This window comes from Actinosynnema sp. NPDC037264, from assembly GCF_055603705.1.
In genome coordinates this window covers 416,827-472,100 of the sequence record NZ_JBVJVK010000001.1, presented here as the reverse complement: position 1 = coordinate 472,100, position 55,274 = coordinate 416,827, and the positions used below count along the sequence as shown (strand labels likewise).

The 55,274-nt window shown below is 72.2% G+C and carries 61 protein-coding genes (1 of these 61 running past the window's edge); 23 read left to right on the top strand and 38 right to left on the bottom strand.

Annotated elements, in window-relative coordinates; all coding sequences use genetic code 11:
* The first annotated feature begins 80 nt into the window (after positions 1-80).
* The gene (locus ACZ7GX_RS02325; protein ID WP_498771900.1) at positions 81-1,643 is read left to right on the top strand and encodes a sensor histidine kinase; all 1,563 of its coding nucleotides are present in this window, start codon (positions 81-83) and stop codon (positions 1,641-1,643) included.
* The gene (locus ACZ7GX_RS02320; protein ID WP_498771898.1) at positions 1,640-2,302 is read left to right on the top strand and encodes a response regulator; all 663 of its coding nucleotides are present in this window, start codon (positions 1,640-1,642) and stop codon (positions 2,300-2,302) included. Before ACZ7GX_RS02325 ends, ACZ7GX_RS02320 begins: the two co-directional genes overlap by 4 nt.
* Here ACZ7GX_RS02320 and ACZ7GX_RS02315 read toward each other — a convergent pair.
* From ACZ7GX_RS02315 to ACZ7GX_RS02275, 9 genes are all read right to left on the bottom strand, one after another.
* Positions 2,284-2,940 carry a class I SAM-dependent DNA methyltransferase gene (locus ACZ7GX_RS02315; RefSeq protein ID WP_498771896.1) on the bottom strand — a complete coding sequence of 219 codons (657 nt, stop codon included), beginning with the start codon at positions 2,938-2,940 and terminating at the stop codon, positions 2,284-2,286. The genes ACZ7GX_RS02320 and ACZ7GX_RS02315 overlap by 19 nt on opposite strands.
* Before the next feature lie 11 nt (positions 2,941-2,951).
* Positions 2,952-3,380 (bottom strand): alternative ribosome rescue aminoacyl-tRNA hydrolase ArfB, encoded by a 429-nt coding sequence (arfB, locus tag ACZ7GX_RS02310; protein WP_498771894.1) that lies wholly within the window; start codon positions 3,378-3,380, stop codon positions 2,952-2,954.
* Between the two features lie 9 nt (positions 3,381-3,389).
* Positions 3,390-4,163 carry a hypothetical protein gene (locus ACZ7GX_RS02305; protein ID WP_498771892.1) on the bottom strand — a complete coding sequence of 258 codons (774 nt, stop codon included), beginning with the start codon at positions 4,161-4,163 and terminating at the stop codon, positions 3,390-3,392.
* On the bottom strand, positions 4,160-4,651 hold the full coding sequence (locus tag ACZ7GX_RS02300; protein ID WP_498771890.1) for a SigE family RNA polymerase sigma factor: 492 nt from the start codon (positions 4,649-4,651) through the stop codon (positions 4,160-4,162). Before ACZ7GX_RS02300 ends, ACZ7GX_RS02305 begins: the two co-directional genes overlap by 4 nt.
* Before the next feature lie 62 nt (positions 4,652-4,713).
* Complete coding sequence (gene purM / locus ACZ7GX_RS02295; RefSeq protein WP_498771888.1) at positions 4,714-5,775, bottom strand: phosphoribosylformylglycinamidine cyclo-ligase; 1,062 nt, start codon at positions 5,773-5,775, stop codon at positions 4,714-4,716.
* Positions 5,776-5,855: 80 nt separating this feature from the next.
* On the bottom strand, positions 5,856-7,388 hold the full coding sequence (gene purF, locus ACZ7GX_RS02290; protein ID WP_498771886.1) for an amidophosphoribosyltransferase: 1,533 nt from the start codon (positions 7,386-7,388) through the stop codon (positions 5,856-5,858).
* A gap of 115 nt (positions 7,389-7,503) precedes the next feature.
* Positions 7,504-8,235, bottom strand: coding sequence for a maleylpyruvate isomerase N-terminal domain-containing protein (locus tag ACZ7GX_RS02285; RefSeq protein WP_498771884.1), 732 nt, complete (start codon positions 8,233-8,235; stop codon positions 7,504-7,506).
* 231 nt (positions 8,236-8,466) lie between these two features.
* Positions 8,467-9,489, bottom strand: a complete 1,023-nt coding sequence (locus tag ACZ7GX_RS02280; RefSeq protein WP_498771882.1) for an alcohol dehydrogenase catalytic domain-containing protein — start codon at positions 9,487-9,489, stop codon at positions 8,467-8,469.
* Complete coding sequence (locus tag ACZ7GX_RS02275) at positions 9,486-11,333, bottom strand: glycoside hydrolase family 15 protein (protein WP_498771880.1); 1,848 nt, start codon at positions 11,331-11,333, stop codon at positions 9,486-9,488. The genes ACZ7GX_RS02280 and ACZ7GX_RS02275 overlap by 4 nt, the downstream gene beginning before the upstream one ends.
* Positions 11,334-11,431: 98 nt before the next feature.
* On the opposite strand from ACZ7GX_RS02275, the gene ACZ7GX_RS02270 reads away from it, so the two are divergent.
* From ACZ7GX_RS02270 to ACZ7GX_RS02245, 6 genes are all read left to right on the top strand, one after another.
* On the top strand, positions 11,432-12,016 hold the full coding sequence (locus tag ACZ7GX_RS02270) for a DUF3558 domain-containing protein (protein ID WP_498771878.1): 585 nt from the start codon (positions 11,432-11,434) through the stop codon (positions 12,014-12,016).
* Between the two features lie 107 nt (positions 12,017-12,123).
* Positions 12,124-12,516, top strand: coding sequence for a transcriptional regulator (locus ACZ7GX_RS02265; protein WP_498771876.1), 393 nt, complete (start codon positions 12,124-12,126; stop codon positions 12,514-12,516).
* A 37-nt stretch (positions 12,517-12,553) separates the two neighbouring features.
* Positions 12,554-13,897: a PPE domain-containing protein gene (locus tag ACZ7GX_RS02260; RefSeq protein ID WP_498771874.1), complete on the top strand. Its 1,344-nt coding sequence runs from the start codon at positions 12,554-12,556 to the stop codon at positions 13,895-13,897.
* A 77-nt stretch (positions 13,898-13,974) separates the two neighbouring features.
* On the top strand, positions 13,975-14,781 hold the full coding sequence (locus ACZ7GX_RS02255) for an ESX secretion-associated protein EspG (RefSeq protein ID WP_498771872.1): 807 nt from the start codon (positions 13,975-13,977) through the stop codon (positions 14,779-14,781).
* 75 nt (positions 14,782-14,856) lie between these two features.
* Positions 14,857-15,234 carry a sterol carrier family protein gene (locus tag ACZ7GX_RS02250; RefSeq protein WP_498771870.1) on the top strand — a complete coding sequence of 126 codons (378 nt, stop codon included), beginning with the start codon at positions 14,857-14,859 and terminating at the stop codon, positions 15,232-15,234.
* Between the two features lie 14 nt (positions 15,235-15,248).
* Positions 15,249-15,590 (top strand): hypothetical protein, encoded by a 342-nt coding sequence (locus tag ACZ7GX_RS02245; protein WP_498771868.1) that lies wholly within the window; start codon positions 15,249-15,251, stop codon positions 15,588-15,590.
* Here the strand turns inward: ACZ7GX_RS02245 and ACZ7GX_RS02240 are convergent.
* Positions 15,587-17,569, bottom strand: coding sequence for an alpha/beta hydrolase (locus ACZ7GX_RS02240; protein WP_498771866.1), 1,983 nt, complete (start codon positions 17,567-17,569; stop codon positions 15,587-15,589). The genes ACZ7GX_RS02245 and ACZ7GX_RS02240 overlap by 4 nt on opposite strands.
* Complete coding sequence (locus tag ACZ7GX_RS02235; RefSeq protein WP_498771864.1) at positions 17,566-17,925, bottom strand: DUF2563 family protein; 360 nt, start codon at positions 17,923-17,925, stop codon at positions 17,566-17,568. Before ACZ7GX_RS02235 ends, ACZ7GX_RS02240 begins: the two co-directional genes overlap by 4 nt.
* 115 nt (positions 17,926-18,040) lie before the next feature.
* Here ACZ7GX_RS02235 and ACZ7GX_RS02230 point away from each other — a divergent pair, with 115 nt between their 5' ends.
* A complete protein-coding gene (locus ACZ7GX_RS02230; RefSeq protein ID WP_498771862.1) occupies positions 18,041-18,823 on the top strand; it encodes a hypothetical protein in 783 nt (260 codons plus the stop codon).
* Here ACZ7GX_RS02230 and ACZ7GX_RS02225 read toward each other — a convergent pair.
* Both ACZ7GX_RS02225 and ACZ7GX_RS02220 read right to left on the bottom strand, forming a co-directional pair.
* Positions 18,820-20,979, bottom strand: coding sequence for a putative bifunctional diguanylate cyclase/phosphodiesterase (locus tag ACZ7GX_RS02225; RefSeq protein ID WP_498771860.1), 2,160 nt, complete (start codon positions 20,977-20,979; stop codon positions 18,820-18,822). The two genes, ACZ7GX_RS02230 and ACZ7GX_RS02225, sit on opposite strands and share 4 nt — an antisense overlap.
* 96 nt (positions 20,980-21,075) lie before the next feature.
* Positions 21,076-21,897: an SAM-dependent methyltransferase gene (locus ACZ7GX_RS02220; RefSeq protein ID WP_498771858.1), complete on the bottom strand. Its 822-nt coding sequence runs from the start codon at positions 21,895-21,897 to the stop codon at positions 21,076-21,078.
* Positions 21,898-22,043: 146 nt separating this feature from the next.
* Between ACZ7GX_RS02220 and ACZ7GX_RS02215 the strand changes: the two genes are divergently transcribed.
* Together ACZ7GX_RS02215 and ACZ7GX_RS02210 are read left to right on the top strand one after the other, a co-directional pair.
* Positions 22,044-23,162: a pentapeptide repeat-containing protein gene (locus tag ACZ7GX_RS02215; RefSeq protein ID WP_498771856.1), complete on the top strand. Its 1,119-nt coding sequence runs from the start codon at positions 22,044-22,046 to the stop codon at positions 23,160-23,162.
* Position 23,163: 1 nt separating this feature from the next.
* Entirely contained in the window at positions 23,164-24,126 is a 963-nt protein-coding gene (locus ACZ7GX_RS02210) for a pentapeptide repeat-containing protein (RefSeq protein WP_498771854.1), read from the top strand.
* Here ACZ7GX_RS02210 and ACZ7GX_RS02205 read toward each other — a convergent pair.
* Positions 24,070-24,954 (bottom strand): LysR family transcriptional regulator, encoded by an 885-nt coding sequence (locus ACZ7GX_RS02205; protein WP_498771852.1) that lies wholly within the window; start codon positions 24,952-24,954, stop codon positions 24,070-24,072. The genes ACZ7GX_RS02210 and ACZ7GX_RS02205 overlap by 57 nt on opposite strands.
* 137 nt (positions 24,955-25,091) lie before the next feature.
* On the opposite strand from ACZ7GX_RS02205, the gene ACZ7GX_RS02200 reads away from it, so the two are divergent.
* The 3 genes from ACZ7GX_RS02200 (at position 25,092) to ACZ7GX_RS02190 (ending at position 27,735) form a co-directional block, all read left to right on the top strand.
* Positions 25,092-25,937 carry an aldo/keto reductase gene (locus ACZ7GX_RS02200; RefSeq protein WP_498771850.1) on the top strand — a complete coding sequence of 282 codons (846 nt, stop codon included), beginning with the start codon at positions 25,092-25,094 and terminating at the stop codon, positions 25,935-25,937.
* 81 nt (positions 25,938-26,018) lie between these two features.
* Positions 26,019-26,831 carry a lysozyme gene (locus tag ACZ7GX_RS02195; protein ID WP_498771848.1) on the top strand — a complete coding sequence of 271 codons (813 nt, stop codon included), beginning with the start codon at positions 26,019-26,021 and terminating at the stop codon, positions 26,829-26,831.
* A 109-nt stretch (positions 26,832-26,940) separates the two neighbouring features.
* On the top strand, positions 26,941-27,735 hold the full coding sequence (locus ACZ7GX_RS02190) for a lysozyme (RefSeq protein ID WP_498771846.1): 795 nt from the start codon (positions 26,941-26,943) through the stop codon (positions 27,733-27,735).
* A gap of 45 nt (positions 27,736-27,780) precedes the next feature.
* Here ACZ7GX_RS02190 and purL read toward each other — a convergent pair whose 3' ends face one another.
* The 4 genes from purL to ACZ7GX_RS02170 form a co-directional block, all read right to left on the bottom strand.
* A complete protein-coding gene (gene purL, locus ACZ7GX_RS02185; protein ID WP_498771844.1) occupies positions 27,781-30,042 on the bottom strand; it encodes a phosphoribosylformylglycinamidine synthase subunit PurL in 2,262 nt (753 codons plus the stop codon).
* Positions 30,042-30,713, bottom strand: a complete 672-nt coding sequence (gene purQ / locus ACZ7GX_RS02180; protein ID WP_498771842.1) for a phosphoribosylformylglycinamidine synthase subunit PurQ — start codon at positions 30,711-30,713, stop codon at positions 30,042-30,044. Before purQ ends, purL begins: the two co-directional genes overlap by 1 nt.
* The gene (gene purS / locus ACZ7GX_RS02175) at positions 30,710-30,949 is read right to left on the bottom strand and encodes a phosphoribosylformylglycinamidine synthase subunit PurS (protein ID WP_033428368.1); all 240 of its coding nucleotides are present in this window, start codon (positions 30,947-30,949) and stop codon (positions 30,710-30,712) included. Before purS ends, purQ begins: the two co-directional genes overlap by 4 nt.
* A 228-nt stretch (positions 30,950-31,177) precedes the next feature.
* Positions 31,178-31,711: a DUF3800 domain-containing protein gene (locus tag ACZ7GX_RS02170; protein ID WP_498771840.1), complete on the bottom strand. Its 534-nt coding sequence runs from the start codon at positions 31,709-31,711 to the stop codon at positions 31,178-31,180.
* Positions 31,712-31,866: 155 nt separating this feature from the next.
* On the opposite strand from ACZ7GX_RS02170, the gene ACZ7GX_RS02165 reads away from it, so the two are divergent.
* Positions 31,867-32,838, top strand: coding sequence for an NAD-dependent epimerase/dehydratase family protein (locus ACZ7GX_RS02165; protein ID WP_498771838.1), 972 nt, complete (start codon positions 31,867-31,869; stop codon positions 32,836-32,838).
* A 61-nt stretch (positions 32,839-32,899) separates the two neighbouring features.
* Positions 32,900-33,511, top strand: coding sequence for an MBL fold metallo-hydrolase (locus tag ACZ7GX_RS02160; RefSeq protein ID WP_498771836.1), 612 nt, complete (start codon positions 32,900-32,902; stop codon positions 33,509-33,511).
* Here the strand turns inward: ACZ7GX_RS02160 and ACZ7GX_RS02155 are convergent.
* Both ACZ7GX_RS02155 and ACZ7GX_RS02150 read right to left on the bottom strand, forming a co-directional pair.
* Positions 33,433-34,152 carry a DUF2334 domain-containing protein gene (locus tag ACZ7GX_RS02155; RefSeq protein ID WP_498771834.1) on the bottom strand — a complete coding sequence of 240 codons (720 nt, stop codon included), beginning with the start codon at positions 34,150-34,152 and terminating at the stop codon, positions 33,433-33,435. The genes ACZ7GX_RS02160 and ACZ7GX_RS02155 overlap by 79 nt on opposite strands.
* 72 nt (positions 34,153-34,224) lie before the next feature.
* A complete protein-coding gene (locus tag ACZ7GX_RS02150) occupies positions 34,225-35,130 on the bottom strand; it encodes a phosphoribosylaminoimidazolesuccinocarboxamide synthase (protein ID WP_498771832.1) in 906 nt (301 codons plus the stop codon).
* Positions 35,131-35,192: 62 nt separating this feature from the next.
* On the opposite strand from ACZ7GX_RS02150, the gene ACZ7GX_RS02145 reads away from it, so the two are divergent.
* From ACZ7GX_RS02145 to ACZ7GX_RS02130, 4 genes are read left to right on the top strand one after another with little or no spacing between them, the layout of a single operon-like run.
* Positions 35,193-36,044, top strand: a complete 852-nt coding sequence (locus tag ACZ7GX_RS02145; RefSeq protein WP_498771830.1) for an ABC transporter substrate-binding protein — start codon at positions 35,193-35,195, stop codon at positions 36,042-36,044.
* Positions 36,041-36,871 carry an amino acid ABC transporter permease gene (locus tag ACZ7GX_RS02140; RefSeq protein ID WP_498771828.1) on the top strand — a complete coding sequence of 277 codons (831 nt, stop codon included), beginning with the start codon at positions 36,041-36,043 and terminating at the stop codon, positions 36,869-36,871. The genes ACZ7GX_RS02145 and ACZ7GX_RS02140 overlap by 4 nt, the downstream gene beginning before the upstream one ends.
* The gene (locus ACZ7GX_RS02135) at positions 36,868-37,617 is read left to right on the top strand and encodes an amino acid ABC transporter ATP-binding protein (protein ID WP_498771825.1); all 750 of its coding nucleotides are present in this window, start codon (positions 36,868-36,870) and stop codon (positions 37,615-37,617) included. Before ACZ7GX_RS02140 ends, ACZ7GX_RS02135 begins: the two co-directional genes overlap by 4 nt.
* Before the next feature lie 56 nt (positions 37,618-37,673).
* A complete protein-coding gene (locus ACZ7GX_RS02130) occupies positions 37,674-38,111 on the top strand; it encodes a hypothetical protein (protein ID WP_498771823.1) in 438 nt (145 codons plus the stop codon).
* 200 nt (positions 38,112-38,311) lie between these two features.
* On the opposite strand, the gene purB is transcribed toward ACZ7GX_RS02130, so the two are convergent.
* The 7 genes from purB to ACZ7GX_RS02095 form a co-directional block, all read right to left on the bottom strand.
* Entirely contained in the window at positions 38,312-39,745 is a 1,434-nt protein-coding gene (purB, locus tag ACZ7GX_RS02125) for an adenylosuccinate lyase (RefSeq protein ID WP_498771821.1), read from the bottom strand.
* A 47-nt stretch (positions 39,746-39,792) separates the two neighbouring features.
* On the bottom strand, positions 39,793-40,605 hold the full coding sequence (locus tag ACZ7GX_RS02120; RefSeq protein WP_498771819.1) for a hypothetical protein: 813 nt from the start codon (positions 40,603-40,605) through the stop codon (positions 39,793-39,795).
* Positions 40,602-41,132: an RNA polymerase sigma factor gene (locus ACZ7GX_RS02115; RefSeq protein ID WP_498771817.1), complete on the bottom strand. Its 531-nt coding sequence runs from the start codon at positions 41,130-41,132 to the stop codon at positions 40,602-40,604. Before ACZ7GX_RS02115 ends, ACZ7GX_RS02120 begins: the two co-directional genes overlap by 4 nt.
* 47 nt (positions 41,133-41,179) lie before the next feature.
* Positions 41,180-41,764: a TetR/AcrR family transcriptional regulator gene (locus tag ACZ7GX_RS02110; RefSeq protein WP_498771814.1), complete on the bottom strand. Its 585-nt coding sequence runs from the start codon at positions 41,762-41,764 to the stop codon at positions 41,180-41,182.
* A 13-nt stretch (positions 41,765-41,777) separates the two neighbouring features.
* Complete coding sequence (locus ACZ7GX_RS02105) at positions 41,778-42,101, bottom strand: DMT family transporter (protein ID WP_498771812.1); 324 nt, start codon at positions 42,099-42,101, stop codon at positions 41,778-41,780.
* 87 nt (positions 42,102-42,188) lie between these two features.
* Positions 42,189-42,944, bottom strand: a complete 756-nt coding sequence (locus tag ACZ7GX_RS02100) for a hypothetical protein (RefSeq protein ID WP_498771810.1) — start codon at positions 42,942-42,944, stop codon at positions 42,189-42,191.
* A 17-nt stretch (positions 42,945-42,961) separates the two neighbouring features.
* Positions 42,962-43,480 (bottom strand): SigE family RNA polymerase sigma factor, encoded by a 519-nt coding sequence (locus ACZ7GX_RS02095; RefSeq protein WP_498771808.1) that lies wholly within the window; start codon positions 43,478-43,480, stop codon positions 42,962-42,964.
* Between the two features lie 152 nt (positions 43,481-43,632).
* Between ACZ7GX_RS02095 and ACZ7GX_RS02090 the strand changes: the two genes are divergently transcribed.
* Together ACZ7GX_RS02090 and ACZ7GX_RS02085 are read left to right on the top strand one after the other, a co-directional pair.
* Positions 43,633-44,652, top strand: coding sequence for a threonine aldolase family protein (locus ACZ7GX_RS02090; RefSeq protein ID WP_498771806.1), 1,020 nt, complete (start codon positions 43,633-43,635; stop codon positions 44,650-44,652).
* 1 nt (position 44,653) lies between these two features.
* Positions 44,654-45,235: an HAD family hydrolase gene (locus ACZ7GX_RS02085; protein WP_498771804.1), complete on the top strand. Its 582-nt coding sequence runs from the start codon at positions 44,654-44,656 to the stop codon at positions 45,233-45,235.
* Between the two features lie 17 nt (positions 45,236-45,252).
* On the opposite strand, the gene ACZ7GX_RS02080 is transcribed toward ACZ7GX_RS02085, so the two are convergent.
* The 3 genes from ACZ7GX_RS02080 to ACZ7GX_RS02070 all read right to left on the bottom strand — a co-directional run bounded on the left by ACZ7GX_RS02080 (position 45,253) and on the right by ACZ7GX_RS02070 (position 47,460).
* A complete protein-coding gene (locus tag ACZ7GX_RS02080; protein ID WP_498771802.1) occupies positions 45,253-46,005 on the bottom strand; it encodes a potassium channel family protein in 753 nt (250 codons plus the stop codon).
* A gap of 59 nt (positions 46,006-46,064) precedes the next feature.
* The gene (locus ACZ7GX_RS02075; protein ID WP_181320179.1) at positions 46,065-46,238 is read right to left on the bottom strand and encodes a hypothetical protein; all 174 of its coding nucleotides are present in this window, start codon (positions 46,236-46,238) and stop codon (positions 46,065-46,067) included.
* A gap of 67 nt (positions 46,239-46,305) precedes the next feature.
* Positions 46,306-47,460, bottom strand: coding sequence for a pyridoxal phosphate-dependent aminotransferase (locus tag ACZ7GX_RS02070; protein ID WP_498771800.1), 1,155 nt, complete (start codon positions 47,458-47,460; stop codon positions 46,306-46,308).
* Positions 47,461-47,519: 59 nt separating this feature from the next.
* On the opposite strand from ACZ7GX_RS02070, the gene ACZ7GX_RS02065 reads away from it, so the two are divergent.
* Positions 47,520-47,900 (top strand): VOC family protein, encoded by a 381-nt coding sequence (locus ACZ7GX_RS02065; RefSeq protein WP_498771798.1) that lies wholly within the window; start codon positions 47,520-47,522, stop codon positions 47,898-47,900.
* A 62-nt stretch (positions 47,901-47,962) separates the two neighbouring features.
* On the opposite strand, the gene ACZ7GX_RS02060 is transcribed toward ACZ7GX_RS02065, so the two are convergent.
* The 8 genes from ACZ7GX_RS02060 to ACZ7GX_RS02025 form a co-directional block, all read right to left on the bottom strand.
* On the bottom strand, positions 47,963-48,490 hold the full coding sequence (locus tag ACZ7GX_RS02060) for an ESX secretion-associated protein EspG (protein ID WP_498771796.1): 528 nt from the start codon (positions 48,488-48,490) through the stop codon (positions 47,963-47,965).
* A gap of 104 nt (positions 48,491-48,594) precedes the next feature.
* Positions 48,595-49,362 carry an ESX secretion-associated protein EspG gene (locus ACZ7GX_RS02055; protein ID WP_498771794.1) on the bottom strand — a complete coding sequence of 256 codons (768 nt, stop codon included), beginning with the start codon at positions 49,360-49,362 and terminating at the stop codon, positions 48,595-48,597.
* 1 nt (position 49,363) lies between these two features.
* The gene (locus ACZ7GX_RS02050) at positions 49,364-50,641 is read right to left on the bottom strand and encodes a PPE domain-containing protein (RefSeq protein WP_498771792.1); all 1,278 of its coding nucleotides are present in this window, start codon (positions 50,639-50,641) and stop codon (positions 49,364-49,366) included.
* Positions 50,642-50,651: 10 nt separating this feature from the next.
* Complete coding sequence (locus tag ACZ7GX_RS02045) at positions 50,652-51,218, bottom strand: DUF3558 domain-containing protein (protein ID WP_498771790.1); 567 nt, start codon at positions 51,216-51,218, stop codon at positions 50,652-50,654.
* 19 nt (positions 51,219-51,237) lie between these two features.
* Positions 51,238-51,690, bottom strand: coding sequence for a hypothetical protein (locus ACZ7GX_RS02040; protein ID WP_498771788.1), 453 nt, complete (start codon positions 51,688-51,690; stop codon positions 51,238-51,240).
* 231 nt (positions 51,691-51,921) lie between these two features.
* On the bottom strand, positions 51,922-53,178 hold the full coding sequence (purD, locus tag ACZ7GX_RS02035) for a phosphoribosylamine--glycine ligase (protein ID WP_498771786.1): 1,257 nt from the start codon (positions 53,176-53,178) through the stop codon (positions 51,922-51,924).
* A gap of 28 nt (positions 53,179-53,206) precedes the next feature.
* Positions 53,207-54,199, bottom strand: a complete 993-nt coding sequence (locus ACZ7GX_RS02030; protein WP_498771784.1) for a TAXI family TRAP transporter solute-binding subunit — start codon at positions 54,197-54,199, stop codon at positions 53,207-53,209.
* Positions 54,180-55,274, bottom strand: partial view of a TRAP transporter permease gene (locus tag ACZ7GX_RS02025; RefSeq protein WP_498771782.1) — the 3' portion only. Its footprint extends 888 nt past the window's final position; only the last 1,095 of its 1,983 coding nucleotides appear in the window; its start codon lies off the right edge, out of view; the stop codon is at positions 54,180-54,182. Before ACZ7GX_RS02025 ends, ACZ7GX_RS02030 begins: the two co-directional genes overlap by 20 nt.

Sequence of the window (55,274 nt, the reverse complement as noted above, 5' to 3'; positions counted from 1 at the left end):
TTGCACTCGTGTAAACAGGGATGTCCCGCTTGCGCGCCTAAGGGTTCTTTTGTTCTTTGTGGTCATCCGGGAGGTGCTGATTGGCCGAGGAAGTCCGCCGCGGACGCGGATCGCTGGCACGTCAGCTGCTCGTGTGGCAACTGGTAGTGGTCGTGGCGCTGCTGTGCGCGGTGGGAGTGCTGTCCGTCGTCCAAGCGGGGAACAACTTCCGCACGACCGAGGGACGCCGGATGCTGTCCGTGGCCGAGGACGTGGCCGCGACGGCGGGGGTGCGGGCGTCGCTGGCCGACCCGCTGCGGCACTACGCGCTGGCGCCGTTCGCGGAGAGCGCCCGCAGCCTGTCCGGCGCCAGCTACGTGATCATCACCGGCCCCGACCGCGAGGTCCTGACCTCGCCGGACCCGAGCCAGGTCGGCGAGCCGCTCGACGTCGGTGACAGCACGGCGGCGCGCGGCCGGTCGTGGGTGGGCGAGCTGGGCGGCGCGACCGTGGCGCACGTGCCGGTGATCGGCGACGACGGCGCGGTGATCGGGCTGGTCGCGGCCGGGCGGCAGGCGCCGGGGTTCTGGGAGGGTGTGCTGGACTCGCCCGACAACGCGCTGCGGTTGCTCGGGGTGGCGCTGGTCATCGGCGTCACGGGGTCGCTGCTGCTCGCGCGGCGGGTGAAGAACCAGACGCTCGGCCTGGAGCCGCACGAGATCACCGCGCTGGTCGAGTACCGGGAGGCACTGCTGCACGGCATCAAGGAGGGCGTCGTCGCGCTCGACCCGCAGCACCGGATCACGCTGGTCAACGACCACGCGCGCGACCTGCTGGCGCTGCCGGCGGACGCGGTCGGCCGGTCGGTGTCCGAGCTCGACCTGGACGAACGGCTGCGCGACGTGCTCACCGGGCGGGCCAGGGGCGTGGACCAGCTCGCGCTCACCGGCGGCCGGGTGCTCACGCTGAACTACATGCCGCTGGACGTGCACGGCGCCGTGGTCACCCTGCGGGACCGGACCGAGCTGACCGCGTTGCGCGACGAGCTGGACGCGAACCGGCACGCCACCGACACCCTGCGCGCGCAGGCGCACGAGTTCCGCAACCGCCTGCACACCATCGCGGGCCTGGTCGAGCTCGGCGAGTACGACGAGGTGCGCGGGTTCATCAGCCGCCTCACCACCGCCCAGGGCGCGTGGCGGGCGGAGGTCGGCTCGAAGGTCGCCGACCCGGCCGTGGCGGCGCTGCTGATCGCCAAGTCCAGCCTCGCCGCCGAACGCGGCATCGGGCTGCGGATGGCGCCGGACAGCTCGCTCGGGGAGGTGGACGAGGCGTTGTCCACGGACCTCGTGACGGTGATCGGGAACCTGGTGGACAACGCGCTGGACGCGCTGTCGGAGCGCGGGTGGATCGAGGTGTCGGTGCGGTCGACGGCCGCCGAGGTCGTCGTGGTGGTGCGGGACTCCGGGCCCGGTGTGGCGGCGGGGCTGGCCGAGGAGGTCTTCCGGCACGGCTTCACCACCAAGGCCGCCGAGCAGGGCGGGCGCGGGCTCGGGTTGGCGTTGACCCGGCAGACCTGCCTGCGGCGCGGCGGGTCCGTCCGGGTGCACAACGAGGACGGCGCGGTGTTCACCGCCCGGCTGCCCGTGGAGGTGCCGGTGTGATCAGGGTTCTGGTGGTGGACGACGACTTCATGGTCGCGAAGGTCCACAGTGGATACGTGGCGCGCACGCCCGGCTTCGAGGTCGTCGGCGTGGCCCACAACGGCGCGGACGCCGTGCGGCTGGTGCGGGAGCTGCGGCCGGACCTCGTGCTGCTGGACGTGTACCTGCCCGACGTCGACGGGTTGGCCGTGCTGCGGGAGCTGCGCGGGGTGGCCGAGGACGTGGACGTCATCGTGATCACGGCCGCGACCGACGTGGAGACGGTGCGCAGCGCCATGCGCGGCGGCGTGCTGCACTACCTGATCAAGCCGTTCGAGTACGCGGCGCTGCGCGACCAGCTCGCCCACTTCGCCGCGCTCGACCGGCGGCTCGACCAGCTCGGCTCGGCCGGGCAGGCGGACGTGGACCAGGTGTTCGGCGCACGGCCGAGCAGCGCGCCCGTGCTGCCGAAGGGGCTGACCGCGCAGACCGCCGCGCTGGTGGAGCGCGTGCTGCGGGAACGCCCGGTGACGGCCAGCGAGTGCGCCGACGCCACCGAGCTGGCCAGGGTGTCCGCGCGGCGGTACCTGGAGCACTTCGTGAGCACCGGCAAGGCCGAGGTGCGGCTGAAGTACGGCGGCACCGGGCGGCCCGAACGCCTCTACGTCTGGCTGGGCTGACCGCTCTTGCGCACGATCAGGTAAGCCTGCCGGGTCTTCTCCCACTTCGGGTCCGCCGGCTCCCGCTCCAGCCGGGTGTGCGGCTCGAACCCCGCCTCGGCGAGCTGGCCGAGCACCCGGTCGGGGTTGATCCGGTACACGTCGAGCAGGATGTCGTGCCCGTAGCCCTGCTCGTACCGCCGGACCTCGTCGCCGACCTGGAACGCCAGCACCAGCAGGCCGCCGGGCGCGAGCACGCGGTGGAACTCCGCGAGGACGGCCGGGTGCTCCTCCCACGGCACGTGGATCAGCGAGTACCAGGCCAGCGCGCCGCCCAGCGAGCCGTCCGGCAGGTCGAGGTCGAGCATCGAACCCACCTCGAACGGCACGTCCGGGTGCTCGCGGCGGGCGACCTCGACCATCTCCGGCGACAGGTCGACGCCGAACACGTCCACGCCGAGCCGCTTGAGGTGCCCGGAGATCCGGCCGGGACCGCACCCGACGTCCGCCACCCGCCCGCTCACCAGCTCGGCGAACATCCCGAGCACCGCCCGGTCCGCGGGGATCTCCGCGAGCAGGTCGCGCGCGAGGTCGGCGTAGCTGTGGGCGACGGTGTCGTAGGCGGTGCGCGCCATGGTGAGGAAATCGGGCTCGGTCACGCCCTGGGACCTTAGTCCCAGCCACCGCCGCGGCGGCCCTGCTTCGTCTGGGCGCGGCGCTTCTTCTCCGCGATGCGGCGTTCCTTCGAGCCCTTGGTCGGCTTGGTCGCGCGGCGCACCGGCGGGGGCGCGGCGGCGGCGTCGCGCAGGAGGCGCGCCAGCCGCTCGCGGGCCGCCTGGCGGTTCTGCAACTGCGCCCGGTGCTCGCTCGCGGTCACCGTGAGCACGCCGTCCACCAGGCGCTTCTCCAGGCGGCCGAGCATCCTCGCGCGCAACCACTCCGGCACCGACGGCGAGGCAGCCAGGTCGAAGCTCAGCTCGACCCGGCTGTCCGCCGTGTTCACGCCCTGGCCACCGGGGCCGGAGGACCGGGAGAACCGCTCGCTCAACTCGGCCGCCGGTATCACCAGCGTCCGCGTCACGGTCAGGTCCTCGGCCACCGGTACAGGTTAGAAGACCAGCCCCGGCACGGTCGCCAGGTTTACGAGCTCGTCCACCGTCATCGGGTTCGGCCCACCGCCGACCGCCGGCGTCGTGTTGTAAGGGCCTCCGCTTCGGTCCTCGATGCCCTGGGCCGACACCTCGAGCTTCCGACCGTCCGGGAGCTTCGCGGTGACCCTGATCAGATCGCCCGGGACGTCCGGTCCGCGCTCGACCTTGTACTCACGACCGTCGGGCGTCGTCCGCACCTCGCACGTCCGGGCGGCCGACTGGAAGGTGACCGCCTCACAGCCCTCGTACGGGCGCGCGACCAGTTCCACCGTCACGATGGCACTGCCGCGGGCGTCGAACACCTCCGCGTGGGCCTTGTAGAAGGCTCCCCACGCCTCGAACTCCCAGGGGCCGAACTCCGCCCCGGCGGGGCTGTGCGTCTGCATCGCCGGGATCGCGCCCGAGTCGCGCAGGATCCCGGTCAGCTCCGCCGCCCGCTCGTCCGACAGGCCCGGATCCAGTGGCTTGGTGTACGGACCAGGCGCGGATCGCGGTACTGACGCCTGCGACTCGGCGGTGCCCGCCTGCCCCACGTCCGGACCGCCGCCACCACCGGCGTCCAGGCCGAACGGCACGATCGCCACGGCCACCGCGACCGCCACCGCCGAGCCGACGGACGCGTGCCGGGTCACGACCTTGCGCCGGCCCGCGCGGCGGATGGCGGACTTGTCGACGGCCAGCGGCGGCTCGTCGGCGAACGCCGTGGCCAGGGTCTGCTTGATGTCTGTCATCGCTGCTCCTCCAGGACGTCGTGCCCGAGAAGGTCGCGCAACGCGGCCAAGCCCTTGGCCGCCTGGCTCTTCACGGTGCCTTCGGTTCGCCCGAGGAGGCGCGCGGTCTCCGTGACGCTCAGGTCCTCCCAGTAGCGGAGCACCACCACCGTCCGCTGCCCGACCGGCAACGACGCCAGCGCGCGCCGCACGTCGATGTCGGACGGGGCGCCCGCGACCGGTGTGTCCGGCACCGCGTCGACCACCGTTTCCCGCCGCCGGAACGCCCGGCGCGAGTCGTCGATGGCCGCGCGGACCAGCACCTTCCGCGCGTAGGCGTCCGGCGACGCGTCCCGCCGCACCCTGGGCCAGGCGACGTACAGCTTGGTCAGCGCCGTCTGCACCAGGTCCTCGGCGCGGTGCCAGTCCCCGCACAGCAGGTACGCGGTCCGCCGCATCACCAGTGCCCGGGCGTCGACGTACTCGTCGAACTCACGATCGCGATCCACTCGGCCCCTCCTCGGTCGCCGCTTGATACGGATCGGCGACCGCCGGAGGTTGCTGCCGGCGCCTAGAAACGCGGGTGGTCGCCCACCAGGGCGGCGCCCGGCTCGTCCGAGCGGACCACGTCGCCCAGCACCCACGCGGGCACGTGGCGGGCCGTGAGCACGGCCAGGGAGCGGTCCACGTCCTCGGGCGCGACCACGGCCACCATGCCGACACCCATGTTGAACGTCTTCTCCATCTCCTCGCGCTCCACCCGACCGCGCTGGGCGATCAGGGCGAACACGGGCGCGGGCGTCCAGGTGCGGCGGTTGAGCTCGGCGCGCAGGCCCTCGGGCAGCACGCGGGCCAGGTTCGCGGCCAGGCCACCACCCGTGACGTGGGCGAACGTGCGCACCTCTGCCTCGGCGGCCAGCGCGAGGCAGTCCTTGGCGTAGATGCGGGTCGGCTCGAGCATCTCCTCGCCGAGGGTGCGGCCGAACTCCTCGACGTGGCCCTCCAGCGGCATCCGGGCGATGTCCAGCAGCACGTGCCGCGCCAAGGAGTACCCGTTCGAGTGCAGGCCGGACGAGCCCATGGCGATCACCACGTCACCCGCGCGCACCCGGTCCGGGCCGAGCATGCCGGACGCCTCGACCACGCCGACGCCCGTGCCGGAGATGTCGTAGTCGTTCGCGCCCATCAGGCCGGGGTGCTCGGCGGTCTCGCCGCCCAGCAGCGCGCACCCCGCCAGCACGCAGCCCTCGGAGATGCCCTTGACCAGCGCCGCGACCTTGTCCGGGTCGACCCGGCCGATCGCGATGTAGTCCTGCATGAACAGCGGCTCCGCGCCGCACACCACGAGGTCGTCCACGACCATCGCGACCAGGTCGATGCCGACCGTGTCGTGCTTGTCCAACGCCTGCGCGACCGCGATCTTGGTGCCGACGCCGTCGGTCGAGGCCGCGAGCACCGGTTCCTTCCAGCGGTCGAGCTTGAGCTGGAACAACCCCGCGAAGCCGCCGATCCCGCCGAGCACCTCGGGACGCTGCGCCTTGGCCGCCCACGGCTTGAGCTTCTCCACCGCCTCGTCGCCGGCTTCGATGCTTACTCCAGCTGCGGCGTAGGTCGCCTTGGCGCTGTCCGTCACGTCTCTGTGCTCCACATTCAGGGCATCCACATTCGGTACATCTGTTCCCGGGCCGGGCGCGCGCCCGGCTCCGCCGGCGATCAGGGGCGTTGCAGGGCGTCTTCGGCACCGTACCCGTTCGTCAGGACGGGGGTCGCCGAGCCCGCGACGCCCCGGATCCCCTCGAGCAGGTGCTTGCCGATCAGCGCGTCGTCGGGCAGCGGGATCGGGTAGTCCCCGTCGAAGCAGGCCGTGCACAGCCGGGTCTTGGGCTGCTCGCTGGCCGCGATCAGCTCCTCCAGCGACACGTAGCCGAGCGAGTCCGCGCCGACCGAGCGGCGGATGCCGTCGGTGTCCAGGCCGTTGGCGATCAGCTCGGCCCGGGAGGCGAAGTCGATGCCGTAGAAGCACGGCCACTTGACCGGCGGCGACGCGATCCGCACGTGCACCTCCAGCGCACCCGCCTCGCGCAGCATCCGGACCAGGGCGCGCTGGGTGTTGCCGCGCACGATCGAGTCGTCCACCACGACCAGGCGCTTGCCGCGGATCACGTCCCGCAGCGGGTTCAGCTTCAGCCGGATGCCCAGCTGGCGGATGGTCTGCGACGGCTGGATGAACGTGCGGCCGACGTAGGCGTTCTTGACCAGGCCCGAGCCGTACGGGATGCCGCTGGCCTGCGCGTACCCGATCGCGGCCGGCGTGCCGGACTCGGGCACCGGGATGACCAGGTCGGCCTCCACCGGGTGCTCCGCGGCCAGCCGGCGGCCGATCTCGACGCGGGTGGCGTGCACCGAGCGGCCGGCGATCGTGGTGTCCGGACGGGCCAGGTAGACGTACTCGAAGATGCAGCCCTTGGGCTCGGGCGTGGCGAACCGGCTGGACCGCAGGCCGTTCTCGTCGATCGCGATCAGCTCGCCCGGCTCGACCTCGCGGACGAACGACGCGCCCACGATGTCCAGCGCCGCCGTCTCGCTGGCGACCACCCAGCCGCGCTCCAGCCTGCCGAGCACCAGCGGGCGCACGCCCTGCGGGTCGCGGGCCGCGTAGAGGGTGGACTCGTCGGAGAACGTGAGGCAGAACGCCCCGCGCAGGGTCGGCAGCAGCTCCAGGGCCGCCTGCTCGATGCCGATGTCGGCGGCCTGCGCGGCGAGCAGGCCGCAGATCAGGTCGGAGTCCGTGGTCGCGCCGTGGCTGGTGTCCACGCCGACCTCGCGCGCCTTCACCATCAGCTCGGCGGTGTTGACCAGGTTGCCGTTGTGGCCGAGCGACAGGCCCGAGCCGGTGGCCGTGGTGCGGAACGTCGGCTGCGCGTTCTCCCACGTGGTGGAACCGGTGGTGGAGTAGCGGCAGTGGCCGACGGCGACGTGGCCGCGCAGCGCCTGGAGCACCTGCTCGTCGAACACCTGGCTGACCAGGCCGAGGTCCTTGAAGACCACCACCTGGCTGCCGTCGCCGACCGAGATGCCGGCGGCTTCCTGGCCGCGGTGCTGGAGGGCGTAGAGGCCGTAGTAAGTGAGCTTGGCGACCTCCTCGCCGGGCGCCCACACGCCGAACACACCGCATTCCTCGCGGGGTTCGCGCTCTTCCTGGGTGTCGGGGTCAATGCGGCCGGTTGCTGAATGGTCGGTGACCACCGGGTTGCTCCCTAACGACGAGGGTGGGCTGCACTATCGAGTGTAAGGCTGAGAGGGGGCGTCCCACCCCCCTCAGCCCCCCTGCGACGTGACGAAACGCACCCTCACCCGGCCGTCAGTCGAGCTTCAGCGCGAACCAGACCCGCTCGTCGCCCGTGTGCTTGAGCGGCAGCCGGCCCCACAGCCCGTAGTGCACGAGCTGCGCCTCGCCGGTGACCTGGACGTCCGTCTCCTCGCCCGGCCAGGCCGCCCGCACCTCCGGCACGACGCCCGGCGCGAACGTCACCACCCACGCCTCGGGCACGTCGGTGAGCTGGACGAGGGCGGTGCCCTTGGTGGTCGGCGGCACGTCGGTGGCGTACTTGGCGGCGAGCAGGGTGGTGAGCGCCTCGTCGATGCCGTCGACCGCGAAGTCCGCGTCGCCCACCACCAGCTCGCGCAGGGCCGCCTGGGCGTCCCAACGGCGGAGGTCGAGCTCGTGCGCGATCCGCCGGTGCCAGACCCACGCCAGGTCCGGCGCGGCGGGCGAGAACGTCCAGGCCGCCCGGTTGCCCGGGACGGCGGGCAGCAGCTCGGCGGCCTTGGCCAGCTGGGTGTCCAGGTAGGTCAGCGGCTCCACCTCGGCGGGCGGGCTCGGCAGGCGGAGCTGGACGGGGCTGCCGGTGCGGAGGTACTCCAGCGACGTCTCCAGGAACCTGCCGACGTGCAGCGTCAGGTCGGTGAACGTCCAGCCGGGGCAGCTGGGCACCTTGGCGGCGGGGTCGGCCTTCCCGACCGCCGCCCGGAACATCCCCGCCTGCGCGGTGAAGACCTCGGTCCACCGCTGGGTGGTCCAACCTCCAGGCACGTCCAGCCTCCCGCTTGAGTCGATCGGTGCGCGGCCATCGTGCCGCACGGGGCGCCGTCCCGGCGGCGGAAGGCCGACCTTCACCCTGATCGACGCGGGGACCGGGCCGCCGGTGCCGTCCGATCGCGAATACCTCCGGGTGGGATCACCCCAGGGTGGGGATCCGGCGACGGGCGGACGGGCCCGGGTCGCCCGGCGGGACGACGGCACCGCCGCCGGGCGGGACCGGCGTCAAGCCAGGTCGACGACCACCTTCACGTCGTCGGGCTCCCGCTCCAGCGCCTCGGTGAAGCGGTCGAGGGGCACGCGGCGGGTGATCAGGCCGTTCAGCCACGGTCGGCTGGCCTCGGCGAGGGCGTCGGCGGCCGCGAGGTAGTCCGGCAGGCCCGCGTTGACCGTGCCGAAGACCGTCTTGTTGCCCAGCACCATGCCGTCGAACACGCCCGGGTCCAGCGGCACGGGGTCGTGCTCGCCCGAGATGCCCGCCACGACGGTGACCGACGCGCGGCGGGCGCACTCCCAGATCAGGGCCGGCACGCCGGTGCACTCGATCGCCACGTCCACCTCGGCGGTGACCTTGGCCAGGTCGGGGTGGTAGGTCGCGCCCAGCGTGGTCACCAGGTCGGGTTTGCGGCCCTCGGTGACGCGGTCGACCACGTGCACCTCCAAGCCCCGCTGCACGCCGAGCAGCGCGGCCAGCAGGCCGATCGGCCCCGCGCCGGTGATCAGCGCCGACCGGACCGGCAGGTGCGACCGCGCGGCCACCGCCGACACCTGCGCCCACGCCTTGGCCACCACCGAGGCGGGCTCGGTCAGCACGCCCGCGTCACCCAGGGTCGGGTCCAGCCGCACGGCGAACTTCGGCGGCACGGTCCAGCGCTGCATGCCGTACCCGTCGAGCTCCTTGATGCCGCGCTCGGTGTACTTGCCGTTGCGGCAGAAGTCCCACGCGTCCACCGCGCACGCCGGGCACGGCTCGGGGTCGGGCCGGCGCACCACCCCGGCCACCAGGTCGCCCGGCGCGAACTCGGGCGTCGGGCTGCCGATCACCCGGCCGAGCGACTCGTGGAACGGCACGATGTGCCCCCGACCGGGCGGCAACCAGCCGAAACCGTCGCGGACGATCTCCACGTCGGTGCCGCACACGCCCGCCAGCAGCCCCTCGACCAGCAGCTCGCCGTCGACCGGGACGACCTCGCGGTCCACCACCCGTGACGCCGAGGGCTCGCCGGGGACGACCTCCGCCGCCCTCACGCCGCACCGCCGCGGTGGCGTTCGTCGCGGGTGTGGCCGCCGAACAGCACCGCCGCGCTGTTCACCAGCGCCAGGTGGCTGAACGCCTGCGGGAAGTTGCCGAGCATCCGCCCGGTGCCCGCGTCGTACTCCTCCGCCAGCAGCCCCACGTCGTTGCACAGGTCCACGAGCCGGTCGAACATCGCCAGCGCCTCCTCGCGCCGCCCGGCCAGCGCCAGCGCGTCGACGTACCAGAACGAGCACGCCAGGAAGCTTCCCTCCACGCCGACCAGCCCGTCCACTTCGGACTCGCCGTGCCCCGTCTCGTACCGGTCGACCAGGTCGCCGCGCTTGAGCACCCGCGAGATCGCGTCGAGGGTGCCGGTGACGCGCGGGTCGTCGCCGGGCAGGAAGCCGACCGCCGGGATCAGCAGCGTGGCCGCGTCCAGCTCCGTCCCGCCGTAGTACTGGGTGAACGCGCCCAGCGACGCGTTCCAGCCCTTCGCCAGCACCTCGGCGTGCACGGCCTCGCGCAGCTCGCGCCACCGCTGCACCGGACCGGGCAGGTCGTGCTCCTCCACCGCGCGCACCGCCCGGTCGAACGCCACCCACAGCATCACCCGCGAGTGCGTGAAGTGCCGGTCCGGGCCGCGCACCTCCCACAATCCCTTGTCCGGCTGCTCCCACACCTTCTCCAGGTGCCGCATCATGCCGCGCTGCATGGCCCACGAGTCCGGCGTCTCGCCGAGGCCGCGTTCCCGGGCCAGGTGCAACGCGTCCATCACCTCGCCGTACACGTCCAGCTGCAACTGCCGGTAGGCCGCGTTCCCGACCCGCACCGGCCGCGCGCCCCGGTAGCCGGGCAGCCAGTCGACCTCCCACTCGACCAGGTGCCGCTCGCCGCCGAGGCCGTACATGATCTGCAGGTCGGCCGGGTCGCCCGCCACGGCGCGCAGCAGCCACCGCCGCCACGCCGCCGCCTCGTCCGTGCAGCCGAAGTTGTCCAGCGCCAGCAACGTGAACGTGGCGTCGCGCAGCCAGCAGTACCGGTAGTCCCAGTTGCGCTCGCCGCCGAACGTCTCCGGCAGCGACGTGGTCGGCGCGGCCACGATCCCGCCGGTCGGCGCGTACGACAGGCCCTTCAACGTGATCAGCGACCGCCGCACGGCCTCCGCGTGCGGACCGTCGTAGCCGATCCGGGACGACCAGCCCAGCCAGAACGCCTCCGACCGCGCCACCTCCGCCATCGCGTCCACCGGCGCGGGCGGCTCGTCGGGCGAGTAGGCGAACTCCATCACCCACGACAGCCGCTCGCCCGCCGAGACGGTGAACTCCGCCTCGTGCGCGCGTTGGCCGTGCACCCGGTAGGGCAGCCGGTCGCCGTACAGCGCGACCGCGGACGGTCCGGCGAGCGCGACGATGCACTCCTGCCCGTCCCGCTCGCCGCGCCGCACCCACGGCACCGAGTCGCCGTAGGCGAAGCGCAGCACCCACCGCAACGACATCTCGACCTGCCCGGCCACGCCTTCCAGCACGCGCACCACCCGCGTGTCGGCGTCCCAGTCGTCCTGCTCGGGCGGCATGGTGTCGATCAGCCGCACCACGCCGTCCACGGTCTCGAACTCGGTCTCCAGCACCAGGCCGCCGTCCCGGTAGGACCGTCGCACCGACACCACCTCGCCCGTCGGCGCGATCCGCCAGTGCCCGTCGTCCTCGGTGCCGAGCAGTCGGGAGAAGCAGGACGGCGAGTCGAACCGCGGCATGCACAGCCAGTCGATCGACCCGTCCCGTCCCACCAGGGCCGCCGTCCTCAGGTCGGACAGCAGCGCGTAGTCCTCGATCCGTCCAGGTCCCGTGTCTCCCACGCCGCCGACCCTACGTACCCGTGTTCGGCCGTGCGCGCTGTCGCGCGGGTTGCCCCAACCCGCCTTGCGGGTGACGTTGATCCGATACGTTGGTCCTCATGCGCCGTGTCGTGCCGCTCATCGCCGCCTTGGCCCTGCTCGGGGGCTGCTCGCAAGCCACGGACGGGTCCGCCAACCCCGGTGGTTCGACGCCGACGACCACCGCGTCGGGCCAGGCGTCCGGGTCGGGCAAGCCCTCCTCGACGACGAAGGAGCCGGCCAAGCGCCCGAAGACGATCAACATCGACGACGTGGACCCGTGCACGCTGCTGACCGAGGCCCAGCGCGCCGAGTTCGGCCTGGACCGGCCGCCGCAGCCGGGCGGGCAGCCGGACAAGAAGAGCTGCACGATCAGCCGCGAGGACCGCAAGTACTTCGTCGGCCTGACCGCCGACACCACGGCGGGCATCGACGACTACGCCAAGTCGGTCGGCAAGGTGACCAAGCTGGAGGTCGGCGGCTTCCCCGCGCTGATGATCGAGGCGACGACCCAGCTCGGCGTCTCCTGCTCCGTCACGGTGGACGTCTCGGACGGCCAGGTGGTCGACGTGCAGGCCTCCAGCGTCGACGAGACCGACATCCCGACCCTGTGCCAGGTCGTCCAGCCGGTCGCGGCCGCGGTGGTCGCCAACGTGAACAAGTAGAACTATTCCCTTTGCAGGTGGAACCGGTCACCTGCGTCATGCATCAGAGCTAAAGTCGTCCCAGATGCACACGCTGGGGTATGTGCAGCACTGAGGAGGGGTGTGCCGTGTACATCGCGGATGGTGGTGGCGGAGGAACGACGCCGACGACGCTGCCCGACTACAGCGGGGCGCAGCGCAAGTTGAGCATCGAGCCCTCGGCGATCCCGGCCGCGCGCAAGGTGTTCTCGGACGCGCTGGACCAGCTCGAGACGAAGCTCGCCAACGCGATGACGCAGCTCGAAGCGAAGCCCTGGGCGGGCGACCCGGTGAGCGACGAGACCGCGCAGCGGTTCAACCAGGACACCTTCAAGTCCGGGGACTCGGCCGGCGTGGTGGCGCTCAAGGCGTACCGCGAGCAGCTCAAGGGCGTGGTCGACCAGCTCACCGCGATCGAGGCCGACTACCGCCGGGTCGAAGGCGACAACTCCGCGTCCTGGGGACGCATCCACAACGGCTGAACCTTGCTGACCTACGCACCCGAGGGGGGCGAGCACGATGGGTGACCACCGCTGGCGCGGGTATGCCCACCCCGATCTCTACCGGATGATCAACGAGGGTCCGGGCGTTGCCGCGTCCCGGCCGCTCGAGGACTCCTGGAAGTCGCTGTCCGAGACCCTGGGCGAGATCGACGTCTCGATCAAGGAAGGGCTCGCCAAGCTCGGCGCGAGCTGGGAGGGCGACACCGCCGACACCACGACGGCCACGCTGTCGCCGCTCGCCGCGTGGGCGGAGGACGCCCAGCAGGGTTCGAGCACGATGGAGACCTCCGCCCAGCTGCAGGCGGACTACATCGCGAACGCCCGCAAGGAGATGCCCGAGCCGGTCCCGGTGACCACCGAGGCGCCGTCGCTCGGCGACAAGATCCTCGGCGGGCTGACCGGTCCGGTCGGGATGATGCACGTCATCCAGCAGCAGCAGGACCACGAGCAGCAGGAAGCGGCGCAGGACAACGCCGAGGCCAAGGCTGTCGAGGTGATGAACAACTACCAGTCCAGCAGCGAGTGGAACGCCGACACGCTGGGCAAGTTCGTCCCGCCGCCGCAGGTCGTGATCGACACCCCGCCGCCCGCCGGCGCGGGCGAGTTCAACAACACGCGCGCGAACTACAACGCCACCCCGACCTGGACGCCGCCGGCCGACAGCGGTGGCACCACGAACACGTCGTGGGCCCCGCCGTCGACCGGCACGCCCGTGCCGCAGCCCGGCCTGGTGCCCGGCACCGGCGGCAACACGAACACCTCGTGGGCGCCCCCGCCGACCGGCGGGCCGACGCCGACGCCTCCGCCGACGGTCAACCCCCCGGTGAACCTGCCGCCGAAGCCGCCCGTCGGCCCGATGCCCCCTCCCCAGTGGGTCCCGCCGAAGCCGCCGAACAACGGCCCGCAGGTCCCGCCGAGGGTGCCGACCGGTCCCGGCGGTCCGCCGCGTCCCGGTCTGCCGACCGGTCGCGGCCCCGGCATGCCGGGTATGCCCGGCATGCCCGGCCCTGGTCAGCAGGGTCCCGGCGGCATGCGTCCCGGTATGCCCGGCATGGGCGGCATGCCCGGTTCCGGCGTGCCCGGCGCGGGCATGCCCGGCGGTAGCAACCCGGCCGGCGTGCCCGGTCGCGGTGGCGCCGCGGGCGTCGGCGGCTTCGGTCCCGGCGCCGGTGGTCCCGGCGCGGCGGGTCGTCCGGGTGCGGGCGGTCCGGGCATGGCCGGTGGGGCGGCCGGCGCGCACGGCGGCAACGGCGAGGACGACATCGAGCACAAGGCAGCCGACTACCTGGTCGAGACGAACGACGTGTTCGGCGACGACCGGCTCGTCGCGCCGCCGGTGATCGGGGAAACGCCTCAGTAGGGTTCGATCCTCCGGTGCACGGGCTCGCGTCGACCTGATGCGGGCCCGTGTCCGGCGTTCAGGGGACGGGGATTTCGGTGACGTATTTCGGGGGGTCCGCGGAGCGGGAGCCGATCGAGCTCTCGGCCGAGGAGTTCGACGTGCTCTGGGAGCGCCTCGACCTGGGCCAGATGCCGTTGGTGATCAAGGTGCCGTCGCCGGGCAAGACCCACGCCGAGCGCGCCGACCTGGAACGCCGCGTCTGGCAGGGCATCGGCGCGCGCGGCCTCGGCGGCCCGACCGGGCTGCACCCGGAGCTGGACTACCTGCTGCGGCTGTTCAGCAGGCCCGAACGCGAGGTCGACGGCCGGGTGTGGATCGGCAAGAGCGTGCGGGTGCTGGCCGTGGCCAACGGCGACGAGGGCGCGGTGGCCACCTTGACCGGGGACCGGCTCACGTTCCGGCGCGCGGCGGGCAGCGGCCTGCCGTCGGCGGTGCTGGGCGCGCTGCCCGCGCACCCGGCAGGCACCGGGCACTCGGTCACCATGCCGAGCGCCGACCTGGAGGCCGCGGTCAAGAAGTCCGACGGCTCGCCCAAGAGCCTGGAGAACTCGTTGCGCCAGCACGGCGTGCGCCAGGAGGACGCCGTCACGCTGGTGAAGATGTTCACCGGGCTCGTGCACACCGGCAACTTCGGCGCGGCGGCCCGCGACAAGTACGGCAAGCGGTGCCGGCCGGACCGCGTGGTCGCGTTCTTCGACACCGAGGACGGCCGCTACCTGCAACAGCGCCGGGCGTCGAACGGCACCGCGCCGTGGAGCACGTTCAGCCCGACCGACTCGCGCCGGCTCGCGCACCAGGTCGAGGAACTGCTCGCCGAAGCGGTGCGCGCCGCGAAGTCCTGACGCCGCCGCCACGGGTGGTCATCCGCGTGGCACCGGGCCCGACGACGGCCCGGCGCGCGGCGATAGCCTGGGCGGGTGCCGTCGAAGTCCGTTGACCCCCACGAGGTTCGCGCCGCGGTCGAGGCCGTGCTGCCCTGGCTCGCCGGCGAGGCCGAGCGGCCGGACCGCCCGGTGCTGGCCGCGGCCGTGCGGCTGAGCCTGCGCACGCTGGAGCAGGTCGCGCCGGGCCGCAGCGTGGAGGTGCGGGTGCCGCCGTTCGCCGCCGTGCAGTGCGTGGCGGGCCCCCGGCACACCCGCGGCACGCCGCCGAACGTGGTCGAGACCGACCCGCGCACGTGGCTGGAACTGGCCGTCGGCAGGCTCGGGTGGGCCCAGGCGGTGGCGGACGCCAAGGTCACCGCGTCCGGGAGCCGGGCCGATCTCTCAACCCTGCTCCCGGTGCTCCGCTTCTAGCTAAGCTCGACCGCGTGAAGGCGCTCAAGGCGTGTCTCGCCATCCTCGCGGTCGGAACCCTCCTCGTCGGTTGCAGCTCGGACTGGGAGGAAGAGGTCCGGTTCAAGGTCACCCGGATCACGCCCGAGCACGAGACCGTCCCGGGGAAGACGTCCCCGCCCTACGTGGTCCTCGCGCTGGACCAGGACGACCCCGGCGCGAAGGTGTCCCTCAAGACCGCCGGGGCCGACATCGACCGCTTCCCCGACGGCATCAAGGTCGGCGACGCGGTGATCTGCCAGGTGCGCCAGGTCGAGAAGAACAACCTCGACGGCCTCGAACCGGAGTCCGAAGTCGGTCCTTGCCGCTTGGCCTAGAACCAGGACCCGACGGTCTTGTCCCAGGCCTTGCCGACGCCCTCGACCGCGTCGCGGCCCAGCTCGACCACGTCGCCGACACCGCCCACGACCACGTCCCCGGCGTCGTTGAGGATCTCCTTGCCCGTGTTGAGCAGACCGGTGCCCGCCTCGGACCAGTTGCCGTTGACCGCGTCGCGACCGGCGTTCCAGAGCCCGGTGCCCGCGTCCTTCGCCAGGTCGGCCGCGCCGACGGCCGTGCCGCCGACGAAGTCCACCACCGGCCCGACGCCGGGGAGGTGCGAGCCGGGCAGCGACGGGCCGAGCGGGTTCTCGTCCCAGTCCTGCGAGGTCACCGAGCCGCCGTCGCCGGTCGCGATCCGGGCCAGGTTCTGCACCGACTCCGAACCCTCGGTGTAGTACTCGGAGTGCGCGCCGACCAGGGACGTGCCGTCGGTGGTGCCGAAGGTCCGCGCGCCGAACCGGTCGTCGTACGGGCCGATCGAGGAGCCGTCCTCGGTGAACCAGCTGGAACTGGTGCCCTGCACGACCGGGTCGTGCTCGGTCGCGCCGACGTAGACGTGACCGGGGCCCGCGGAGAGCTGGTCGACGTTCGACGCGCCGACGCCGGGCGAGCCGATGAACGCGATGTCGTCCGCGGCGAGGCCGTTCATGCCCGCGTAGCCGACGGTGGTGGAGCCGTAGGAGTGGCCGATCACGGTCACGTGCGGGTCGTGGCCCGCGGCCTCGGCGGCGGCGCGGTAGCCGTTGACGTCGGCGACGAGGTTCGCGCCACCCTCGCGGGCCTGCGCGGGGTTGTCGACCTCGCCGATCGCCCAGCCGGGCGCGTCGTAGCCGAGCCACTGGATGGTGGCGTTGCCGTCCGCGCCCATCTGCTCGCGCAGGTTCGCGGCCTGGCTGAGGCCGAAGCTGCCCAGGTCCGAACCGGTGCCCGGCACGCAGACCGCGAGGTTGTTCGCGGTGTCCGGGTCGCCGTACGCGACCGCCATGCCGCCGTCGCCACGCGGGCCGTACGGGTCGTAGGCGAGGAGGCGGACATCGCTCTCGTCCCAGCCCTTCTCGACGGCGATCTGCTCGGCGTTCTCGAGGCTGTCCGCGGCCTTCTGCGCGTTCTCGGCCTTGGTGGCGGCCTCTTGGCGCTGCTCGCTGAGCGACGCGTACTGCTCGTCGTTCATGAGCTTGGTCATGTCGTCGGAGTTGTTCGGGTCGAGGCCCAGCTCCCGCGCCCGCTCGGCCAGCTGCGCGTCGAGCTGGTCGCGCTGGTCGCCGAAGCGCTGGAGGTCGTCCGCGATGCGCATCCGGTTGGCCTGGTCCAGCACGCCGGACGGCAGGCCGCGCAGCTGGCCGAGCTCCTGGAACTTGGTGCGCAGCAGCTCGTCCTGCTGCTCCTTGGTCAACGACTTCCACCAGGCGGCGACCTGCTTGGGGTCGGTGCCGGGACCGGGCACGGTGGCGGACGTGCGCATGGCCGCGACGGCGGTGTTCCAGCCGGGGTCCTTGCTCGCGGTCTCCTCGAAGCCGGGCCGGACCTTGGTGAGCGCGTCGGCGTAGGAGCGGAGCACGCGCTCGTAGCCGGTCTTGACGTTGTTCAGCTGCTCGTTGACGCGGCTGGCCAGCTCACGGGTCTGCGCCTCGTCCAACGCGGGCGAGCGACCGCGCCAGAAGTCGATCAGCTGGTCGGCGCTGCCGCGCATCTGGGTGTAGGCGCGGGACGCGGCCTGGACGATGTCGGCGCCCGCGCCCAGCCGCTCGCCGGCCACGGTCGCGGACTTCGCGGACAGCTCGGCGCGCGCGCCGAAACCCGCCGCGGCGTCGCCCTGCCAGCTGGAGGTGGCCGTGCTGCCGCCCGACGAGACCGCCTGCCCCGCGCGGCCGACGGCGCTCATCGCGCCGGTGATGGGGTCGGAGGCCGCCGCGACCCGGCCCGCGTCGCCCGCGGCCAGCTGCCCGTACAGGACCTCAGGGTCGGTGAAGCTCACGCCATGCCCCCTTCGATGCCGCGGAACGAGGTGTTCGAGTCGTCGTCCGCGCGCTGGTAGGCGTCGGCGTTCTCGTTGAGGCCGTCACCGGCGTCCCGGTACCAGGCGCTGCCCCGGCGCAGGTCGTCGGACTGCTCGCCGGACCACTTGGCCAGCGCGTCGACGAACTCCGCCGCCGCGGGCACCTGGCCGAGCGCGTCGGCGTCGAGCCTGAGCATGGAGATCATCTCCGCGCCGTCGCCTGCCGCGTCCGCGCCTTCGTGGAACTGCTTGGACGCCTCGCGCAACGTCTCTGGTCGCACCCCGAACACGATCGCCCACCCTTCGCGCCGCCTGCCGCCGGCAATGCGACGCACGTTCACCCCTCCCGGTTCCCTCGCCCCACTGGTCCAGGAGGGGGAGAAATCCGCCCGTCGGTGATCACTCAAAGGTGATCTTGCCAGCGTCGAACAGCAGTTCGACCATTGACACATGACATTGTTGCTCCAGGCGTCCGGGCTCATGGTCGTCATCGCCCTGCACGAATCGGCGGAACGCCTCCGCCGATTCGCCGTCGCCTACCTGACCCGAACACGGCCCCGCGCACGCCACCGCCTGCTCAGTCCTCGCCAGATCCGTTGGCAGCGCTGGAAGTCCGCGCTCGCGGACTACCTCGTGGCCCGCTTCGCCGAGGTCGCGGTGGACGCCGTGCCCTACCCGCCCATCCCGGTGCGACCCGACCCCGAGACGTCCCGCCCGCCGGCCTGGGACGCGCTGGACCCACCTCCCCGAATGGCCCAGTCCGAAGAGCCTGAGCTGGTCGAGGACGACCGGTGGGACGACGACCGGACGCCCACCACCGACTACGCCTTGCCGAACGGCGCGCCGCCCGACCTGTCGGCGGAGGAGCCCGGAACCTGGCCCGTGGCGTGGCCCGAAGCGTCGCCGGAATCATGGGCGGAGCCGTGGTCCGAGCCGTCGCCGGAGCCGTGGGCGGAGGCGTGGTCCGAGCCGTCGCCGGAACTCTGGACGGAGGCGTGGTCCCGGCCGTCGCCGCAGCCGTGGGCGGACTCCTGGACGGAGCCGTTGCCGGAGTCGTGGGCCGAGCCGTGGACGGAGGCGTGGGCGCAACCGTGGGTCGAGCCGCGGGCCGCGCACGCCGGCACCTACTTCACCGGCCACCTCGACGAGCCCGCTTACGCGAACCCCGTCACCGGACGGCACGCGGCCGCCGAGCCGACCTCCGGCCGCCACGCCCTCCGCGAGCCCGCCTAGCGGCGCAGCAGCTCGTCGATCTCCTCCGGCTTCATCGGCTTGGCGAAGAACCAGCCCTGGCCGGTGTCGCAGCCGATCCGGTGCAGGCGCTTGGCCTGCGCCGGCGTCTCGACCCCCTCGGCGGTGACGCCCAGTTGCAGCGCGTGCGCCAGTTGCACGAGCGTCGACACGATCTGGGCGTCCACCGCGTCTTCCTCATCCGCCGCGCGCAGGCCCTCCATGAACGAGCCCGCGATCTTCAGCTCGTGCACGGGCAGGTGCTTGAGGTAGGCGAGGTTCGAGTAGCCGGTGCCGAAGTCGTCGATCGCGATCCGCACGCCCATCTCCGACAACGCCCGCAGCGCCTCCAGCGGCTCGTCGGCGGTGCCCATGATCGCGCTCTCGGTCAGCTCGAGCTGCAGGTGGTGGGGCGGCAGCGCGCACTCGTCCAGGATCCGCTTCACGTCCCGCACCAGCTCCGGGTCGCGGGACTGCCGCACGGCCAGGTTCACCGACACGAACGGCGCGGAGTCGCCGAACTCCTGCAGCCACCGCCGCGCCTGCTCGCACGCCCGCCGCAGCACCCACCGGCCCAGCGGGACGATCAGCCCGGTCTCCTCGGCCAGCTCGATGAACCGGTCCGGCGCCAGCCGCCCGAACTCCGGGTGCTGCCAGCGCACGAGCGCCTCCACGCCGACCACGGTGCTGTCCTCCAGCCGCACCAGCGGCTGGTAGTCCACGTAGAACTCGTCGCGCTCCAACGCCGCCGGCATCGTCGCCGACAGGGTGAACCGGGCGACCTCCTTGGCGTTGCGCTCCGGGTTGTACAGCGCCCACCGCGACTTGCCGTCCGCCTTCGCCCAGTACAGCGTGATGTCCGCGTCACGCATCAGGTCGGCCGCCGTGGTGCCCGACAGCGCGCGCTCCACGATGCCGATCGACGCCGACACGGTCAGCTCGTGTCCGCCGATCCGGATCGGCGACTCCAGCTCGCGCAGCACGCGGTCGGCGACGTTGACGATGTCCTGCGTGTCCTGCGAGCCCTCCACCAGGATGACGAACTCGTCGCCACCCATCCGGGCGACGAGCTTGCCCTCGCCGGACACGGAGTGGTCAAGCCGCCGCCCGACCTCGACCAGCAACTGGTCGCCGATGTCGTGGCCGAGGCTGTCGTTGATCACCTTGAACCCGTCCAGGTCCAGGTAGCACAGGCCGGCGCGGTGGCGCGCCCGGTTGTTGAACACCCGGCCGAGGCGCTCCAGGAACAGCGCGCGGTTCGGCAGGCCGGTCAACGGGTCGTGCAACGCCTGGTAGCGCAGCCGGTTCTGCAGCAGGTGGCGGTCGGTGACGTCCTCGATCATCGCCACCTGGTACTGCGGGTCGCCGTGGTCGTCGCGCACCAGCGACAGCGTCAGGTGCGTCCACACCTGCTCGCCGTCGGCCCGGCGGAACCGCTTCTCCGCCCGGTAGTGGTCGCACTCGCCCGCGGTGAGCTGGTCGTACAGCCGCCAGACGCTGCCGCCGTCCTCCGGGTGCATCAGGTCGCGGATGTTGTACTGCCGCATCTCCTCGACGCTGAACCCGAGCATGTCCTGCAACGCCTGGTTCACGTCCAGGATCCGGCCCTCGATGTCGGCGATGCCGATGCCGATCGCGGCCTCGGTGAACATCGCCCGGAACCGCGCCTCGGACGCGCGCAACGCGGCTTCGGCCTGGTCACGGGCGTCCAGCACGGCCGCGCGGATCGCCTCCTGCTCGGCCAGCGTGCGTTCGCGCAGCGCACGGGCGTACCCGGCGGCCAACGCGCCCTGCAACGCGGCCAGCCGCGACCGCATCAGCTCGTCCGGCTGGATGTTCAGCTCGCCGAGCAGGTCGTCGCCGAGCAGCTGCACGGTGCGGCCGAGCGTGTCGGTGCCGGTGAAGTGCGCCTCGACCAGGCGTGCGCCGATCTCGTAGCCGGGCGCGGTGCGGAACGGGCTGGCGTGCAGGGCGTGCACCAGCACCTCGGTCAACGCCTGGAGGTGCTCGGCGACCTCGGCCCGCGTCATCGGGACGTAGCTGCTGCCGATGACGGCGGTGGCCCAGGTGCGGGCGAAGGACTCCGCCCCGGCCAGTACGGCGGGGTCGAGGTTCGATCGGCCCGGTGCTGCCACCCGATGGTCAACCTGTTCCGTCATGTCCGCCGGCCTACCGCCACAACCCAGAGGATACGGCCGGTCGCGGGGCGCGGTCGACAACCCGGCCCGGTCCGCGATCGGCGTCGTCGCCGCTCATCAGGCCTTCCGCCCGACGCCGCCGAAGCTGATGAAGTGGGCGGCGTCGGCGTCCACGTCGTCGGGCGACTCCGGCCGCCACAGCGGCAGCCGCGCCACCCCGGGCTCGACCAGCTCGAAACCGTCGAACATGGCCTCGACCTCGCGTTTCGGCCGGAAGCACATCTCGCTGACGCCCCGGTCGTAGACGCTCTTCGCGTCGTCCCACGTGGGGTCCCACTCGCCTTCCTCGAACCCGGCGTGCGAGATCGCCAGGTAGCTGCCGTCCGGGAGGGCGTCGCGGTAGTCGCCCACGATCCCGCGGGGGTCCTCGGCGTCGGGCACGAAGTGCAGCAGCGCGATCATCAGCACGCCGATCGGCTCGTCGAAGTCCAGCAGGCCCTGCACCTCGGGCGAGGCCAGCACCTGCTTGGCGTCGCGCACGTCGGTCTGCAGCACGTTCACCAGCTCGTTCCCGGTGAGGATGGCCCGGCTGTGCGCGACCGCGACGGCGTCCATGTCCACGTACACCACGCGCGCGGACGGGTCGGTGGCCTGGGCGATCTCGTGCACGTTGCCGACCGTCGGGATGCCGGAGCCCAGGTCGAGGAACTGGCGGATGCCCCGCGACAGCATGAACCGCACGGCCCGGCGCAGGAACGCCCGGTGGTTGAGCACGATGCTCTTGACCACCGGCACGTCCGCGAGGACCTTGTCGGCGACCGCCCGGTCGACGGCGAAGTTGTGCGCGCCGCCGAGCCAGTAGTCGTAGACCCGCGCGATGCTCGGGCGGGCCAGATCGATGTCGCCCGGCGCCCAGGTGGGCCGCTCCACGCTGTCCACTCGAAATCTCCTCCGACGTGCTCGTGTCCCACCGTTGCGGTGACACCCACATCATGGGCCAATCCGGTGAGTTAGCACACCGTTGGATCGCGCGAGTTCTTCAATCACCCACCTCGGATCTGATCACCGGGAAGAATGATGGCCTTGTGGAGCACCTGTGGATCGCGGGCGCGGTCGTCTCGGTGGCGGCGCTGGTCTGGCTCGTGGTCGGCCGCCGCCGCGAGCGCGGTGTGGTCAAGCCCGTCCTGCTCGGTGCGATCGGCGCGTTCCTGCTGGTCACGGGCTGGTTGTTCGCCGTGGACCCGACCGCGCCGAAGCACGAGGCGATCAAGACCGGCGGGCTCGCGGGCGGCGCGCTCGTCGCCCTGTACGCGCTGTGGCTCAACGACCGCCGGCGGCGCACGGACGAGGACCGGCAGCGGATCGAGTCCGCGCGGCAGGCGTTGGAGAACGCGCGGGCCGAACACGATCGGTCGCGGGTCGCCGACGAGCGGTTCGCCCGATCGGTTGAACTGCTCGGTCACGACGCGGAGCAGGTCCGGGTGGGCGCGATGCACGGGTTGGCGGGGCTGGCGCGGTCGCGCGCCGAGTACACCCAGACCGTGCTCGACGTGCTGTGCGCGTACCTCCGGCGGCCGTTCGAGGAGACGCTCGCGGACGACGACGTGGTGGCCCGGGACGAGCGGGAGCTGGAGGTCCGGCTCACCGCCCAGCGCCTGATCGCCGACCTGCTGCCCCGCGCCGGCACCGCCGACGCGCCCCACTACAACCTGGACCTGACCAGGGCGCACCTGGAGTACTTCGACCTGTCCCACCGCCAGGTCGGCGACCTCGTGCTGCGGGCGGCGCACCTGCGGGAGTCGAACTCGGCGCACCACGCGGTCGTGCACGGCGGGGCCTGGTTCACCGACGCGGTCAGCGACGGGCGGCTGCACCTGCACGACATGGTCTTCCACGGCAAGGCGTGGTTCAGCCGGTTCAGGTGCCACGACACCGCCGACTTCACCGCCACGAGGTTCCTCGGCCCGAACAAGTTCGCCGGGGTCAGGTTCACCGCGCCGGCGAAGTTCGCGGACTGCGAGTTCGCGGAGCCGATCGACTTCGCGGACGCCAACTTCCGCGGCGGTGTGCACCTGGGGTTGGCGAAACCCCAGCGAGCGCGCACGCACGCCATGTACGTGTCCCTGGAGCACGAGAACGCCCTGCCCGACGGCTGGGCGGTGGAGCGCCGCGACGACAGCGGCCTCGGACTGGTCAGGAGCTGACGTGTCGGGACGCTGGTTGTTGGTGGCGAGCGTGCTCGCCGCGGTCGTGGTGACGGTCGCGACGACCGCCCTGCTCGTCCTGGTCGACCCCAGGCAGCCGAAGGCGGAGGCGATCAAGACCGGCGGGTTGGCCGGCGGCGCGGTCGTGGCGCTGTACGCGCTGTGGCTCAACGACCGCCGGCGGCGCACCGAGGAGGCGCGGCACGACCTGGAGAGCGAGAAGGTCGCCGACGAGCGGTTCGCGCGGGCCGTCGAGCTGCTCGGCAACGAAGCCGACCAGGTCAGGGTGGGCGCCATGCACGTGCTCGCGAGCCTGGCCCACACCACGCCGCGCTACAAGCAGACCGTGCTGAGCGTGCTGTGCGCGTACCTGCGGCGGCCGTTCGAGCACGAGGCGATCGACGAGAAACCCGAAGACCCGGAGCAGGCCTTCTTCGGCAAGACGCGCAAGGTCGACCCGGCCCACGACCACGAGATGACCGTCCGGATGACCGCGCAACGGCTCATCACGGACATGCTGCCGTGGGGCGAGGACACCGACGACCTGCGGTACCACCTGGACCTGACCGGGGCGAAGCTCGTGCACTTCCGGCTGGAGGGCCGCCGGTTCGGCCGGCTGGTCGCCCGACGGGCGCAGTTCTACGGGATCACGCAGTTCGGGGAGGCCGAGCTGGGCAAGCCCGCGCTGTTCTCCGGCGCCACGTTCCACGGTCGGGTGAACTTCCGGGACGGGAGGTTCGAGGGCGGCATCTCGTTCCAGGACACCACGTTCAAGGGGGAGGTCAACGTCACGGGCGCGCAGGTCGGCACCTTCCTGCACGTGTCGCCGCAACCGCCGGCGCGGCTGGTCGGCACGCTGGAGGTGCTGGCGGGCACCGCGTTCCGCAACGACCCGGCGGGCTGGCCGCTAACCGGCGACGGGCAGCCCCCGGCCCGCCTCCAGGACCATGTCCAGCAGGACTGACGCCGCCGCGCTCACCGTCGGCGCGGTGACCACGGCGGTCTCGGCGGTCGGCGCGTCGACCAGCTCCACGAACCGCGCCCGGGTCTGCTTGGCCGCGAACGACGCCGGCACCAGCGCCACGCCGAGGCCGAAGCCGACGAAGTCCAGCAGCGAGTGCACGTCGTTGACCTCGACCGCCACCCTCCGGTCCACGCCGGCGGTGGCCAGCGCGCGGTCCACGTCGTCGCGCGTGCCCCAGTCGGGGTTGAAGTCGACGAACGGCTGACCGGCCAGCTCGGCCAGCCGCACGGACTCCCGTTCGGCGAACGGCAGCTCCGGCGCGCACGCCAGCACCAGCGGTTCACTCGACAGGGTGGACACCGACAGGTCATCGCCCACCCGCCCGGACGTGACGAACGCGAGGTCCAGCCGGCCGGCGCGGACCAGGTCCACCAGCTCGCCCGAGCCCGCCTGGCGCAACCGCAGCTCGACGCCGGGGTGCAGCTCGTGGAACCGGGCCAGCACGGCGGGCAGGTGCACGGCGTGCAGGCACTGGATGCTGCCGACGGCCAGCGTGCCGCGCAGCAGCCCCTGCACCGCGGCCACCGCGTCCCGCGCGGCGTCGATCGTGCCGAGCACGCGCCGCGCCTCGACCAGCAGCGCGCGGCCGGCCTGGGTCAGCTCGACCTGCCGGGTGCTGCGCACGAACAGCGGCGCGCCCAGCTCCACCTCCAGCGCCCGGATCGACGCGGAGAGCCCGGACTGGGCCACGTGCATGCGCCGGGCGGCACGGGTGAAGTGGCACTCCTCGGCCACGGCCACGAAGTACTCGAGCTGCCGGAGTTCCACGATTCATCACCCGTACTGCTGAATGGCATCAGCTTCTTCTGTTGGACAGCTTAATGCCTACCGCTCAAGCTGGGCGTGCACAAGGACGACACGAGGTCGCGGAGCGGCGGCGATCCGACACAGGAGGGATGCCCACCATGCTGACTCGCCGAATCGGAGGAGTCGAGGTCAGTGCCATCGGCCTGGGCGCGATGCCGATGTCGCTGGAGGGCCGACCCGATCGCGCCCAGGCGATCGGGACGATCCGCGCGGCGCTGGACAAGGGCGTCACGCTGATCGACACGGCGGACGCGTACTCGGCCGACGACCGCGACTTCGGGCACAACGAAGAGCTGATCGCCGAGGCGCTGAAGGGCGTGAACGGCGTCATGGTCGCCACCAAGGGCGGCCACACCCGCGTGCCCGGCGGCGGCTGGGAGGTCGACGGGCGGCCGGAGTACCTGAAGGCGGCGTGCGAGGCGTCGTTGCGCCGCCTCGGCGTGGACGCGATCGACCTCTACCAGTTCCACCGGCCCGACCCGGCGGTGCCGACCGCCGAGTCCGTCGGCGCGCTGGCCGAGCTGCTGGACGCGGGCAAGATCAAGCTCGCGGGCGTGTCCAACTTCAACCCCGCGCAGATCCGGGAAGCCGACGAGGTCCTGGGCGGCCGGCTGGCGAGCGTGCAGAACCAGTTCTCGCCCGCGTTCCGCGGAAGCGAGCCGGAACTGGAGCTGTGCGCCGAGCTGGACATCGCGTTCCTGCCGTGGAGCCCGTTGGGCGGCATGAGCGCGGCCGGGCAGCTGGGTGAGCGGTTCGGCGCGTTCGCCGAGGTCGGCCGGGCGCACGGGGTGAGCCCGCAGCAGGTGTGCCTGGCGTGGATGCTCGCCAAGGCGCCCCAGGTCGTGCCGATCCCGGGCTCGTCGCGGCCGGCGAGCATCGCCGACTCGGCCGACGCCGTGCACCTGCGGCTGTCGGAGGAGGAGCTGAAGCGCCTGGACGGGTGACTCCTGCGGATGCGGCGGCGGACGTCCGGCCTGACGATCTAGGCCGGACGTACCAGCACTGCCGACCGAATGGGGGCGTTGATGGCGGCGCACACCCGACTGCACAGCTTGATCACCCGACTGGGTGTCCTCACGATCACGTTGGCGGTCGTGCCGGCGCCCGTCGCCGACGCGCTGCCCGAAGGTTCCGCGGACCACTTCGCGGGCTCGCAGATCGCCAAGCACGAGGGCGGGAACCGCACCGCGCAGCACCGGCCGCGGACGGCGGACTCCGTGCCCGGCATGGACGTCAGCAGCCACCAGGGTGACGTCGACTGGGAGAAGGCGTGGGCGGACGGCGCGCGGTTCGCCTACGTCAAGGCCACCGAGGGCACCGGGTACCTCAACCCGCACTTCGCCCAGCAGTACGACGGTTCCCACGCCGTCGGCATGATCCGCGGCGCGTACCACTTCGCGCTGCCGGACCGGTCGGACGGCGCGACGCAGGCCGAGTTCTTCGCGGCCAACGGCGGCGGCTGGTCGCGGGACGGCAAGACGCTGCCCGGCGCGGTCGACCTGGAGTACAACCCGTACGGCGACACGTGCTACGGCCTGGACCAGGCCGGGATGGGCGCGTGGGTGCGCGCGTTCAGCGACCGCTTCGTGCAGCGGACCGGCAGGCACCCGACCATCTACACGTCCACGAGCTGGTGGAACCGGTGCGTCGGCGAGTCGGACCGGTTCGGCGACACGAGCCCGCTGTGGGTGGCGCACTACGCCGACGCGCTCGGGCCGCTGCCGCACGGGTGGGACTACCAGACGATCTGGCAGTGGCAGGCCGCCGGGGTGTTCCCCGGCGACCAGAACCTCTTCAACGGCAACGACGAACAGTTGCTCAGGGTGGCACTCGGGTAGCGCCGTTGCTCCGTTTTCGTGACTAATTCACAAGAACCCTGGTGAACTGGTTAGAGGTGCAGCACACTGCCCAACGAGTCAACTCCCTGCACTGACTCGAGGAGTCACCATGAACAACCTCGCACGTACCGCCACTGCTCTGGTGACCTGCGTCGGACTGGCCGTGCTCGGCTTGACCGGCACCGCGCAGGCCGCACCCGTCGTCGAAGACCACGCCATGGGCTCGCAGATCGCCAAGCACGAAGGCGGCGGCGGCCGGCGCATCGCCATCCCGACCGACCCGAGCGCCCAGGCCGTCGTGTACGGCATCGACGTCAGCGGGCACCAGGGCAACGTCGACTGGAACTACTGGTGGGGCCAGGGCAAGCGGTTCGCCTACGTCAAGGCGACCGAGAGCACCACCTACCGCAACCCGTACTTCGCCCAGCAGTACAACGGGTCCTACAACGTCGGCATGATCCGCGGCGCGTACCACTTCGCGCTGCCGGACCGGTCCGCCGGCGCCACCCAGGCCGACTACTTCGTCAACAACGGCGGCGGTTGGTCGCGGGACGGCAAGACCCTGCCCGGCGCGCTGGACATGGAGTACAACCCCTACGGCTCCACGTGCTACGGCCTGTCCAAGGCGAGCATGACGGCCTGGATCAAGTCGTTCAGCGACCGCTACCAGGCCCGCACCGGCCGCTGGCCGGTCATCTACACGTCCACGAGCTGGTGGAGCCAGTGCGTGAGCGGCGACTTCAGCTCCACCAACCCGCTGTGGGTCGCGCGCTACTCGTCCACCGTCGGCACCCTGCCGTACGCGTGGCCGTTCTACACGTTCTGGCAGTACTCGTCCTCGCCGATCGACCAGAACCAGTTCAACGGCGCCTACGACCGGCTCCAGGCACTGGCCAACGGCTGAGCACGAGGTGGCCGGCCGGGTACGCCCCGGCCGGCCACTCCCCGCTCAGTCGAACAGCGCCGGGAGGGTGCCCTCCCAGGCCTCGCGCAGCTCGGCCAGCGGCAGCGAGCCCAGCTCCTGGATCTCCAGCGCGTCGGACTCCGGGTCCACCACGCCGACCTTGCGCCACGGCAGGCCGCGCGCGGTGCACATGTCGGTGAACCGCAGCTCCTCCGTGCGCGGCACGGCCACCAGCACGCGGGCCGTCGACTCGCTGAACAGCGCGGTGAACTTGTCGCCCTCGAGGAACACCCGCGCGCCGACCTCGCCGATCAGGCAGGTCTCCACCAGCGCCTGCGCCAGGCCGCCGTCGGACAGGTCGTGCGCGGCGGACAGCATGCCGTCGCGCGAGCCGGCCACCAGCACCTCGCCGAGCAGCTTCTCCCGCGCCAGGTCCACCTTCGGCGGCAGGCCGCCCAGGTGCCCGTGCACGACGTGCGCCCACTCCGAGCCGCCGAACTCCGCGCGCGTCTCGCCGAGCAGCAGCAGCGTCTCGCCCGCCTCCGCGCCGATCCCCGTCGGGATGCGGCGGCGGACGTCGTCGATCACGCCGAGCACGCCCACCACCGGCGTCGGCAGGATCGCCGTCGAACCGGTCTGGTTGTAGAAGCTGACGTTGCCGCCGGTCACCGGGATGCCCAGCTCGACGCACCCGTCCGCGAGGCCCTTCACGGCCTGCTCGAACTGCCACATCACCGCCGGGTCCTCCGGCGAGCCGAAGTTCAGGCAGTTCGTGACCGCGACCGGCGTGGCGCCCGTGGTGGCCACGTTCCGGTACGCCTCGGCCAGCGCCAGCTGCGCGCCCGCGTACGGGTCCAGCTTGGTGTAGCGGCCGTTGCAGTCCGTGGACAGCGCCACGCCCCGGTTGGTCGACTCGTCGATCCGGATCATGCCCGAGTCGGCGGGCTGGGCGAGCACCGTGCCGCCGCGCACGTACCGGTCGTACTGCTGGGTCACCCACCGCTTCGACGCCAGGTTCGGCGACGCGGCCATGGACTTGATCAGCGGCAGCAGCTCGTCCTCGGTGGGACGGGCCAGCCGGTCCGGCACGTCGGCCTGCAGCGCGTCCTGGTCGGCCGGGCGCTCGATCGGCCGGTCGTACACCGGGCCCTCGTGCGCCACCGTGCGCGGCGGCACGTCCAGCACGACCTCGTCGTGCCAGGTGATCACCAGCCGGTCGCCCTCGGTGACCTCGCCGATCTCGGTCGCGATGACGTCCCACTTCGCGCAGACCGCCATGAACGCGTCCAGGTCCTCGGGCCGCACGACCGCGCACATGCGCTCCTGCGACTCGCTGGACAGGATCTCCGCCGGCGTCATGCCCGCGGCGCGCAGCGGCACCCGGTCCAGGTGCACGCGCATGCCGCCGTCACCGGCGCTGGCCAGCTCCGACGTCGCGCACGCCAGGCCCGCGCCGCCGAGGTCCTGGATGCCGACGACGATGCGCTCGGCGAACAGCTCCAGGCAGCACTCGATCAGCACCTTCTCGGTGAACGGGTCGCCGACCTGCACGCTGGGCAGCTTCTTGCGCTTGCCCGCCGTGTCGTCGAACGTCTCGCTCGCCAGCACGGACACGCCGCCGATGCCGTCCAGGCCCGTGCGGGCGCCGAACAGGATGACCTTGTTCCCGGTGCCGGAGGCGTGCGCCAGGTGCAGGTCCTCGACCCGCATCGCGCCCACGCACAGGGCGTTGACCAGCGGGTTGCCCGCGTAGGTCGCGTCGAACACGACCTCGCCGCCGATGTTGGGCAGGCCGAGGCAGTTGCCGTAGCCGCCGACGCCGGCCACGATGCCCGGCAGCACGCGGCGGGTGTCCGGCGCGTCGGCCGGGCCGAACCGCAGCGGGTCCATCACGGCCAGCGGACGCGCGCCCATCGCGAGGATGTCGCGCACGATGCCGCCCACGCCCGTCGCCGCGCCCTGGTACGGCTCGACGTAGGACGGGTGGTTGTGGCTCTCGGCCTTGAACGTGATCGCCCAGCCGTCGCCGATGTCGACCACGCCCGCGTTCTCGCCGATGCCCGCGAGCATCTTCGAGCGCATCTCGTCGGTGGTCGTCTCGGAGAAGTACTTCAGGTGCACCTTGGACGACTTGTAGGAGCAGTGCTCGCTCCACATCACCGAGTACATGGCCAGCTCGGCGTCCGTGGGGCGGCGGCCCAGGATGTCCTTGATGCGGGCGTACTCGTCGTCCTTCAGGCCCAGCTCCTTGTAGGGCTGCTCCTGGTCGGGCGTGCTCTCCGCGTGCTTGACGGTGTCGACGGTCATCAGGCCTTCACCACCGAGTCGACGAGGGACAGGAACATGCCGAGGCCGTCGTCGGTCGGCCCGGTGAGCGCGTCGATCGCGTGCTCCGGGTGCGGCATCAGGCCGACGACCCGGCCGTTGGCGCTGGTGATGCCCGCGATGTCGTTGCGCGAGCCGTTCGGGTTCTCGCCGACGTAGCGGAACACCACCCGGCCCTCGCCCTCCAGCTCGTCCAGCGTGGACCGGTCGGCCTGGTAGCCGCCCTCGCCGGACTTGAGCGGGACGAGGATCTCCGCGCCCTGGTCGTACCGGCCCGTCCAGGCGGTGGAGTTGTTCTCCACCTTCAGCCACTGGTCGCGGCACACGAAGTGCAGCTTGTGGTTGCGGATGAGCGCGCCGGGCAGCAGGTGCGCCTCGCAGAGGATCTGGAAGCCGTTGCAGATGCCCAGGACCGGCATGCCCTTCCTCGCCGCGTCCACGACTTCCTGCATGACCGGGGCGAACCGGGCGATCGCGCCGCAGCGCAGGTAGTCGCCGTAGGAGAACCCACCGGGCACGATGACCGCGTCCACGTCCTTCAGGTCGTGGTCGGCGTGCCAGAGCTTGACCGCCTCCCCGCCCGCATACCGGACCGCGCGCTCGGCGTCGACGTCGTCCAGCGTGCCGGGGAACGTGATGACCCCGACCCTCATGCCTCGACCCGCCTCACGACCCAGTCCTCGATCACGGGGTTGGCGAGGAAGGTCTCGGCGATCTTGGCGAGCGTGGCGTCGTCGACGTCGTCGGCGACCTCCAGCTCGAAGTGCTTGCCCTGGCGGACACTGGTGATTCCGTCGAACCCGAGGCGGGGCAGCGCGTTGGCCACCGCCTGTCCTTGCGGGTCGAGGATTTCGGGCTTCGGCATGACGTCGACGACGACTCGGGCCACGACAGGCTGCTCCAAGCTAGGAGGGCTGGCGGTACTCGCGGAGCCTACCTGACCTGTGTGTTCATCAACTTCGCACGTGGTGGGCAGCACACGTTCACCTCGAATCACCCGATCGTGATGCGGCGTTTCAGGGCCGGTTCCTGCTAACCTGATCGCAGCTTCGGCCCGTAAGCCGAGGAAGTGAGCGCGGTCCCCCTCCGGACGGTGGGCGGCCGCGCTTCGCGCTATCTAGGGCCAGTCGAGCCGGATCACCGAACCGATCACCGGTGCGACACGCCGAGCCCAATCACCACCGGCACCCTGGCACCAAGCGGCGATGTCCGCCAGCCAGAGCAGCGGTTCCTCCACGCTGGTGAGGTGCTCGTACACGAGTCCCGTTTCGCGAGCCCGCTTGCCCAGCGCGATGCGGATGGTCAGCTCGTCGTGGGCATTCCGCTCTTCACGACTGTCCAACACCAATCGCCTGCCCTCGAGGTCGAGCAGGTCGTTCGTCAGTCTCGCCAGGCACTCTTGCCGAGCGCGTTCCTCGCCTCGGCGGCAGCTTGCCCGGTAGATGTCGACCCGGACGCCCGACTCGGCGATCCTCGACAGCAGCAGTTTGCGCCGCGCCTGTTTCTCCTTGCAGAAGTGCAGTTCCCTCTGGCCCGGGAACAGCAGGCTGCGAAGCCCTGACCTCAAGCGCCTGAGATCTCCGGGCCGCACTATGGCCGCTGCCAGGTAGTACGTGTCGTTTCGCCGGGACTCGTCCACGAATGCGTGCACACTCACGGTGGTGGATCGGCACCGGATCGACACGACTGGAGCGAGTCCGCCCGAACGTGCGTTCGACGGGAGCCCTGGTACCACCGGCCAAGTCGGGCGTTCGCTGTGGGCGGACGTGGTGGCGGGCGGGCGGGTGGCACCGCAGGGTGGGGATCATGCGCATCCTGGTGCTCGGTGGGACGGTGTTCCTCAGCAAGGCGACGGCCGCCGAAGCGGTGCGGCGGGGGCACGAGGTGGTCTGCGCGGCACGCGGGGAGTCCGGCCGGGTGCCCGGCGGCGCGGTGCTCGTGCCGGTGGACCGGGACGTCGACCTGGGGCCGCTGGAGGGCGCGCACTTCGACGCCGTGGTGGACGTGGCCAAGATGTCGGTCACCTGGGTCCGCCGGGCGTTGAGATCGGTGACCGCCGAGCACTGGACGTTCGTCTCCAGCTGCTCCGTCTACGCCGACCACTCCGTCCCCGGCACCACGGCCACCCTGGACCCGCTGGAGGACGACCCCGACGCGCCGATGTCGTCCGACCGCTACGGCGCGATCAAGGTGGCCGGTGAGCACGCCGTCCGCGACGCCGTCGGCGACCGCGCCTTCATCGTCCGCGCCGGCCTCATCACCGGCCCCGGCGACCCGAGCGACCGGTTCGGGTACTGGCCGGGCCGGCTGTCCCGGGGCGGCCGGGTCGCCGTTCCCGACGCGCCCGACCAGCCGGCGCAGCACGTCGACGTGCGCGACCTCGCCGCCTGGATCGTGGACGCCGCCGAGCAGCGCACCACCGGCACCTACGACGCGATCGGGCCGGCCAACCCGTTGTCGCTGGTCCTGGGCGAGATCGCGGGCGCCGTGGCGCCGCCGGGCACCGTGCTGGTCCGCATACCCCAGCCCGTCCTCCAGCGGCACGAGGTCGAGCCGTGGGTGGGGCCGCGGTCCCTGCCGCTGTGGTTGCCGCCGACGCACCGGGCGATGATGTTCCGCGACGCGGGCCCCGCGCTGGCCGCCGGGCTGCGCGTCCGAGCCACGGCCGAGACGGCGGTGGACGCGTTGGCGTACGAACGGGCCCTCGGCCCCGACCGCGCCCGACGCGCCGGCCTGCCGCCGGAGGTGGAGGACGCGCTGCTGCACGACGTCGGCTGAGCGAGACGCGGGCCGGGTGACCGGAGTAGGACTCCCCTCGGGGAACGGAGAAGGAGCGCTCATGCTGATCGCCCACTTCGGGCACTCGTGCCTGCTGGTCGACACCGGCGCCGCCCGGCTGCTGTTCGACCCCGGCGCGTTCTCGTCGGGCTTCGAGGAGGTCGACGGCCTCGACGCGATCCTGATCACGCACGAGCACCGCGACCACGTCGACCCCGACAAGCTGGCGGCCGTCCGCGCGGCCAACCCCGGCGCGCGCCTGATCGCACCGTTCGACCTCGACGGCGCCGAGATCGTCGAGCCGGGTGCCGCCCTGGAGTTCAACGGCACCGTCGTCGACGTCCTCGACGCGCCGCACGAGGTCATCCACGACCGGATCGAACTGCCGGTGAACGTCGGCTACCTGGTCGACCACGGCGCGTTCTACCACCCCGGCGACTCGCTGACCGTGCCGGAGCAGCGCGTCGACGTCCTCGGCCTGCCCACCGCCGCGCCCTGGATGAAGGTCTCCGACGCGGCGCACTTCCTGGCCGAGGTCGGCCCGCGCAAGGCGGTGCCGATCCACGAGGCGATCCTGTCGCAGACCGAGATCTTCTACCGCGTCCTGGTCGGCACCGCGCCCGAGGGCGTCGAGGTCGTCGTGCTGCCCCGGGGCGAGGCGGTCGAGCTGTAGGTCGTGGGCGACGCGCCGTGGTGCAGCGCCAGGTCGACGGCCTCCAGCAGCACCTCGCGCGGCCCGAGCCGGTCCAGGTCCGCCGCGTCCACGCCGATCCGCACGAGCCCGCCGCGCCGAGCCGCCCGGCCGACGCCGAGCAGGTAGCTCCAGTGCTCGCCGACCATCCGCACCCGGCCCGGCCGCACGTCGCCGGTGCGCAGGTCGCGCACGCCCGCCATGTCGGCGCACACCGCGAACCGGTGCCGGCGCAGCGCGACCACCGTGCCCGGTGACGCCAGCCATCCCGGCGGCGCGAACAGGTCCGTGGCCAGCCCCAACCGGGCCACCGCGGCACGCGCGGCGACCAGCCGGAGGCCCGCTTCGTGCGCGGGCAGCGCGGAGAACTCGGCACGGCGGCGCAGCGACACGGCCCGGCGCGCCGGGTCCGGCTGGTGGTCGAAACCGTGCAGCACCAGGGCGTCACCGGCGGCGACCCGACCCAGCACCCAGTCCAACGCCGCGCCGGGCACGGCCTTGCGCGGCGCGAAGAGCAGCGACAACGGCACCCGACGCCGGTCGAGCTCGGCGGCGAGGTCGGCGCACCGGGCGAGCGTGCTCGGCCCGATGCCGGACAGCGAGACCACGAGTTCGGCGACCATGCCACCCAGTGCGCCGCACCTGCGTGTCGCCCGCTCTAAGACCAGGTGACGGCCGGGTGCGGAGCCGGCGAACTATTGCGCGCCGGTCTCCTCGGGGCTGGGCCAGTCCGCGAACGAACGGCCGGTGATCCGCTCGTACGCCTCCACGTACCGCGAGCGGGTGGCGGCCACGACGTCGTCGGGCAGCGGTGGCGGCGGGGTGTCGGACGCCCGGTCCCAGCCGGAGGCGGGCGAGGTCAGCCAGTCGCGCACGTACTGCTTGTCGAACGACGGCTGCACGCGCCCCGGCTCGTACCCCTCCAGCGGCCAGTACCGCGACGAGTCCGGCGTCAGCACCTCGTCGCCGAGCACCAGCGCGCCGGACCGGTCCAGCCCGAACTCGAACTTGGTGTCCGCCAGGATCACGCCGCGCGACCGGGCGTACTCGCGGGCCGCGCCGTAGACCTCCAGCGTCACGTCACGCAGCCGGGCCGCCGTCGAGGCGCCCACCTCCGCCTCGACGTGCGCGAACGACACGTTCTCGTCGTGCGCGCCCAGCTCGGCCTTGGTCGCCGGCGTGAAGATCGGCGGCGTCAGCTCCGAGGCCTCCACCAGCCCGGACGGCAGCTCGACGCCGCACACCGACCCGGTCTGCCGGTACTCGGCCATGCCAGACCCGGTCAGGTAGCCGCGCGCCACGCACTCCACCTGCACCATCTCCAGCCGCCGCACCAGCAGCGCCCGGCCGCGCACCTCGGCGGGGATGCGCGGGTCGTCCCACGCCACCAGGTGGTTGGGCGCCAAGTCCGCGAACTTCTCGAACCAGAACACGCTCATCGCGGTGAGCACCCGTCCCTTGTCCGGGATCGGAGTGGTCAGCACGTGGTCGTAGGCGGAGATCCGGTCGGAGGCCACGAACAGCAGCAGGTCCTCGTCCACCTCGTGGACCTGGCGGACCTTGCCTGCGGCGACCTGCCGGTAGTCAGCGAGCTTGGGCACCGCCGAAGCGTACTTGTGCCGGCTCCTGGGACGCCCTTCCCACCTGCGGCAAGATTCATCCCATGCGTGCACCCGGACTGATACTCGCCGTGACCGCCGCCCTCGCGGTCGCCTGCGCCCCCGCGGACGAGACCACGACGCCGACCAACCAGGTGGACGGCGTGGCCTGCACGAAGGACAAGCTGCCGACCCTCACCCCGGGCAAGATCACCTTCGGCACTGACCAGCCCGCGTACGAGCCGTGGTTCGTGGACGACGACCCGACCAACGGCAAGGGCTTCGAGTCCGCGATCGCCTACGCGCTGGCCGAGGAGCTGGGTTACGCGAAGACCGACGTGGTGTGGACGCGGGTGCCGTTCAACGCGGCCATCCAGCCGGGCCGCAAGACCTACGACATGGACCTGAACGAGTTCTCCATCACCGAGGAGCGCAAGCAGGCCGTCGACTTCTCCGCGCCGTACTACGACGTGGACCAGGCCGTGATCACGCTGAACTCCTCCAAGGCCGCGTCGGTGAAGACGCTGGCGGAGCTCAAGCGGGTCAAGATCGGCGCGCAGGTCGGCACGACCAGCTTCGACGCCGCCCAGCGGCTGCAGCCCGAGGAGGACGTCGCGGTCTACAACACCAACGACGACGCGAAGGCCGCGTTGCGGGCCGGGCAGATCGACGCGCTGGTGGTGGACCTGCCGACCGCGTTCTACATCACCTCGGCCGAGCTGGACGACGGCCTGATCGTCGGTCAGATCCCGGCGGGCGACGGCAAGCCCGAGCAGTTCGGCATCGTGCTGGACAAGGGCAGCCCGCTCACCGCGTGCGTCTCGACCGCGGTGCAGAACCTGCGCGCCGACGGCACGCTGACCAGGATCGAGCAGGAGTGGCTGTCGTCCGCGGGCACGGCACCCGAGCTGAAGTGACGAGCGAGCGGCAACGGGAGCGCTTGGCCTACAAGCGCTCCCGTGCGCGGCGGTCGACCCTGGTCGCCCTGCTGTCGACCACCGTGTTCGCCGTCGCGGTCGGGGTCACCGTCGCGGGCGCGCCGGGTTGGCCGCGCGTGCGGCAGTCGTTCTTCGACGTCGAGATCGCGTGGCGGTCGCTGCCCGCGATCCTCGAAGGGCTCTGGCTGAACCTGCGCGTGCTGGCGGTCTGCGGCGTGCTGATCCTGGTGCTGGCGCTGGTCGTGGCGACGCTGCGCACGCTGCCCGGCCCGGTGTGGTTCCCGCTGCGCGCGCTGGCCACGGTGTACGTGGACCTGTTCCGCGGGCTGCCGCTGATCATCCTGCTGTACCTGGTCGGGTTCGGCCTGCCCGCGTTGCGGCTGACCGGCGTGCCGAACGACTTCGTCGTGCTCGGCGGCGCGGCGCTCGTGCTCGCGTACACCGCGTACGTGGCCGAGGTGTTCCGCGCCGGCATCGAGTCGGTGCACCCGTCGCAGGTCGCGGCGGCCCGGTCGCTCGGCCTCGGTCCGCGCCAGACGTTGCGGCTGGTCGTGCTGCCGCAGGCCGTGCGGCGGGTCATGCCCGCGCTGCTCAACGACTTCGTGGCGCTGCAGAAGGACTGCGGGCTGATCTCCGTGCTCGGCGCGGTGGACGCGGTGCGCGCGGCGCAGATCGAGCACGCCCGGGCGTTCAACTTCACCCCGTACGTGGTGGCGGGGTTGTTGTTCGTGCTGCTCGCGGCGCCCACGGCGCGGTTCGCCGACGCCATGGGCCGCCGGCTGGAACGCCGTCAGGGGGGACGATGACCGATCCGGTGCTCAGCGTGCGCGGTGTCGTCAAGCGCTACGGCGACCGCACCGTGCTGGACGGGATCAGCCTCGACGTGCACGAGCACGAGGTCGTGACCGTGATCGGGTCGTCGGGGTCGGGCAAGTCGACCCTGCTGCGGTGCGTGAACCTGCTGGAGGAGCTGGACGACGGCCAGGTGCTGCTCGACGGCGTGGACGTGTCCGACCCCAGGGTGGACGCCGACGTGGCCCGGCGGGGCATGGGCATCGTGTTCCAGGCGTTCAACCTGTTCCCGCACATGAGCGTGCTGGACAACGTCACGCTCGCGCCGCGCGTGGTGCACGGCGTGCCGCGCGAGGAGGCGGAGCGCAACGCCCTCGACCTGCTCGACCGGGTCGGCCTCGCGGACCGCGCGCGCAGCTACCCGGAGCGGCTGTCCGGCGGGCAGCAGCAGCGGGTGGCGATCGCGCGTTCGTTGGCCTACTCGCCGCGGTTGCTGCTGCTGGACGAGATCACCAGCGCGTTGGACCCCGAACTCGTCGGCGAGGTGTTGTCGCTGGTCAGAGAACTGGCGGCGGGTGGGCGGACGATCCTGATGGCCACCCACGAGATGGGTTTCGCCCGGCAGGTCGCCGACCGCGTGGTGTTCCTCGACGGCGGCAGGCTGGTCGAGTCCGGACCGCCCGGCCAGGTGCTCGGCGAGCCGGTGCACCCGCGCACCCGGCAGTTCCTCCGGCGGATCATCGAGGCGGGCCGGCTCTAGGCCGCTCGGGAGACTCCACTTGGGGTATCGGACGAGTGACCCCTACTCTGCTTGGCGTGGTCCATCCGAAGGCATTTGTGGCGCCCGTCGCGGCGAGCGGCGGTCTGCTCCTGCTGCTTCTCACGGGCGCCTGCGCGAAGCCGTCGGCGAGCCCGGAGCCGGTGCTGCTCCCGACGGCGTCCAGCTCGGCTCCGGTGACCTCGATCCCGGCGGTCGCGAACATCTCCGTGCGCCCGGCGGCCACCACCACCACGCCGCCGCCACCGCCGCCACCTCCGACGGTCGCCGCGACGACCGCACCGCCGCCACCGGTGCAGGTCCAGCCGCCGGCCAGGCCGACGGCCGAGCCGACGACGACCCCGCCCCGGTTCGACCAGGTGGCCCTGGAGGGCTTCCCGTGCGACGAGGAGGGCGCGACGGCGGTCGACCCGGCGGGCCGTGCGCTGGTCTGCGAACCGAACCGCCGGGGGCGCCTCGTCTGGGATCGCGTTTGATTGCCGCTGCTCCGCAGACGGCGGCGAGGTCGCCGGGAAGTCGACCGTTCGCGCCCTGATTCCCGACGATCGAAAAGCGTGATCGCCGGGAATGAGGACGCGAACGACCGACGCGACCTCGCAGGAGGGGACGGGTCGGGTCAGGGCCGGTGGGGTGGTGAGGGCCGGTGGGGGTGGTTAGGGCTGGTGGGGGGTGAGGGCTAGAGGATGGGCTCGGGGACGTAGCCGGCTGCGGCCGGGTACTCCGCCAGCACGTCCTCGACCTGCCGGACCACGTCCGCGACCTGGTGCTCCGCCACGCCGGTGAACGACAGGCGGTCGGCCAGCAGGCCGTCCAGGGCGGCGCGGTCCAGCGGCAGGCGCTCGTCGGCGGCGAGCCGGTCCAGCAGGTCGTTCTCGGCCAGGCCCTGCTCGCGCATGGCCAGCGCCACCGCGACGGCGTGCTCCTTGATGGCCTCGTGCGCCGTCTCCCGGCCCACGCCCGCCCGCACCGCCGCCATCAGCACCTTGGTGGTCGCCAGGAACGGCAGGTAGCGGTCCAGTTCGCGCGCCACGACCGCCGGGTACGCGCCGAACTCGTCCAGCACCGTGATGAACGTCTCCAGCAGCCCGTCGAAGGCGAAGAACGCGTCCGGCAGCGCGACCCGGCGCACCACCGAGCACGACACGTCGCCCTCGTTCCACTGGTCGCCCGACAGCTCGCCGACCATCGACAGGTAGCCGCGCAGGATGACCGCGAAGCCGTTGACCCGCTCGCACGACCGGGTGTTCATCTTGTGCGGCATCGCGCTGGAGCCGACCTGGCCGGCCTTGAAGCCCTCGGTGACCAGCTCGTGGCCCGCCATCAGCCGGATCGTCTTGGCCAGCGACGACGGTCCCGCGGCCAGCTGCACGAGGGTCGAGACGACGTCGAAGTCCAGCGACCGCGGGTAGACCTGGCCGACGCTGGTCAGCACGGTGGTGAAGCCGAGGTGGCCCGCGACGCCCCGCTCCAGCTCGACCAGCTTGCCCCGGTCGCCGTCGAGCAGGTCGAGCATGTCCTGGGCGGTGCCGACCGGGCCCTTGACGCCGCGCAGCGGGTAGCGGGCGATCAGCTCGTCCAGCCGGCGGAACGCGGCCAGCAGCTCGTCCGCCGCGGTGGCGAAGCGCTTGCCGAGCGTGGTGGCCTGCGCGGCGACGTTGTGCGAGCGGCCGGCCATCACCAGGTCGGTGTGCTCGGCGGCACGGCGGGCGAGGCGCGCCAGGACGGCCGCCGTCTTGCCGCGCACGTGCTCCAGCGACCGCAGCACCTGCAGCTGCTCGACGTTCTCGGTGAGGTCGCGCGAGGTCATGCCCTTGTGCACGTGCTCGTGCCCGGCCAGCGCGTTGAACTCCTCGATGCGCGCCTTCACGTCGTGCCGGGTGACGCGCTCGCGCTCGGCGATGGACGCCAGGTCGACCTGCTCGACCACCCGCTCGTAGTCGGCGACGGCCTCGGCCGGCACCTCGATGCCGAGCTCTGCCTGCGCCTTCAGCACGGCGAGCCACAGCCGCCGCTCCAGCACGACCTTGTGCTCGGCGGACCACAGCGTGGCCAGCTCGGTGGAGGCGTAGCGACCGGCGAGGACATTGGCGATGCGGGGCTTGACCGTCACGTGACCAGCTTATTTCGCCCGGACGGGCGACCGGACGCCGGGGAGCGTCAGGACACGCCCAGCTTCGGGTCGGTGGCCAGCGACGCCAGCTGGTCGTAGGTCAGCAAGACCTTCTCCCGCCCGGCGACGTCCACCGGCGGCTGGTAGCCGAAACCCCTGACCTCCACCACCGAGCCGTCGAGGCGGAAGTGCGCCACGGCGTGCATGACGCCCTCCGGGTCCGGCAGGGCGGTCGTGCGCCAGGACGACATCACGGAGCTGCCGTCGCGCTGGCGGATCGGCCCCTCGCACCCGGCCTCGGCGCAGAACTCGTCCTGGGTCATCCCCGACCCGGGCGGGGCGACCCTCACCACCACCCTGCTGGTCCCCACATTGTCGACGAAGGTCAACCACGCGTAGACGTGCCTCGACGGGGAGTCGGTGGTCGCGGCGGCGTCGGCGGCCACCACCTTGACCTCCGGCGCGACCTCGGTGAACCTCTTGCGCAGGTACTCGAAGAGCTCGCTGTCGCCGCCCGTGAGGGGCTTGGTCGCGGCCGTGGTCGGCGGCTCGACCCCGGTCGGCTCCACGGTCGTGACCGGCGGTGGTGTGGTGGCCGGGACCTCGCTCGCCGACCCGGACGCGGTGGTGGTCAGCACCGCACCGCTCGCCGCGTCGACGCCCCGCCGCTGGTCGAGGACGCCGGGCAGGGCCAGCACGGTGCCGGTGAGGGCGAGCGTGGCCACCGCCACGGCCACCAGCGCGCGACGCCGCCTGCGCACGTGCTGGGCGCGTCGGATCAGCTCGTCGGCGTCGAACTCCAGCGGCGGCTCGTCACCGACCGCGGCCCGCAACCCCTCCCGCAGGTCTGCCTCGCTCATGACGCCACCACCGCCCCTCGCTCCAGTTCCTCCACCGCCACGCGCAGCGCCACGAGCCCGCGTGCCGTCTGGCTCTTGACCGTGCCCTCGGTGCACCCCATGGCCACCGCGACCTCGTTCACCGACAGGTCCTCGAAGTACCGCAGCACCAGCACGGCCCGCTGGCGCGGCGGCACCCGCAGCAACGCCGCGTGCACCAGGTCGCGCGCCCACAGCCGCTCGCCCGTCCGGTCCGGGTCCGCCGCCGCGTCGGCGACCTCGGGCACCTCGCCGTCGCGCTGCTCGGCCCGCCGCCACGGTCTGCGCTTCTCGTCCAGCCAGGTGCGCAGCAGCACCTTGCGGGCGTACCCCGACGCGTTGTCGCGCCACTCGATCCGGTGCCACGCCTGGTACAGCTTGAGCAGGCTGGCCTGCATCAGGTCCTCGGCCGTGTGCCAGTCGCCGCAGAACAGGTACGCCGTGCGCCGCAACGAAGCGGCGTGGCTCACCGCGAACTCACGGAAGCCCTGCTCTTCGGCCTTGCGCATGCGATCCGGTCCCCTTCCGCCCCCCGCCCCCTTGCACGCGTGGGGCGTCAGCGGGGTTGCATCGCCTTGCCGAGCATCCGCCGGGCGGCCGCCCTGGGGTCCGGGCTGATCTCGATGAGCGCGTTCACCACGGCGCCGTCGACCAGCGCGATCAGCTCTTCGACGCGTTCCCGGCTGACCGGCTGACCGGCGCGGGCGAAGATGTCGAACAGCAGGGAGTGCAGCTCGCCGGACATCCTGCGCATCAACGGCCGCAGGTAGGGCCGCCTGCCCGTGGCGACGAGGCGTTCGTAGCGCAGCAGGACGGCTTCGGCGTCGCGGTCGCCGGACGGCCCGAGCAGCAGGTCGAGCACGAGCTCGACGAACGCGTCGCCGCCGCACTCGCGCGGGTCCAGCTCGTCCAGCCTGGCCTTGCCGTAGGCCAGCTCGGCGTTGCCCTGGAACTCCAGGGCCGCGGTCACCAGGTCGTCGAGCGAGTCGAAGTAGTACGTGGTGGAGGCCAGCGGCAGGCCCGCGCGCTCGGCGACGGCGCGGTGCCGGATCGCGTCGAAGCCGCCGTCGACCAGGAGGCCGGCGGCGGCTTCGACCAGCGCCTGGCGCCGGCGTTCGCCCTTCGGCGTTGCGGCTGTCATTGCAGGAAAGGTACTAGTGCCCGCCGCCGGCCAGGTTGAGACCGATGACGCCGCTGACGATGAGGCCGATGGAGACGAGCTTGACCGTGCTGACGCCGTCGCCGAGCCAGATCATGCCGATCACGGCGGTGAGCGCCGCGCCGATCCCGGTCCACACCGCGTACGCCGGTCCGGCGGGCAGCTGCTTCATGGCCCACGCCAGGCCGGCGAAGCTGACCAGCGCGAACACCGCGAACACCACCGTCCACCACAGCCTGCTGAAGCCGTCGGACAGCTTCAGCGCGACCGCCCAGCCGGCCTCGAAGAAGCCGGACACGATGAGCACGGCCCACGCCATGACGACCACCTCCCAAATCTGGCACTAACGTACCAGATTTGTGGTACGCCAGTACTACAGTGGTCGGTGATCCTGATCTCCGCGACCTCAGAACCGGGCGGCGAGCCGTTCGGCGAGCTTCGCCAGGTCGTCCGTCAGCGGACCTTCCGACGAACCCTGCTCCGGCCGGCTCAGCACGAACAGCCGCCGGCCGTCGGACGTCTCGGCGCTCGCGTACGCCCGCGAGTCGGCCGCCACCTGTTCGTAAGTGCCCGACGGCGCGAGCACCACGGACACCGTGCCGTGGACGTCGCCGTCGCGCACGAGGAAGCTCGCGCCCCGGGCGTCGGTCGGGCAGTCCGCCACGGCGGGCGCGGCCTGGTCGGCGTTGGCGACCGAGAGCTCGTCGGCGAGGGCGACGGCGAGCTCCCGGTCCACCTCAACGCACCCGCGTTGGGCGCTGCCGGTCGCGGTGCGACCGGCGCTCCCCCATGGCTCGTCCCCCTGCGTAGACGGGTCATCGGGGATGCTCTCGGGCGGGTTTCCACCGCTGCGCCCCGGTGGCGTGTCCTTCGACAGCACCTCCGGCTCGCCCGCGCTGAAAGGAGTGACGTTAGGGGACGAAGCCCGGTCAGCGGAACCCGCGGCGGACGTATCGCCGCTCGTGGTGCCCAGAAGGTTCGCGGAGACGGCCAGTCCGCCGAGCACGAGCACCAGCGCCATGGCGGAACCGACCGCGAGGGCCGACCTGCGCCGCGCCGTCGCCCGCGCCGAGGCGGACCGGACGGCACCCACGTCGAAGGACGCGGGCGGCACGTCCCGGGCCGCGTCGCGGAACAGCTCGCCGAGCTTCTGCTCGTCCACCTACCTCCTCCTCCCGCTCACGACGCCGGCCGCAAGTCGTCGATCGTGTCGCCCAACGCGTCGCGGAGGGCTTCCAGTCCCCTCGAGGTCTGGCTCTTCACCGTGCCTTCGGAACACCCGAGCGCCTCGGCCGTCGCCGCGACGTCCAGGCCCTCCAGGAACCTCAGCACGAGCACCGCCCGCTGCCTCGGCGGCACCCGCCGCAAGCCCGCGACCAGCGCCTCGCGCGTCGCCACCGAGTCGGCCACCTCGCCGTCGCCCGAGGGCCGCTCCGGGACCTCGTCCACGAAGCGCTCCCGCCGCCACGGCCGGCGCGACTCGTCGATCACCGCGCGCACCAGGCTCCGGCGGACGTAGGCGTCCAGGGCCTGCTTGTCCCGGACCTTGCGCCACCTGCGGTGCAACGCGACGAACGCGGTCTGCGCGAAGTCGTCCGCCCGGTGCCAGTCACCACAGAGCAGGAACGCCGTTCGGCGCACGGCCTCCCGGCGAGCCACGAAGTACTCCGCGAACTCCTGCTCGTCGCGCTGATCCACGCGGACTCTCTCCGCTCGTCGTGCTTGCACTTACCGGACGGAACCGACGGCGCCAACGGTTGCACGCCGGTTCACCGAGACTTGCGTCACCCCCATCGTGGTATGGCCGACACGATCGGGTCAGGGCTTGCCCGGTGTGATGTGATCCATTCGTGACCCAGCTCTCGCCGCTCGACTTCCGCTCCGACACCGTGACCCAGCCGGACGAGGCCATGAGACTGGCGATGTCCGCCGCCGACGTGGCCGACGACGTGCTCGACCACGACCCGACCATGCGCCAGCTCGAGGAACGGGTCGCGGAGCTGCTGGGCGTCGAGGCGGCGCTGTGGGTGCCGTCGGGGTCGATGGGCAACCTGATCGCGCTGACCATCCACCTGCGGCCCGGCGACCGGTTCCTCGCGCCGCGCGGCGCGCACGTGCTCGACAGCGAGCTCGGCACGGCCGCGTGGATCGCGGGCGGGATGCCGCACCCGTTGGAGTGCGACGCGGGACCCGGTCAGGCGTCACCCGAGGCGGTGCGTGCGGCGGCGGGGACGTCCGGGCCGTACTACACGCTGCGCACGACGCTGTTGTGCCTGGAGAACACGCACAACGCCGCCGGCGGGGCCGTGACGCAGCCCGACGAGCACGCGTTGCTGGTGTCCGCGGCGCGGGAGACCGGGCTGCGCGTGCACCTCGACGGCGCGCGGCTGTGGAACGCGGCCGTGGCGCTGGGGCTGCCGCCCGCCGCGTTGACGGTCGGGGTGGACACGGTGCAGGTGTGCCTGTCGAAGGGGCTCGGCGCGCCGGTCGGGTCGGTCGTGGCCGGGTCGTCGTCGTTCGTCGTGGAGGCGCGGCGGGTGCGCAAGATGCTCGGCGGCGGCGTGCGGCAGGGTGGCGTGCTGGCCGCCGCGGGGCTGGTGGGGCTGGGGCGCATCGACGACCTCGCGCACGACCACGCGAACGCCCGCGCGTTGGCCCGGGGCCTGACCGAGCTCGGGTGGCAGGTGGACGAGCCGAAGACCAACATCGTCCTGGCGGGCGTGCCGGACCTGGAGGTGACGTTGACCGGGTTGCGGCACCTGGGCGTGTTCGCCGGGCCGATGGCGGGCAAGGTGCGGTTCGTGCTGCACCGCGACGTGAACGCGGACGACGTGGCCGAGGCGTTGCGCCGGATCGGGTCGGCGAGCTGACGTGCGCTGGGTGGTGTTCGACTACGGCGAGGTGATCAGCGAGCCGACCCGGGAGCTGCCCGCGCTGGCCGCGCTGCTCGGGGTGCCGGTCGCGGACTTCTCGCGCGGGTACTGGACCGCGCGGGACGCCTACGACGCCGGTCAGCCAGACCTGGAGTACTGGCGCGCGGTCGGGGCCGCGGTGGACGTGCCGGTGGACGAGGAGCTGGCCGGGCGGCTCACCGAGGTGGACGTGCGCGGGTGGTTGCGGCCCGCGCCCGGCGCGGTGGAGCTGGTGGCCGAGCTGGCGTCGGCGGGCGTGCCGCTGGCGCTGCTGTCGAACGCGCCCGTGTCGTTCGCGCGGACCGCCGAGCGGGAGCCGTGGACCAGGCACTTCCGGCACCTGGTGTTCTCCGGCGACCTCGGCGTGGCCAAGCCGGACCCGCGGATCTTCGCCGCGTTGGCGGAGCGGATCGGGGCGCGGCCGGCGGACTGCGTGTTCTTCGACGACCGGCAGGTGAACGTGGACGGCGCGGTCGCGGCCGGGCTCCAGGGCGTGCTGTGGCGGGGACCGGCGCACGCGCGGCAGGTGCTCGGGTCCTAGCCCGGCGCCCGATCGGCTCAACGGCCGCTGTCGGCCCTCGCCGCGCGCAGCTCCTCGCGCAGTTCGGCCAGCTCCGCCCGGACCAGGCGGAGTTCGGCCGCGGTCGCCTGCTCGGCCTCGGTCACCGAGTCCTCGACCCCGCTGAGCCGTTCGACCAGCCAGGACGCGATCGTGCCGGTGATGACACCCAGCAGGGCGATGCCGCCGATCATCAGCAGTGCCGCGACCAGGCGACCCTCCCAGGTGACGGGGTAGCGGTCGCCGTAACCGACGGTGGAGATCGTGGTGAGCGTCCACCACGCGGCGTCGCCGAACGTGGTGATGGAGGCGTCCGGGTGGTCGCGTTCCGCGTCCAGCACGGCCAGCGAGGCGCACAGGCCGACCAGGAAGGTGACGCCCGCGGCGTAGACGCCGACGCGTTGCCGGAACCTGCCCGCGAACCGCTTGTTGAGCACCTTGAGGACGCTGATCAGCCGCAGCACCCGCAGCTGGCGGACCATCGGCAGCAGGACCGCGAGCAGGTCGAACAGGTGGGTGACGAAGAACCTGCGCTTGTCGACGGCGAGCGTGAGGCGCACGGCGTAGTCCACCGCGAAGACCAGCCAGATCAGCCAGAGGGCGACCTCGAGCACCGGGTGCAGGCCGGGGGTCGAGCGGCCGTCGAGGACCTGCCAGGCGTAGACCACCACGAAGAGGAGCGCCAGGCCCGTCAGCGGCCATTCGGCGCGGCGCTCCCAGCGGGCGAGGCGTCGTTCATCGGTCTCGAACACCGACCCATGGTGCGGGTCGGCTCCGCGTATTTCCAGCTCGGGGGGTCGAACGGGCAGGGTCAGGGCCCCTTGATGCCCTTCGGGCGCTTGTTGCTCTTGATGGCGCCGTACGCGGCGGTGCCCAGGAAGAGCACGCCACCGATCACCGCGAGCCAGAAGACGCCCTCGATCACGGCGCCGAGCACGGTGATCACGAGCCAGGCCGCGAGCAGCCACAGGATTATCCGGACCATGTCATCCGAACGACTGAACCACTGGATCAGTTCCCCACCCCGGACCCGATCCGGAGTACAACTGTCGTCATGATGACGACAACCAAGCACCCATCCGCCGCAACGCCTCCTCGATGTCGGGGGCAGCCCCGGCGAAGGACATCCGGATGAACTCGTGCCCGTGGACGGGGTCGAAGTCGACGCCCGGCACGATCGCGACCCCCGTGTCGTCCAGGAGGCGGCGGCAGAAGTCCATCGAGTCGTCGGTGAGGTGCGAGACGTCGGCGTAGGCGTAGAAGGCGCCGTCGGCCGGGGCCACCTTGTCGATGCCGAGGTCGGCCAGGCCCTTGAGCAGCACGTCGCGGTTGAGGCGGTACCCCTCGACCAGGCGCTCGGTCTGCGCGTACGACTCGGGCTCGAACGCGGCGACGGCCGCGTGCTGGGCCAGCGCGGGCGGGCAGAGCGTGAAGTTGCCCGTCAACCGGTCCACCGCCCGGCGCAGGTCGGGCGGCAGCAGCATCCACCCCAACCGCCAGCCGGTCATGGCGAAGGCCTTGGAGAAGGAGTTGACCACGATGGACTCGCGGGAGGTCTGCCACGCGCAGGCCAGGGGCGTGCCGTAGCTGATGCCGTGGTAGATCTCGTCGCTGACGAGCCGCACGTCGTGCTCGGCGCACCAGGCCGACAGGCCGGCCAGCTCGTCCGGGGACAGCACGGTGCCGGTGGGGTTCGCCGGGCTGGCCACCACGAGCCCGTCGAGCGGGCCGGCGTCGTCCAGCATCGCCACCGTCGGCTGGAACCGCGTGCGCGGGCCGCAGGGCAGTTCGACCACCTCGCACCCGAGCGCCGTGAGGATGTTGCGGTAGGCGGGGTAGCCGGGCCGGGCCAACGCGACCCGGTCGCCCGCCTCGAAGGCGGCGAGGAACGCCAGCAGGAACCCGCCGGACGAGCCGGTGGTCACCACGACGTCGTCCGCCGAGATCTCCAGCCCGTACTGGCGGTAGTAGTGACCGGCCAGGGCTTCCCGCAGCTCGACGATCCCCAGCTGCTCGGTGTAGCCCAACGTCTGCTCGCGCAGGGCGCGGTGAGCGGCTTCCAGCACCGGTGTCGGCGCGGGACTGGACGGCTGCCCCGCCGCCAACGACACGACGTCCCCCACGACCCGCTGCCGCCGCGCCGCGGCGGACAGCACCTCCATGACGTGGAAGGGAGGCACATCGGCACGTCCGGCAACACCAACCATGGCGGCCAGGCTAATCGAACCCCCGGGAAGATCCGCAGGTCACCACTACTGTCGTGGCCATGCACCGCAGTCGCGTCTACGCCCTGCTGATCGACACACCGCGTGCCGAGGCCACCGAGGCCGCCGCCTTCTGGTCGGCCGCCCTCGGCGCACCGGCCCGCCCGGTGCCGGGCGAGGAGCAGTTCACCTCACTGCACCAGGCCCTGCCGCACCTCGTCACGGCCGTGCAGGCGGTGGACGACGAGCCCCGCTTCCACCTCGACATCGAGACCGACGACGTCGAGGCCGAGACGGCGAGGCTGCTGGCGCTCGGCGCGACCGAGGTGTCCCGCTGGCTGGAGTGCCGAGTGCTGCGCGCACCCGGCGGCCACCTGCTGTGCGTCCTGCCCGTGCACAGCCCGACCGCCCTGTTCGACTCCGAGTCCAACACCTGGCCGTAGCCCAAGGCCCATCAGCACCCGCCAACCGCCCAACCGCCCGGCCACCCGCCACCCGGCCACGGTCAGAGGAATTCCTCCACCAGACCGGTGATCCTCTTCCGCAGCACGTCGGGGTCGACCGGGCCGTGGAAGTCGACCACGTCCGCCGCCCGCCTGCGCCGCCCGCTCCGGTCGATCGCCGCGGCGCCGAACTGGCCGCGCAGGTCCGATCCGCCGACCAGGCCGTCGGGCAGCTCCGGCAGCAGCCCGACCAGCGCGGTGGCGAGGTCGTCGTCGACCTCCCGCACGGTGAGCAGGTCCCGGGTCAGCACGGCCAGCACCGAGCCCGAGCCGGTGGACGCGGCCAGCGCGCGCACCGCCGCTCTGCCCATGCCCAGCCGCAGGTCCGCCGACCGCGGCGGGTTGGCGATGAGCTTGAACGCCGCGCCGAGCCACGGGTCGAGCTCGCCGCCGCGTGCCAGTCCTTGGGCGGTCAGGTGGCTCCACGGCGCGGGATCGTCCTGCACGTGCAGGACGATCGGCATGGCGCCGAGGTCGAGGTGTTCCCAGGCGGTGCGGAACGCGGTGGCGCTGAGGGTCGCATTGGTCACCAGACGTCACTCCCGAATGACGGCGGGCATTGCTCCGGCCCCCCAGGCCCGCTCCGGAACTGACGTCCTGGAGGACGCGCGGGTTCCGTTTTGGCGCCGGGAACTCAGACCTCCTGCACCAGCTCCCACACGCACCCGGCGAGCCGGGCGTTGTCGATCGGGGTGATCGTGCTCCAGTTGCGACCGTCCGAACTGGGCCGCACCTGGTGCAGGTAGCGGCCGGACGGCGTGTCGTGCCAGGCGACCACGCGACCCGCGCGCACGGGCGGGCCGCCGGGCCGGGCGCGCTCGACGCCGAACTGGCCGCGGGTGCTCATCCCGTCGCACATGGCGGCCAGCTCCTGAGCCTCGTGCAGCGGCAACCCGTGCCGCTCCAACGCCAGCATCAGCTTCTCCGCGTCCAGCCCGGCCTCGTCGGCCGCCGCGCGCAGCACGTCGTTCGGCAGGCTGATCGACCGCCCGTGCCCGGCGGGCATGTCGCCCGCGACGGACACCGCCGCCTCGGCCAGCGCGCTGCCCCGTGCCTCGATCAGCCACACCTCGTCGCCGTCGACCACGGCGAGGATGCCCTCGTCACCGGCCGCCGCCGCAAGACCCTTGATCTTGCGGCGGTCGACCCAGATCCACAGGTCGATCGACACCTGCGGGTTGGCCAGCAGCGCGAACGCGTCGGCCAGCTCGGGCGTCAGCCGCCGGTTGGCCGCCAGCCCGCGCTCGCCGAGCGAGCCCCAGGCCTGCTCGACGAACACGGCGCGCTCGGTGTGCGTGATGCCCGGGCTCGGCACGTCCAGCGCGACGTTGCGCCGGGCAAGTCGCTCACCCTCCCACGCGACGTCGAACTCCAACGTGGACAGGACAACCGTGCCGCTCACTTCACTTCTTCTCGGTCTCGTCGCCGATGACCGACTGCACGACCATCCGCTCGTCGCCGAACACGTCGTCGGAGTCGACGCCGTACTTGCGGACGTGCTCCCCGTCCTCCTCGCCCGGACCGCCCTTGGCGCTGGCCGCCGGCTGCAACATCGAGGAACCCGCACCGGCCTTGCCCGCGACACCACCGGCCGCGCCACGACCGGGCACGCGCTCGTCGGGGTCGATGGCGCCGATCGTCGCGGAGATGCCGGACTTCCCGGTCAACGTGGCGGGCATCCCGGGCACACCGCCCTTGCCGCCCGAACCACCACCGGCGCCCTTGCCGCCGGCGGGACCTTCCGGCGCCTTGGCGCCGCCGGGCATCGCCGGCGCGGTGTTGCGCACGAGCCGCGAACCGCGAGCCTGCGTCGCCGCCAGCCCGAGCCCGATCCCACCGGCCAACCCGAGCCCGAGCCCCAACCCGAAGTTGGACCCACCACCCGGCTTCCCACCGAAGGCGGCCGGCGGCAGCACCGTCTGGCCACCGGGCTGGCTCGGCAACAACCCCGTCGAGCCGCCGGGCATCCCGGGCACCTGCGGCGGCACACCGACCGTGCCGCCGGGCAAGCCGCCCGGCACACCACCGGGGACACCGCCCGGCACGCCACCGGGAATCGCGGGCGCAGTCCCACCGAGCTGCCCGACCGACGCGACCGGCGTGCCGACGCTGGACGCCGCCGTCACGTCGAACTGCGGCGGCTTGTTCATGCCCTGGTACTGGTTCAACGCGTCCCGACTGGCGTCGGTGTACTGGTCGAGCCCGCGGATCGCCTGCTCGCGCGCCGCCTGGGTCTCCTTGACCTCTTTCGCGTGATCCGTCTCGTGCCCGAAGAACCCGAGGAACTCGTCCCCGACGTTCGTCTCCGTGTCACCGCGCAACTTCTGCGGCTCGGGCATCCCGTTGCGGGTGTGGCTGTACGTCGCCCCCTGCACCGCGGTGGCCTGCGAGTTCTGCTGCGCCGCGTCGTCCGCCTCGGCCGCGTAGTCGGCCATGACGGTCGTCTTCTGGTTCGCCTGCTCGCCGGCGGCGCCCTGCCAGTCGATGCCGAGCTTCTTCAGCTCCGTGCGCAGGGTCTGGTCCACGTCGGTCAGGCTGGCGGACAACTCGCGCAGCGCGTGCGACGCGTCGCTGAACTTCTGCGCGGCGTCACCCGACTGGAACTGCTGGACGAGGGTGGCCAGCGCCTGGTTGTCATAGCCCTGGAACCGGAAATCCGGAATGTCTCGATGCCCGCTCATGACTCTCCCCTCACGCCAATGTCGGCAAGGTGACGAGCGCCAGCTCGGCCGCCTTCTTCGCGTTGTCGCACATCTGCTCCTGGGAAGGCGTCTGCCCGATGGACGAGAAGTCCACGTACAGCTGCTGACCGTCGGCGACATCGACGGAGACGGCGCAATCCACGGTCGACGTGCCCTTGAAGGTGAGCTGCACGGCGGAGTAACCGCCCACCTCCACCTGCTCCACCGCGACGTTGCCGCTGCCGCGCCAGTACTCGATGCCCTTGCTCGTCACCAAGCCGACCTCATAGGTGACGCGAGGCGAGTCGTTGTTGTCGTACGCGCAGACCGGCTCATCGCCTGCCTTCACGATGTCGCCGTCGTTCCGCTCGGCTTCGACCACCGTGAGCTCTTTCATCTGCGCGGTGGTGAGGACCTTGCACGGGTCGATCCCGTCGAGCTTCACCTCGCGCGGGCGCGGCTTGTCGGGGGTCGCCGACGTCGCGGTGGACGTGGCCGTCGTCTCGCCGACGGGAGTGGCATCGCCGGGCTCGCGATTCGTGCAGCCCACGGCCACCAGTCCCAGGGTCGCGGCCACGATCACGACGCGAAGAACGCTAGTGGACACTCTTCGCCCCGAACGCCGTGGTGACTTCTTCCTCGGTGAACCCGTACTGCTCGGCCACCGAGCGCAGCTGCTTGACCAGGTTGTCGAGACTGTCGATGTACTGCCGGATGCGCTCGCCGTAGGAGTCGTCGGCTTCGACCAGCCTGCTGTTCCACGCCTCGGCCACCCCGGCGTTCACCGGGTCGGCGCCGTCCCCGAGTTCGACCCTGAGGTCCTTGGCGGCCCTCTGCCAGGCCTTGTTCAACCGGTCCGCCTGGTCGTCGATGATCTTGCCGGCCTGCAGCACGGTGTCCCGGCTGACTTCGAACTTCTGACCCGACACCGGACTGGCGGCCATCGTGTCGTTGAGCAGCTTCTGCGCCATGAACATGTCGCCGACCGCCTTGCCGACGGCTCCCCCCGCGGCGGCGACGGCTCCTAGTAGGCCGGTCTCCTGTTCCACGACGTCCTACCCCCGTACGGTCGGTAACGGATTGAACCCGGTTCGAGGCTACCAACGACCACGTGAGCCAGGTCTGAGGTTGGACGAAGAAACGCCCGCGCCGGTTCCGCCGGGTCGGCGGGCGGGTGAACTGTCGCCGAAGACACAGACGGCACGCCGACCAAGTCGTGGTCGGCGTGCCGGTGGTCACGGCCGCGGGACCAGGAGGGCGCGGACGTGGTGCGAGCGGGCCTAGGGGGTGGTGATCTCGTCGTTCGCCGCACGCAGCGCGATGTCCGTGCGGTGGTGGGAGCCGGTCAGGTGGACGCCCTCCAGCCGGCGGTAGGCGTCGGCGCGGGCGTCGGCCAGGGTCTTGCCCGTGCCGACCACCGACAGGACTCGGCCGCCGATCGAGACGACGGCGCCGTCCTCGCGGCGGCGGGTGCCCGCGTGCAGGACGCCCTCCGCCTCGGACCCGCTGATCACGTCACCCGTGCGCGGCCGGCCGGGGTAGCCCTCGGCGGCGATCACGACGGTCACGGCGTGGCCCTCGGCCCACTCCAACGGCGGCACGGACGCGAGGGTGCCGGTGGCGGCGGCGTGGAACAGGGCCGCCGGCGGGGTGCGCAGCAGCGCCAGGACGGCCTGCGTCTCCGGGTCGCCGAACCGGCAGTTGAACTCGATCACCTGCGGGCCGGTGGAGGTCAGGGCCAGGCCCGCGTACAGCAGGCCGGTGAACGGGGTGTCGCGGCGCGCCAGCTCGTCCACGACCGGCTGGACGCAGGTTGACACGATCGTGTCCACGAGGTCGGGCGCGGCCCAGGGCAGGGGCGAGTACGCGCCCATGCCGCCGGTGTTGGGGCCCGAGTCGCCGTCGCCGACGCGCTTGAAGTCCTGCGCGGGCAGCAGCGGCACCACGGTGGCGCCGTCCACCAGGCAGAACAGCGAGACCTCCGGCCCGTCGAGGAACGACTCCAGCAGCACCGGGTGGCCGTGGTCGAGCAGCGTCATGGCGTGCGCGCGGGCCACGGCGCGGTCCGCGGTGACGACCACGCCCTTGCCCGCGGCCAGGCCGTCGTCCTTCACGACCCACGTCGGGCCGAAGCGGGTCAGCGCCGAGTCGAGCCGGGCCGGGTTGTCGACGATCTCCGACGTGGCGGTCGGCACGCCCGCGGCGGCCATGACGTCCTTCGCGAACGCCTTGGAGCCCTCGATCCGGGCCGCCGCGGCCGACGGGCCGAAGCAGGGGATCCCGATGGCGCGCACGGCGTCCGCCGCACCCGCCACCAGGGGCTGCTCCGGCCCGACCACGACCAGGTCGGCGTTCCACTCCTTGGCCAGGGCCGCGACCGCGCCCCCGTCGGTGACGTCGACCCCGTAGGTCTCGGCGACACCGGCGATGCCGGCGTTGCCGGGCGCACAGGCCAACGCGATCACCGAAGGATCCCGCGACAAAGCGAGGACAAGGGCATGTTCACGGGCGCCAGACCCGATGACCAGGACACGCACGGTGCGGAAGCCTAGATGACCCTCCCGGTCATTCGCCCAGTGCGTCCAGCGAGCCGGGGTGCAGCGGCACCGGATCGGTCATGCCGGCCTTCTCCTTGCGGATGTCCTTCGCCGCCGGGTGCACGGCCTCCAGGTCCGACTTCTTCTCGTAGATGAGCTTGGTCACGGCGCACGCGTCGCCCTCGGGGAAGTCCGTGCGCACGAGCAGCACGTTGGGCACGGCCACCGTCGGCACGTCCGCCGGCTGCCCGTAGGTCGCGGCCGGGATGACGCCCCGGTCGTACACCTCGTTGATCTTCTTCAACGCGTCGAGCTGCGGCGTGATGTCGAGGAACTTGACCTTGTCCTTCAGCGACGTGGTGATGTCGGTGATCTGCGCGGTCGGCAGGCCGCCGGACCAGACGAGGCCGTCGATGCTGCCGTCCTTCATCCCGTCCGCGGTCTTGGCCAGGTCGAGCCGCTGCGCCTGCACGTCGGTCTCCGGGTTCAGCCCGGCCGCCGTCAGCAGCCGCTGCGCGATCACCTCCGTGCCCGACTTGGGCGACCCGGTCGAGATCCGCTTGCCGCGCATGTCGGCCACGGAGTCGATCCCGGAGTCGGTCCTGACCAGCACCTGCGTGTAGTTCGGGTACAGCCTGGTCAGCGCCTGCACCTGCTGCGGCTTGCCGTCGAACGCGCCCTTGCCCGCGACCGCGTCCGCCGCCGTGTCGGCCAGCGAGAACGCCACGTCGTAGTCGCCCGCGACGAGCTGCTGGATGTTCTGCACCGACGCGCCGGTCTCCGCGGCGGTGGCCTTGAGCTTGGTGTTGTCGCTGATCAGCTTCGCCAGCCCGCCGCCGACGACGTAGTACACGCCGCCGGAGTTGCCGGTCGCGATGGTGATCCGCCCGTCCGCCGCCTCGCAGGCGGCTCCGCCCGGGTCGCCGCTCGAGGCGGCCGGGGTCTGCTTGCCGCCGCACCCGGCGGCGACCACGCCGACCGAGAGCACGGCCACCGCGACCTTAAGCGTCCAGCTGCGCATGCTGTTCCTTCCTCCGTAGGACGACGTGCACCGCGACCGCGACCAGCAGGAATCCCAGGCCGACGGCGATGGTGAGGGGTTGCAGGTAGAGCAGGGCGACGGCGGCGGGCGCGCACAGCACGCGTTCGGGCCACCGCGCGCGACCGAACATCCAGCCGCCGGTGAGCACGGCCAGCGCGGCCACGCCCAGCGCGGAGACGGCGAACACCCACACGCCGTCGAGGAACGACGTGCGCAGCAGCAGCCCGGCGCCGTTGTCGGTCAGCACGAACGCCAGCGGCACCAGGAACGCGGGCAGCGTGTACTTCCACGTCCGCCACATCGTCTTCATGACGTCGCCGCCGGTGATCGCGGCGGCGGCCACGGCGGCGAGCGCCGTCGGCGGCGTCACCTCGGACAGCACCGCGTAGTAGAAGATGAACATGGCCGCTTCCTCGCGCGCCACGCCCAGCTCGATCAGCGCGGGCCCGATGACGACCCACGAGATGATGAACGACGCCGTCACCGGCACGGCCAGGCCGAGCAGGCTCACCGCGACCGCCGCCAGCACCACCGTGACGAACAGCACCGCGGTCGGGTTCGACGAGATCGCGCCGGCCACGTCGACCAGCGCCGCCGCCAGCTCCTGGCCGAGCCCGGTCTTGGTGATCGTCGACGTGATCACGCCCGCCGCCGCGCACACCGCGATCACCGGCAACGCCGACCGCACGCCGAGCGACAGCGAGTCCGCCATCGCCCGCAGCCACGCCCGCACGTCACCGCGCTTGGCCACCAGCGCGAACAGCGCCGCGACACCGGTCGCGTAGACGACGGCGGAGAACACCGGGATGTCCAGGGCGAGGAACACCACGATCACCGCGAGCGACAGGAAGTGGTACCCGCCCTGCTTGAGCAGCGCCCACGGGCTCGGCGAGTCGATCTCCACCGGCTTCGCGCCGAACTTGCGCGCGTCGATCTCCACGGCCAGCGCGATGCCCAGGTAGTACAGCAGGGTCGGCAGGATCGCCCAGATCAGCACCTGCAGGTAGGACGTCTCCAGGTACTCGGCGATGATGAACGCCGCCGCGCCGAGCGT

Coding starts and splice junctions, on each gene's coding strand:
- ACZ7GX_RS02305 (WP_498771892.1), bottom strand. CDS start 4,163: ATGACAGACATCAAGCAGACCCTGGCCACGGCGTTCGCCGACGAGCCG.
- ACZ7GX_RS02270 (WP_498771878.1), top strand. CDS start 11,432: ATGCGCCGTGTCGTGCCGCTCATCGCCGCCTTGGCCCTGCTCGGGGGC.
- ACZ7GX_RS02260 (WP_498771874.1), top strand. CDS start 12,554: ATGGGTGACCACCGCTGGCGCGGGTATGCCCACCCCGATCTCTACCGG.
- ACZ7GX_RS02230 (WP_498771862.1), top strand. CDS start 18,041: ATGACATTGTTGCTCCAGGCGTCCGGGCTCATGGTCGTCATCGCCCTG.
- ACZ7GX_RS02225 (WP_498771860.1), bottom strand. CDS start 20,979: ATGACGGAACAGGTTGACCATCGGGTGGCAGCACCGGGCCGATCGAAC.
- ACZ7GX_RS02200 (WP_498771850.1), top strand. CDS start 25,092: ATGCTGACTCGCCGAATCGGAGGAGTCGAGGTCAGTGCCATCGGCCTG.
- ACZ7GX_RS02195 (WP_498771848.1), top strand. CDS start 26,019: ATGGCGGCGCACACCCGACTGCACAGCTTGATCACCCGACTGGGTGTC.
- ACZ7GX_RS02190 (WP_498771846.1), top strand. CDS start 26,941: ATGAACAACCTCGCACGTACCGCCACTGCTCTGGTGACCTGCGTCGGA.
- purL (WP_498771844.1), bottom strand. CDS start 30,042: ATGACCGTCGACACCGTCAAGCACGCGGAGAGCACGCCCGACCAGGAG.
- purQ (WP_498771842.1), bottom strand. CDS start 30,713: ATGAGGGTCGGGGTCATCACGTTCCCCGGCACGCTGGACGACGTCGAC.
- ACZ7GX_RS02165 (WP_498771838.1), top strand. CDS start 31,867: ATGCGCATCCTGGTGCTCGGTGGGACGGTGTTCCTCAGCAAGGCGACG.
- ACZ7GX_RS02160 (WP_498771836.1), top strand. CDS start 32,900: ATGCTGATCGCCCACTTCGGGCACTCGTGCCTGCTGGTCGACACCGGC.
- ACZ7GX_RS02155 (WP_498771834.1), bottom strand. CDS start 34,152: ATGGTCGCCGAACTCGTGGTCTCGCTGTCCGGCATCGGGCCGAGCACG.
- ACZ7GX_RS02145 (WP_498771830.1), top strand. CDS start 35,193: ATGCGTGCACCCGGACTGATACTCGCCGTGACCGCCGCCCTCGCGGTC.
- ACZ7GX_RS02135 (WP_498771825.1), top strand. CDS start 36,868: ATGACCGATCCGGTGCTCAGCGTGCGCGGTGTCGTCAAGCGCTACGGC.
- ACZ7GX_RS02120 (WP_498771819.1), bottom strand. CDS start 40,605: ATGAGCGAGGCAGACCTGCGGGAGGGGTTGCGGGCCGCGGTCGGTGAC.
- ACZ7GX_RS02115 (WP_498771817.1), bottom strand. CDS start 41,132: ATGCGCAAGGCCGAAGAGCAGGGCTTCCGTGAGTTCGCGGTGAGCCAC.
- ACZ7GX_RS02110 (WP_498771814.1), bottom strand. CDS start 41,764: ATGACAGCCGCAACGCCGAAGGGCGAACGCCGGCGCCAGGCGCTGGTC.
- ACZ7GX_RS02105 (WP_498771812.1), bottom strand. CDS start 42,101: ATGGCGTGGGCCGTGCTCATCGTGTCCGGCTTCTTCGAGGCCGGCTGG.
- ACZ7GX_RS02075 (WP_181320179.1), bottom strand. CDS start 46,238: ATGGTCCGGATAATCCTGTGGCTGCTCGCGGCCTGGCTCGTGATCACC.
- ACZ7GX_RS02070 (WP_498771800.1), bottom strand. CDS start 47,460: ATGGTTGGTGTTGCCGGACGTGCCGATGTGCCTCCCTTCCACGTCATG.
- ACZ7GX_RS02065 (WP_498771798.1), top strand. CDS start 47,520: ATGCACCGCAGTCGCGTCTACGCCCTGCTGATCGACACACCGCGTGCC.
- ACZ7GX_RS02050 (WP_498771792.1), bottom strand. CDS start 50,641: ATGAGCGGGCATCGAGACATTCCGGATTTCCGGTTCCAGGGCTATGAC.
- ACZ7GX_RS02030 (WP_498771784.1), bottom strand. CDS start 54,199: ATGCGCAGCTGGACGCTTAAGGTCGCGGTGGCCGTGCTCTCGGTCGGC.